Annotated in this window: 55 protein-coding genes, 1 tRNA gene and 2 pseudogenes (1 of these 58 cut by a window edge); 47 read left to right on the top strand and 11 right to left on the bottom strand. The window is 64.1% G+C overall.

Annotation, left to right across the window (positions count from 1 at the left end):
- Nucleotides 1–677: 677 nt before the first annotated feature.
- The 3 genes from ABZN20_RS10080 to ABZN20_RS10070 all read left to right on the top strand — a co-directional run bounded on the left by ABZN20_RS10080 (nt 678) and on the right by ABZN20_RS10070 (nt 2,344).
- Nucleotides 678–1,016: a hypothetical protein gene (locus ABZN20_RS10080; RefSeq protein ID WP_218807742.1), complete on the top strand. Its 339-nt coding sequence runs from the start codon at nt 678–680 to the stop codon at nt 1,014–1,016.
- A gap of 612 nt (nt 1,017–1,628) precedes the next feature.
- Nucleotides 1,629–1,958 (top strand): hypothetical protein, encoded by a 330-nt coding sequence (locus ABZN20_RS10075; protein WP_367025155.1) that lies wholly within the window; start codon nt 1,629–1,631, stop codon nt 1,956–1,958.
- A 161-nt stretch (nt 1,959–2,119) separates the two neighbouring features.
- Nucleotides 2,120–2,344, top strand: a complete 225-nt coding sequence (locus tag ABZN20_RS10070; protein WP_218807740.1) for a hypothetical protein — start codon at nt 2,120–2,122, stop codon at nt 2,342–2,344.
- A gap of 97 nt (nt 2,345–2,441) precedes the next feature.
- On the opposite strand, the gene ABZN20_RS10065 is transcribed toward ABZN20_RS10070, so the two are convergent.
- Complete coding sequence (locus ABZN20_RS10065) at nt 2,442–2,591, bottom strand: hypothetical protein (protein ID WP_218807739.1); 150 nt, start codon at nt 2,589–2,591, stop codon at nt 2,442–2,444.
- Between the two features lie 165 nt (nt 2,592–2,756).
- Here ABZN20_RS10065 and ABZN20_RS10060 point away from each other — a divergent pair, with 165 nt between their 5' ends.
- Complete coding sequence (locus ABZN20_RS10060; protein WP_367025154.1) at nt 2,757–3,503, top strand: potassium channel family protein; 747 nt, start codon at nt 2,757–2,759, stop codon at nt 3,501–3,503.
- Here ABZN20_RS10060 and ABZN20_RS10055 read toward each other — a convergent pair.
- Genes ABZN20_RS10055 through ABZN20_RS10035 form a run of 5 tightly spaced genes read right to left on the bottom strand, consistent with a single transcriptional unit; the run spans nt 3,500 to nt 8,113 of the window.
- On the bottom strand, nt 3,500–4,549 hold the full coding sequence (locus ABZN20_RS10055) for an AI-2E family transporter (protein WP_367025153.1): 1,050 nt from the start codon (nt 4,547–4,549) through the stop codon (nt 3,500–3,502). The genes ABZN20_RS10060 and ABZN20_RS10055 overlap by 4 nt on opposite strands.
- Before the next feature lie 6 nt (nt 4,550–4,555).
- Nucleotides 4,556–5,158, bottom strand: a complete 603-nt coding sequence (locus ABZN20_RS10050; protein ID WP_218807736.1) for a PqiC family protein — start codon at nt 5,156–5,158, stop codon at nt 4,556–4,558.
- A gap of 5 nt (nt 5,159–5,163) precedes the next feature.
- Complete coding sequence (locus tag ABZN20_RS10045; protein WP_218807735.1) at nt 5,164–6,153, bottom strand: MlaD family protein; 990 nt, start codon at nt 6,151–6,153, stop codon at nt 5,164–5,166.
- Nucleotides 6,140–6,958, bottom strand: a complete 819-nt coding sequence (locus ABZN20_RS10040; RefSeq protein ID WP_218807734.1) for an ABC transporter ATP-binding protein — start codon at nt 6,956–6,958, stop codon at nt 6,140–6,142. Before ABZN20_RS10040 ends, ABZN20_RS10045 begins: the two co-directional genes overlap by 14 nt.
- A 12-nt stretch (nt 6,959–6,970) precedes the next feature.
- The gene (locus ABZN20_RS10035) at nt 6,971–8,113 is read right to left on the bottom strand and encodes an ABC transporter permease (protein ID WP_367025152.1); all 1,143 of its coding nucleotides are present in this window, start codon (nt 8,111–8,113) and stop codon (nt 6,971–6,973) included.
- A gap of 756 nt (nt 8,114–8,869) precedes the next feature.
- Here ABZN20_RS10035 and ABZN20_RS10030 point away from each other — a divergent pair.
- On the top strand, nt 8,870–9,595 hold the full coding sequence (locus ABZN20_RS10030; protein WP_218807732.1) for a hypothetical protein: 726 nt from the start codon (nt 8,870–8,872) through the stop codon (nt 9,593–9,595).
- A 359-nt stretch (nt 9,596–9,954) separates the two neighbouring features.
- Here the strand turns inward: ABZN20_RS10030 and ABZN20_RS10025 are convergent, their stop codons facing one another.
- Nucleotides 9,955–10,272, bottom strand: coding sequence for a c-type cytochrome (locus ABZN20_RS10025; RefSeq protein WP_255556581.1), 318 nt, complete (start codon nt 10,270–10,272; stop codon nt 9,955–9,957).
- 206 nt (nt 10,273–10,478) lie between these two features.
- Between ABZN20_RS10025 and ABZN20_RS10020 the strand changes: the two genes are divergently transcribed.
- From ABZN20_RS10020 to ABZN20_RS09855, 34 genes and pseudogenes are all read left to right on the top strand, one after another.
- The gene (locus tag ABZN20_RS10020) at nt 10,479–11,765 is read left to right on the top strand and encodes a transglycosylase SLT domain-containing protein (protein ID WP_218807731.1); all 1,287 of its coding nucleotides are present in this window, start codon (nt 10,479–10,481) and stop codon (nt 11,763–11,765) included.
- Between the two features lie 174 nt (nt 11,766–11,939).
- Nucleotides 11,940–13,112: an HPP family protein gene (locus ABZN20_RS10015; protein WP_367025151.1), complete on the top strand. Its 1,173-nt coding sequence runs from the start codon at nt 11,940–11,942 to the stop codon at nt 13,110–13,112.
- Nucleotides 13,109–13,435, top strand: a complete 327-nt coding sequence (locus ABZN20_RS10010; RefSeq protein ID WP_218807729.1) for a hypothetical protein — start codon at nt 13,109–13,111, stop codon at nt 13,433–13,435. Before ABZN20_RS10015 ends, ABZN20_RS10010 begins: the two co-directional genes overlap by 4 nt.
- 61 nt (nt 13,436–13,496) lie before the next feature.
- Nucleotides 13,497–14,099, top strand: coding sequence for a c-type cytochrome (locus ABZN20_RS10005; RefSeq protein WP_218807728.1), 603 nt, complete (start codon nt 13,497–13,499; stop codon nt 14,097–14,099).
- Between the two features lie 2 nt (nt 14,100–14,101).
- Nucleotides 14,102–15,547 carry a cbb3-type cytochrome c oxidase subunit I gene (locus ABZN20_RS10000; protein ID WP_367025150.1) on the top strand — a complete coding sequence of 482 codons (1,446 nt, stop codon included), beginning with the start codon at nt 14,102–14,104 and terminating at the stop codon, nt 15,545–15,547.
- Between the two features lie 74 nt (nt 15,548–15,621).
- A complete protein-coding gene (locus ABZN20_RS09995) occupies nt 15,622–15,762 on the top strand; it encodes a hypothetical protein (RefSeq protein ID WP_218807726.1) in 141 nt (46 codons plus the stop codon).
- An 85-nt stretch (nt 15,763–15,847) separates the two neighbouring features.
- Nucleotides 15,848–16,444, top strand: a complete 597-nt coding sequence (locus ABZN20_RS09990) for a cytochrome C oxidase subunit II (protein ID WP_255556580.1) — start codon at nt 15,848–15,850, stop codon at nt 16,442–16,444.
- Nucleotides 16,441–18,054 (top strand): b(o/a)3-type cytochrome-c oxidase subunit 1, encoded by a 1,614-nt coding sequence (locus ABZN20_RS09985; RefSeq protein WP_367025149.1) that lies wholly within the window; start codon nt 16,441–16,443, stop codon nt 18,052–18,054. The genes ABZN20_RS09990 and ABZN20_RS09985 overlap by 4 nt, the downstream gene beginning before the upstream one ends.
- 2 nt (nt 18,055–18,056) lie before the next feature.
- Nucleotides 18,057–18,686, top strand: coding sequence for a c-type cytochrome (locus ABZN20_RS09980; RefSeq protein ID WP_218807724.1), 630 nt, complete (start codon nt 18,057–18,059; stop codon nt 18,684–18,686).
- Between the two features lie 113 nt (nt 18,687–18,799).
- Complete coding sequence (locus tag ABZN20_RS09975; RefSeq protein ID WP_367025148.1) at nt 18,800–19,738, top strand: ADP-ribosylglycohydrolase family protein; 939 nt, start codon at nt 18,800–18,802, stop codon at nt 19,736–19,738.
- A gap of 58 nt (nt 19,739–19,796) precedes the next feature.
- Nucleotides 19,797–20,030: a hypothetical protein gene (locus ABZN20_RS09970; protein ID WP_218807722.1), complete on the top strand. Its 234-nt coding sequence runs from the start codon at nt 19,797–19,799 to the stop codon at nt 20,028–20,030.
- Nucleotides 20,027–20,455: a type II toxin-antitoxin system VapC family toxin gene (locus tag ABZN20_RS09965; protein ID WP_218807721.1), complete on the top strand. Its 429-nt coding sequence runs from the start codon at nt 20,027–20,029 to the stop codon at nt 20,453–20,455. The genes ABZN20_RS09970 and ABZN20_RS09965 overlap by 4 nt, the downstream gene beginning before the upstream one ends.
- A 13-nt stretch (nt 20,456–20,468) precedes the next feature.
- Nucleotides 20,469–21,554 (top strand): helix-turn-helix transcriptional regulator, encoded by a 1,086-nt coding sequence (locus ABZN20_RS09960; protein ID WP_218807720.1) that lies wholly within the window; start codon nt 20,469–20,471, stop codon nt 21,552–21,554.
- 99 nt (nt 21,555–21,653) lie between these two features.
- Entirely contained in the window at nt 21,654–21,923 is a 270-nt protein-coding gene (locus ABZN20_RS09955) for a hypothetical protein (protein WP_367025147.1), read from the top strand.
- 66 nt (nt 21,924–21,989) lie between these two features.
- Nucleotides 21,990–22,217, top strand: coding sequence for a hypothetical protein (locus ABZN20_RS09950; RefSeq protein WP_367025146.1), 228 nt, complete (start codon nt 21,990–21,992; stop codon nt 22,215–22,217).
- A gap of 325 nt (nt 22,218–22,542) precedes the next feature.
- Nucleotides 22,543–22,719 (top strand): annotated as a pseudogene (locus tag ABZN20_RS09945) (transposase); the annotation flags it as partial.
- Entirely contained in the window at nt 22,719–23,306 is a 588-nt protein-coding gene (locus tag ABZN20_RS09940; RefSeq protein ID WP_367025145.1) for an IS5 family transposase, read from the top strand. The pseudogene ABZN20_RS09945 and the gene ABZN20_RS09940, both read left to right, overlap by 1 nt.
- Before the next feature lie 156 nt (nt 23,307–23,462).
- The gene (locus ABZN20_RS09935) at nt 23,463–23,996 is read left to right on the top strand and encodes an REP-associated tyrosine transposase (RefSeq protein WP_218807712.1); all 534 of its coding nucleotides are present in this window, start codon (nt 23,463–23,465) and stop codon (nt 23,994–23,996) included.
- 88 nt (nt 23,997–24,084) lie between these two features.
- A complete protein-coding gene (locus tag ABZN20_RS09930) occupies nt 24,085–27,594 on the top strand; it encodes an exodeoxyribonuclease V subunit gamma (protein ID WP_367025144.1) in 3,510 nt (1,169 codons plus the stop codon).
- Nucleotides 27,591–31,193: an exodeoxyribonuclease V subunit beta gene (recB, locus tag ABZN20_RS09925; protein ID WP_367025143.1), complete on the top strand. Its 3,603-nt coding sequence runs from the start codon at nt 27,591–27,593 to the stop codon at nt 31,191–31,193. Before ABZN20_RS09930 ends, recB begins: the two co-directional genes overlap by 4 nt.
- Nucleotides 31,194–31,252: 59 nt before the next feature.
- On the top strand, nt 31,253–33,130 hold the full coding sequence (recD, locus tag ABZN20_RS09920; protein WP_367027520.1) for an exodeoxyribonuclease V subunit alpha: 1,878 nt from the start codon (nt 31,253–31,255) through the stop codon (nt 33,128–33,130).
- Nucleotides 33,127–33,825 carry a hypothetical protein gene (locus ABZN20_RS09915; RefSeq protein WP_367027519.1) on the top strand — a complete coding sequence of 233 codons (699 nt, stop codon included), beginning with the start codon at nt 33,127–33,129 and terminating at the stop codon, nt 33,823–33,825. The genes recD and ABZN20_RS09915 overlap by 4 nt, the downstream gene beginning before the upstream one ends.
- Before the next feature lie 86 nt (nt 33,826–33,911).
- Nucleotides 33,912–33,988, top strand: a tRNA-Val gene (locus ABZN20_RS09910).
- A gap of 73 nt (nt 33,989–34,061) precedes the next feature.
- Nucleotides 34,062–35,978, top strand: a complete 1,917-nt coding sequence (gene thrS / locus ABZN20_RS09905; protein ID WP_218807708.1) for a threonine--tRNA ligase — start codon at nt 34,062–34,064, stop codon at nt 35,976–35,978.
- A 20-nt stretch (nt 35,979–35,998) separates the two neighbouring features.
- A complete protein-coding gene (gene infC / locus ABZN20_RS09900) occupies nt 35,999–36,529 on the top strand; it encodes a translation initiation factor IF-3 (protein ID WP_218808959.1) in 531 nt (176 codons plus the stop codon).
- Between the two features lie 20 nt (nt 36,530–36,549).
- Entirely contained in the window at nt 36,550–36,747 is a 198-nt protein-coding gene (gene rpmI / locus ABZN20_RS09895) for a 50S ribosomal protein L35 (protein WP_010960033.1), read from the top strand.
- A gap of 38 nt (nt 36,748–36,785) precedes the next feature.
- On the top strand, nt 36,786–37,133 hold the full coding sequence (gene rplT / locus ABZN20_RS09890) for a 50S ribosomal protein L20 (RefSeq protein WP_010960034.1): 348 nt from the start codon (nt 36,786–36,788) through the stop codon (nt 37,131–37,133).
- A 76-nt stretch (nt 37,134–37,209) separates the two neighbouring features.
- Nucleotides 37,210–38,235, top strand: coding sequence for a phenylalanine--tRNA ligase subunit alpha (gene pheS, locus ABZN20_RS09885; RefSeq protein ID WP_367027518.1), 1,026 nt, complete (start codon nt 37,210–37,212; stop codon nt 38,233–38,235).
- Nucleotides 38,236–38,263: 28 nt separating this feature from the next.
- Nucleotides 38,264–40,639: a phenylalanine--tRNA ligase subunit beta gene (pheT, locus tag ABZN20_RS09880; RefSeq protein WP_367027517.1), complete on the top strand. Its 2,376-nt coding sequence runs from the start codon at nt 38,264–38,266 to the stop codon at nt 40,637–40,639.
- 4 nt (nt 40,640–40,643) lie between these two features.
- Nucleotides 40,644–40,976 (top strand): integration host factor subunit alpha, encoded by a 333-nt coding sequence (locus ABZN20_RS09875; protein WP_218807705.1) that lies wholly within the window; start codon nt 40,644–40,646, stop codon nt 40,974–40,976.
- A gap of 220 nt (nt 40,977–41,196) precedes the next feature.
- A complete protein-coding gene (gene argC / locus ABZN20_RS09870; RefSeq protein WP_367027516.1) occupies nt 41,197–42,243 on the top strand; it encodes an N-acetyl-gamma-glutamyl-phosphate reductase in 1,047 nt (348 codons plus the stop codon).
- On the top strand, nt 42,240–43,205 hold the full coding sequence (prmB, locus tag ABZN20_RS09865) for a 50S ribosomal protein L3 N(5)-glutamine methyltransferase (RefSeq protein WP_218807703.1): 966 nt from the start codon (nt 42,240–42,242) through the stop codon (nt 43,203–43,205). Before argC ends, prmB begins: the two co-directional genes overlap by 4 nt.
- A 15-nt stretch (nt 43,206–43,220) precedes the next feature.
- Nucleotides 43,221–44,321, top strand: coding sequence for a chorismate synthase (aroC, locus tag ABZN20_RS09860; RefSeq protein ID WP_367027515.1), 1,101 nt, complete (start codon nt 43,221–43,223; stop codon nt 44,319–44,321).
- Nucleotides 44,322–44,337: 16 nt separating this feature from the next.
- Nucleotides 44,338–45,507 carry an MFS transporter gene (locus ABZN20_RS09855; protein ID WP_218807701.1) on the top strand — a complete coding sequence of 390 codons (1,170 nt, stop codon included), beginning with the start codon at nt 44,338–44,340 and terminating at the stop codon, nt 45,505–45,507.
- Here ABZN20_RS09855 and ABZN20_RS09850 read toward each other — a convergent pair.
- The 3 genes from ABZN20_RS09850 to ABZN20_RS09840 are packed head-to-tail and all read right to left on the bottom strand — an operon-like array spanning nt 45,452 to nt 49,667.
- Complete coding sequence (locus ABZN20_RS09850) at nt 45,452–46,696, bottom strand: Fic family protein (protein WP_367027514.1); 1,245 nt, start codon at nt 46,694–46,696, stop codon at nt 45,452–45,454. The genes ABZN20_RS09855 and ABZN20_RS09850 overlap by 56 nt on opposite strands.
- Before the next feature lie 39 nt (nt 46,697–46,735).
- Entirely contained in the window at nt 46,736–47,107 is a 372-nt protein-coding gene (locus ABZN20_RS09845) for a pyrimidine dimer DNA glycosylase/endonuclease V (protein ID WP_255556575.1), read from the bottom strand.
- 13 nt (nt 47,108–47,120) lie between these two features.
- Nucleotides 47,121–49,667 (bottom strand): heavy metal translocating P-type ATPase, encoded by a 2,547-nt coding sequence (locus tag ABZN20_RS09840; RefSeq protein WP_367027513.1) that lies wholly within the window; start codon nt 49,665–49,667, stop codon nt 47,121–47,123.
- A 147-nt stretch (nt 49,668–49,814) separates the two neighbouring features.
- On the opposite strand from ABZN20_RS09840, the pseudogene ABZN20_RS09835 reads away from it, so the two are divergent.
- The 4 genes and pseudogenes from ABZN20_RS09835 to ABZN20_RS09820 form a co-directional block, all read left to right on the top strand.
- Nucleotides 49,815–49,991 (top strand): annotated as a pseudogene (locus ABZN20_RS09835) (transposase); the annotation flags it as partial.
- Nucleotides 49,991–50,578 (top strand): IS5 family transposase, encoded by a 588-nt coding sequence (locus ABZN20_RS09830; protein ID WP_367025145.1) that lies wholly within the window; start codon nt 49,991–49,993, stop codon nt 50,576–50,578. The pseudogene ABZN20_RS09835 and the gene ABZN20_RS09830, both read left to right, overlap by 1 nt.
- A 92-nt stretch (nt 50,579–50,670) precedes the next feature.
- Entirely contained in the window at nt 50,671–51,099 is a 429-nt protein-coding gene (locus ABZN20_RS09825) for a hypothetical protein (protein WP_218807698.1), read from the top strand.
- Nucleotides 51,096–51,368: a hypothetical protein gene (locus ABZN20_RS09820; protein ID WP_367027512.1), complete on the top strand. Its 273-nt coding sequence runs from the start codon at nt 51,096–51,098 to the stop codon at nt 51,366–51,368. Before ABZN20_RS09825 ends, ABZN20_RS09820 begins: the two co-directional genes overlap by 4 nt.
- A gap of 193 nt (nt 51,369–51,561) precedes the next feature.
- Here the strand turns inward: ABZN20_RS09820 and ABZN20_RS09815 are convergent, their stop codons facing one another.
- Nucleotides 51,562–52,995, bottom strand: coding sequence for an IS1380 family transposase (locus ABZN20_RS09815; protein ID WP_367026175.1), 1,434 nt, complete (start codon nt 52,993–52,995; stop codon nt 51,562–51,564).
- Nucleotides 52,996–53,001: 6 nt separating this feature from the next.
- Between ABZN20_RS09815 and ABZN20_RS09810 the strand changes: the two genes are divergently transcribed.
- The 4 genes from ABZN20_RS09810 to ABZN20_RS09795 form a co-directional block, all read left to right on the top strand.
- Nucleotides 53,002–53,466, top strand: a complete 465-nt coding sequence (locus tag ABZN20_RS09810) for a zeta toxin family protein (protein ID WP_367027511.1) — start codon at nt 53,002–53,004, stop codon at nt 53,464–53,466.
- A 319-nt stretch (nt 53,467–53,785) separates the two neighbouring features.
- Nucleotides 53,786–54,076, top strand: a complete 291-nt coding sequence (gene groES, locus ABZN20_RS09805; RefSeq protein WP_218807695.1) for a co-chaperone GroES — start codon at nt 53,786–53,788, stop codon at nt 54,074–54,076.
- 63 nt (nt 54,077–54,139) lie between these two features.
- Nucleotides 54,140–55,777 carry a chaperonin GroEL gene (gene groL / locus ABZN20_RS09800; protein WP_218807694.1) on the top strand — a complete coding sequence of 546 codons (1,638 nt, stop codon included), beginning with the start codon at nt 54,140–54,142 and terminating at the stop codon, nt 55,775–55,777.
- A 165-nt stretch (nt 55,778–55,942) separates the two neighbouring features.
- Nucleotides 55,943–56,062 carry the beginning of a glycosyltransferase gene (locus ABZN20_RS09795; protein ID WP_367027510.1) on the top strand. 1,698 nt of this gene lie beyond the right edge of the window, so 120 of the gene's 1,818 nt are visible here — the first part of the coding sequence; the start codon lies at nt 55,943–55,945; its stop codon lies off the right edge, out of view.

Here is a 56,062-nt window from a genome sequence, read left to right as displayed (position 1 = left end):
ACCGGGCCGAGCTGGCCGGCGACTCACTTCCTCCTGCAGGGAGTGAACAACCGGATCATGCGCACCGCGGCGCGTCACCCGCACCAGGGCATACACCGGCTGGCGGAGATGGGCGGATTGTGGACGGCACCGCCAAAAGCTTGACGGTAACTGTGACGGTAACTGAGGTTTCACGATTCGGAGAAACCTTGATATGTATGGCATGGAGCGGTAAATATGGGTGCGACTCCCGCACCACCGATTCGTTCGCAGAAGTCCGCTAAAGTCCACGAAGCCCGCACCACGCGGGCTTTTTCATGCCTAGCGTCGTCCGCTAACGTCCGCAGAAATCCGCTAGACCAGCTCGAAGCTGAGCTGACCACCCACCTGCCAGAAGATCATCATGCGGCGTCTACACCGCGGCAGACCACGTCCGCACCGAGTTCGGAGGCGACCGGTACTACATCGCCCAAAAGTCGGCCGACCGGCGCAATCGTGAAATCCGTGCGCTTCGGGCTCAAGGCATGACGTTCGAGGCCATCGCCAAAAAGGTCGGCGTGAGTAACGCGACCGCGTGCAGGGTTGTTCGGAAGCGGGCCGGTTTCTTGTAGGCCGAGCGGAACTACCTCATTGCCCTCGCGGTCTGCTACTATCCCCAGAAGTCCGTAAGCGTCCGAGAAGGTCCGCCAGGAGTCACCATGAAACCAGCCCTCAAGCTGCATTATCTCGTCAAGCGTGAACCACAAGGCTATTGGGCAGCCTACTGCCTGGATTTCACCTTGTACGCCGTGGGCGACACTGCCGACGAGGCAAAAACCAAGCTCGACGATCAAGTTAAAGAGTACATTCGGGATGCAGTCATCGGCCCCGATGCGCCATATTGGGGCCAGCTCTTGAGCCGCAGCGCACCGTTCCGGGATTGGATCGCGTTCTATGTCCTATTCGCGCTGCAATCCGTCTTGAGATGGGGCGACCACCTGCACCGCACCGCCTATACGCCGATCATGCTTTTGATTCCGCCCAATGCCCATGCATGAGCAGCAAGTATCCGCCGCTCACATGCGCTGAAGTCAAGACTATTCTCAAGAACCTTGGATTTCAACCGGAGCCGCGCACCGGGACTTCCCATGAGAAATGGTCGAAGGTTGAAGCCGGAACGAAGCGTGTGGTCACTGTCGATTGTCCTAAAGCCCCGTTCAGCCAGGATTTGATTCGCTACATGGCGTTGACAAAAAGACGTTCTACGCATTCCTCAAGTAGCCCGGCCAGTCCGGGCTTCCCCTTGCCGGCCGATAGGTTTCCTTGCTCCCGAAACCGGCTTCCTTGACGACGCTCGGCGTTGCCGTCACCGGTTACGGTTAAGTCACGACACCGAGCACTGGGTCGGCGACCGGCAGATGTCGGGCTTCCCGGCATCGGCCAGCACCAGCATGGGCGGTTTGCTCCTCCGATTTTGCCGATATGAGGGAAACCCGACAAATGGAGGTTCGCTTCGGCGTCTTGGTTGGTCTGTCGACACGGTGGGATCTGACCGGAATGGACATTTGGGCAGGTTTGCCGCCTGGACGGATTCTTGCTTGCCCGATGATCAGGGCAATCCAGCCGATCGATGAGCCCGCCGCAGTTTTGTCCGAATGGAGAAAAACGCCATGACCGAGAGCACCGAAAGCACGGCCGTAATCCTCGCGAATGTGCTGAAGTTGTCCCCTGGTGCGATTGCCAATGTTTCAGAGCAAGAGCAGCTCAGCATCGCGATGGATTCGCTGGTAGTGTTCACCGAACAAGCCAAACGCGCCCAGGAACTGGCCGACAAGGCCCAGGATCAGACCGATGCCGCGCTGCTGGAACTGGAGGAATGCCGTCGTCAGATCCGCAAGCTGTTTGACGCATGCCAGAAGTGGGAAGCCATAGCCAATGACCTTCTGGCGCAGCTGGTAATGGCGATGCGGTCACCCGGGCAGTCGGAACGGGTGCATTGAGACGGCGAGCCGACAGCCCTTGGATTTCCTTCGGACCGGAATTACTGCCGCTGCCTTGGTTCCAGCGTCTTTCCTTCATTTCGGCGCCGCATCGCAATAAGATGGGATCGCCCGGAAGGATTGCGTTCCGGCGCCAACGTTATCCTGAACGGGGGAGCGATATGAATGCAGAGGAGTTTCTGCTTGCGCTGGGTCTGACTGAGGAGGGCGGCGCTTGGCGAGACGGGACGGATGGCAGGATTGTTGGCCAGAATGCCGAGGAGGCTCTGATCGCGATGAAGGGGGACATCGTCCGCATGGCGTTCGAACCGGGAATCGATGAACCCCTCTCCATGAAGCGGGCCATGGAGGCATTGCGGCTGATCTCGGAGCTGGAAAAGCGGTAGTTCCCTCCGCGCGTTTTGACGCCTTACCCTCGAGGCGCGGAAGCCTGAGGGGAGTCGTGCGATGTGCCTCACCTCCGGCGGTCGCGTTTTGAGGAGCTTACCGCCGGTACAGCCGCATGAAAGATGACGCCGCGTAGATCATCACTGCGAAAAGAATCCATTCCTCGACTGATACCGACGTCGGGTCATCGTCGACCAGCACGATGCCGGCGAGAGCGGCGGTTACGATGATAGCGTAGTTGAGCATCGGCGCACCTGAACAAAGGGGACGGCAACAATCTACAGCATTTACCCCGGTTGTTTACAGGCGGCTCCTGAGTGTGCGTCCGGTTTTTCGGTGTATTATTCCGACCGACCCAAAGTTTGCGAAAAGCCATGGAGCCCGTGCCAGCGGGCTTTCTCAGGAAAAAAGATGACGCCGGGCAACCTCCGCAGCACGCTATCCCGCCATGTTCAGCTTCCACCCCTGCACGCGGGACGGCGGCTGATACTGAAGCAAAACAACTTCGGTTTTCTGCTGACCGGTCTGGTGTCGACCCTGATAGCCGGGCCCCTGCTGCGCGAATTTTCCGTGCTGGCAAGGAACCAGGAGTTCTTGGATTGGCTGATGGAGTCGGTATTCGGTCTGATGGTTCTGATCGGAGTTTGGAGCCTTCAGGAAAACCGGGGCGTTTTTCGCTTAGGCCTGCTGCTCGGCGTGCTCAGTCTGCTATTTCCGGTGCTCGCCTGGAATTCCCGTTCCCCGGTGCTGGATGTCCTGGAAGTATTGGTCTTTTTGCTGTTCTGCGTGCTGAGTTGCTATCTGGCGGCCAAGCACGTGTTTCGAGGGAAGGATGCCGACATCAACAGGTTGCCGGGTTCGGTATGCGTTTTCCTGCTGATCGGCTTCATATGGGGCTTCCTTTACATCCTTTTGACCATGGTGAGGCCGGGCGCTTTCCAGGGGATCAACGTCGGTGAAACACTGGACGGGCGCTATGACGAGCTGCTGTATTTCAGCTTCGCCACCCTCACCACGCTGGGTTATGGCGACATCACACCGGTCATACCGCTGGCCCGGATACTGAGCGTCCTCGAAGTCATGTGCGGGCAGTTCTACCTGACGATTCTGGTGGCCAGCCTCGTCGGGAATTTTCTTGCCGGACGGATGCTGCGTTAGCTGGGCTCATCGCCGGCGTCGAGCCAGGCTTTCAGCAGGGCATGGCTCACGGCCAGGAGGGTGGAGCCGATGAATATGCCGATGAAGCCCCAGGCCAGCATTCCGCCGATCACGCCCAGGAACACGATCGCCAGCGGCGTGCCGCTGCCTTGGGCAATCAGATAGGGCTTGATGAAATTGTCGATGGTGTTGACGAACAACCCCCAGATCACCAGGAAAATCATCCAGCCGGTCTGGTCCTGAATCTCCAGCCATATCGCTGCCGGAATCCAAACCAGCGCGGTGCCGAGCTGCAGCGTGGCCAGCAGGAAACTGGCGAACCAGAGCAGCAGCGCGCCCGGCACGCCGGCTGCCAGCAAGCCGAGTGCGGTCAGCACCGATTGGATCAACGCCGTTCCCATGACCCCGATGGTGACGCTGCGGATCGTCAGTCCGGCGGTGTGCACCAGGCTTGCGCCGCTTTCTCCCGCGATGGCGGACGCGAACCGTTCGAGCAGGCCGGCGAGCGATTTCCCGTGCACGAACAGAAAACCGGCGAGCACGGTGGCGAGCAAGAATTCGAGCAGGGACAAGGTGAGATGGGCGCCCTGGTTGACCGTCCAGGCGGCGGCCTTGCCGATCCAGGGGCGGATCTTCGTCAGGGTCGTCTCGAGATTTTCGACCGCCGCCAGCCAACGCGATTCGATTTCCGGCCCGACCAGCGGAATTCGGTTCACCCACTCCGGTGGGCCGGGAAGACGGAGCGATGACACGTCCTCGGTAATGTGCAGGACGTCCTGCACGTGCTCGGCCAGGGAGTTGATCAGCAAGGCCACCGGCATGGCGATCACGAGGAGGATCGCGAAGGTGATCAGCGTGGCGGCGACGCCGGCACGGCCGCCCAGGCGCCGGGCCAGGTGCTCGAACACCGGCCAGGTGGCCACGGCGATGATGGTGGACCAGATCAAGGCACCGGTGAAGGGTGCGACGATCTTGATGCAGGCGGCGATCAAGAGGCCTACCGTCATGAGGCCGATGGCGCGTTCGAAAAAGCGGTCAGTTGGCATAAGAGGTCAAGGATGGCGGAAGGTTTCCATGGCGCTGCCGGCTTCTCGGGCGAAGGCGGCCAGCAGTTCGCTCTGCGCCGAGACCAGCGATTCGGTGTCGCCAGGCCGGGCGGAGGCTTGGTAGTTCGAGCGTTTGCGGTAGACGGTGGCGCCGCCTTTGGAGATGCCCCAGGCGACGTCCAGGACGCTGGCGCCGCTGCCGTCGGTATGGAAGCGGTCGATCCGGGCTTCGAGCTGCAGTTCGGGTGCGTCGTTGCGATGCCAGGGATAAATGATGACATGGTCCGCCGGATGCAGACGGGACAGGTTTTCCGCCAGGACCCGGGTCAGATTTTCCTGCAACGGCTCCGACCAGCGCTGGAATTCGTCGAGCTGCAGCCGGTTCCGCCCTTCGGCGACGACAATCTGGGGCCGGTCCAGATAGGAAGCCAGCTTGATCGGTCCGACGCCGACCACCGCGGGTTTGACGTTCGCCGGCTGTTGTCGGGACGCGGTAAGCGGCTGCAACTGGTAGAAATTGGCCGGTTCGGTGCTGCGCAGGCAACCGGCGGAAGCCAGTGCGGCCAGCGTGAGCAGCATGAAGGGAACCGGTTTGCGGTGGTGGCGCATCGGGCTCAATCTCCGTCGTTTTCCTTGCCCACGATCAAGGCGTTCGGGTTGCGCTGGATGAAGTCGCTCAGCACCCGGATGGCCCGCGCCGCCTGGGATACTTCGTCGATCGCCGCATCGAGCGTGTGCTGGAGTACGGGATCGTTGACGCTGCCGGCGGCGCCGTCGATCCGGCGCATGGCGGAGGTGGCGGCAAGCAGGGTCTCGTCCAGGCGCTTGAGTGTCGGCTGAACCTCGCGGTCCAGATCGTTGGTCAGCCGCCGGTGATCGCCGATGGCACCGTCCAGGTTGGCGAGCATGGGCCCCAGGCGGGCCCGCGATTCCTTGAGCGTGGCGTTGACCTGCTGCAATGCCTGGTCGGTCGAGGTCAGTATCGACTCGATTTTCGGCGAATTGAGCAGCGCCTCCGCCCGCCGGATGGAAGCGACCAGCGCAGCCGCGATCTCGTGCAGCGGCAGTTGGCGGAATTCGGAAACCACCTCGTCGATGGTGTTGGTGATTTTTTCCTTGCTGGAGGGAATGGCCGGGATTTCCTCGTAGGGGTGGAAGTCCAGGGTGCTTCCGACCAGATCGACGGGCGTGTAGGGGAGGAAATCCAGGGCGACGTAGAGCTGGCCGGTCACGAGGCTCTGCACTTGAAGCTGGGCCCGCAGCCCGCGTTCGATCAACGGCTGGATGCTGCGGTTGCGCTTTTTCGAGACATGACCGGAGCGGTCGACCATCTTGTTCGGGTCCACTTCGATCACCACCGGCGTCAGGACGCGGCTGCCGTCCATGTCTGCGAGCACGCGAATGTCGACGACGTTGCCTACCGCGACGCCCTTGACCTTCACCGGCGCGCCGACGTTCAGCCCGTTCACGGATTCGGTGAAGTACACCACGAACCGCATGGCATCGCTGACTTTGAGCTGGGTGAACAGCAGCACGCAAACCACCAGCAGCACGATGCCGCCCACCACGAAGCCGCCGATCAGGGTGGGATTAGCCTTGTTCATCGGAATACCATGGACCTGCCTGGGTTTCTTGTTCGGACGTTGCACCGGCCGTGCTCTTGGCCCCGCCGCGGGTCAGGAAAGCCAGCACCCGCGGATCGTCGCTCTCGGCCAGCAGTTTACGCGGATCGCCCGAGGCGATCATGGTATGCGATTCGGCATCGAGGAAAACGGAATTGTTGCCGATGGCGAAGATGCTGGCCAGTTCGTGGGTGACCACGACGACGGTGCTGCCCAGGCTGTCGCGCAGGTGCAGGATCAGATCGTCCAGCAGCTTGGCGCTGACCGGATCGAGACCGGCGGAAGGCTCGTCGAAGAACAGGATTTCCGGGTCCAGCGCCATGGCCCGCGCCAGACCGGCCCGCTTCTGCATACCGCCGCTGATTTCCGAAGGGTAGTAGTCCTCGAAGCCGGCCAAGCCGACCAGGGCCAGCTTGAGCGAAACCAGTTCGCGGATTTCGGCCGGGCCGAGCCGAGTGCATTCGGTCAGGGGCAGCGCGACGTTTTCGGCCAGGGTCATCGAACTCCACAAAGCGCCGTTCTGGTAAAGCACGCCGAAGCGCCGCATCAACCGCGCCCGCTCGGCTTCGGAAACGTCCCACAATCCCTGGCCATCGTAATAAACATGGCCGGCGGCCGGCTTCTGCAGGCCGATCATGTGCCGCAGCAGCGTGCTCTTGCCGCAGCCGCTGCCGCCCATGATGATGAACACATCGCCGCGGTTGACCGTGAAGCTCAAGTCCCGCTGGATGACGAAGTCGCCATAGGCCAGGGTCAGGCCGGTGACGCGAATGTGGGGTTCCGCCATAGGCCGGATTTCCTAAAGATGCAGGATGGTCGTGACGACCGTCATGACCGCATCGGAAGCCACGATCAGCATGATCGCCGTGACCACCGCCGAGGTCGTGGCAAGACCGACGGCGGCGGAACTCCGCCCGCATTCCATGCCGCGCAGGCAGCCCGCCAGCGCAACCAGCACGCCGAACACCGTGCACTTGAAGAGGCCCACCGCGATGTCGCCGAAATGGACGAACTTCTGCAGCTCGTTCAGGAACTCCGAGCGGGAAATCCCGTAAGTGCTGATCCCCACCAGCGCGCCGCCGGCGATGCCCATGATGTCGGCATAGATGCACAGGACCGGCATCATGAGGACAAGGGCCAGCATGCGCGGCAGCACCAGGAAATCCATGGGGTTGATGCCCATGGTCTTGAGCGCGTCGATTTCCTGGTTGACCTGCATCGTCCCGATCTGGGCGGCATAGGCGGCGCCGGTCCGTCCGGCCATGATGATGGCCGTCATCATCGCGCCCATCTCGCGCACCATGCCGATGCCGACGGCGCCGGCGATGTAGATCTCCGCACCGAACATCGACAACTGGTGCGCACCCACGAACGCCAGGATCATGCCCACCAGCAGGCTGATGAGCGTCACGATCGGCAGCGCCCGCGCCCCGGCCTCCTCCACGAACAGCCAGAAATCGACCCATCGAAGTCGTGCGCGCCCGCCGAACAGGCGGAGGACGCTGAGCGAGGCCTCGCCGATGAAGCCGAGCAGGCTGCCGGCCAGGTGCCAGACCGTCAGGGCGCGCAGGCCCACGCTTTCCAGAAATCCGGGATTGGTCTCGGTCCGGCGCGCGTCCTGGCGCTCGGGCACCGCGTAAGCCAGGTTCAGCAACCCTTGCACGCCGGCGGGCAGGCCGTCCGGCACGACGGCGATACCGCGTCGGCGGCACGTATCGAGGACGCGTACCAGGAAGGTCAGCAGGGTGCTGTCCCAAGCCGCCAGGGCGTCGGTTCTAAAGGAAACGGTCGCGGATTCGGGAAGCTGCTCGACGATGCCGGGAAGTCCGGCATCGCCGTCCCCAATGCCCTCGCGCGTCCAGTTGCCGCTCAGAGCGAGGATCAGGGCGTCCCCCCGGCTTTCGATGCTCAGTTTTCGGCCCGGTTCGGGTTCCTTGGACATGCAGACAAGTTAAGGCGCGGAGCAGGAAAGAGATTGACAGATTATCGCAACATCGGACGGCCGCCGCCATGTCGCCGGCCATACCAAGCGGAAAACGGCATGTATGACAGCCGTACCTTTCCGTATCGCCATTCCGCCCCCTCAGAGTTTGTGAAAAAACCGGACGTTCTCACAATTGTCGACACGTACTAAGGATCATGAAAGTAATGTCATATATACCCCTATTTGAGAGGGTTGGGGTGGGGGAAACTGATACAATATGAAACGATTCAATCAATTGTTGGCCTGACACAGAAATGAGCGCAGGTGGATAGATTGCGATATACAGCGTCGGGGCGACTTGGCCTGTGGGACTCGACTTTGAACAGACGCTGCTGAACGGTCCGTGTGTGCCGTTCTTCCGCGTGGAGGCACCGGCCGAAGTCCCCAATGTCGGTTGCCGGATGTCCGCCCTTCAGATTCCTGGCACGACAGCCCCTTCTACGCAGTTTCTGTCCGTCGGCTCGCACCTTTGCGCTCGGGCTTCCTTCAGACAAACCCTCGCAGACTTGCCCTTGCCGTCGGCTAGTAGTTATAACTGTCGCATGGACAGGTTCAGGTACTCCTACAGGGGACTTACACCCCATCAGTTCATGCCCATGTCGGGTGTACACCAATCGCTCCAGGCGACTCCGTTTCACTACGCGCCTGAGCTTGGGCGTTGGTCGACAAGCAGCTGAACACCACAATTGCCCAATCGAGTGAAAGGAGAGTCTGATGACCGTTACGAACAGCCGGTCCGGGACGAATGTGCATGAGGTTGCTGACGGCATCTATCGCATCAACACGCCGGTCCCGAGCGAAGGAGGCGGGTTCTCGTTCAACCAGTACCTCATCATGGATGATGAACCACTGCTTTTCCACACGGGTCCGCGAAAGATGTTTCCGCTGGTGTGTGAAGCGGTGGGAAGCGTTTTGCCCGTCGAGAGCCTTCGTTACATTGGGCTCTCCCATGTTGAGGCCGACGAGTGTGGCTCGCTCAATGAATGGCTTGCCATCGCGCCGCAGTCCGTACCATTGTGCGGCGCGGTTGCTGCCATGGTATCGATTAGTGACCTCGCTGATCGGGCACCCCACGCGCTTGCCGACGGAGAGCCGCTTCTTCTGGGTAAGCACTGCGTGCGCTGGCTGGACGCGCCGCATCTGCCGCACGCGTGGGAATGCGGTTTTCTGATGGAGGAACGAACCTCTACGTTACTCTGTGGCGACCTGTTCACCCAGGGTGGCGCCAATCTCCCGCCCGTCACGGAGTCGGACATTCTTGGGCCGAGCGAGGCTTTCCGTCACGCGATGGATTACTTCTCGCACACGAAGAACGCATATGTGATGCTTGAAAAGTTAGCCTCGACAAATCCACAAACACTCGCGTGCATGCACGGCAGCGCATGGCGCGGAGATGGGGCAAAACTCCTCCGCGCTCTAGCAGATGTGCTTTCTGCATGATTTGCTTCCCTAACAGGCCTGGATATGTCGCCCAACCAGGCGCTCCAGCGATCGCCGCGGAGCTCGGTCGTTAGCCACATAAGAGAGGAGAATTACTCAAGTGAGTCATGGCTATATTTCCTGCACGGCCTGGAAGCAGCTTCACCGGGATGAATTGATGGCTGCATGCTGAGGCCAGCCATGGCTAACAAGGTGCCCACCCATCGTTGCAGGGGACGCTCCGCCTATCGGAGGAGCGTCCCTGAAGTCAGACGTAAGATTTGTGAGCCGAGGTAAATCCCCCGGTTCCGCGGGGGATTTACAGGGGTTTGACTCGTTGTACCTTGAAGGATACAGATTTTCGTCAAGCCGGTTCACGCCTATTTCAGGCTCAGAATCCACTGCACCAGTTGTTTCGCTTCTTCTTCATTGACCTGTGGATTGGGGGGCATCGCCATGGTGCCCCAGGCGCCGGAGCCTCCCTTCATCACTTTTTCGGCGAGCTTGGCGTCGGCGCCTTGCTGGCCGGCGTATTTCTGGGCGACGTCCTTGAATGCCGGCCCCAGGATTTTCTTGTCGACCGAATGGCACATGACGCAGTTCTTGGCTTTGGCGAGTTCCTCGCTGGCCAGCGCAGGGCCGCTGACAGCGGCGCCGATGGCGGCGGACAAGGCGAGTTGCATCGTTCTCTTTCGCATGGTCGTTCTCCTCCACTTGGATGATGGTGAACCGCGGCGCTCGTTCCGCGCGGTGTCCACGCCGTGCGAGCGCGCCCGCCGGATGATGGCACGGCCATGTCGCTCACAACAAGAATCCGCGGCTTGGATTTTTTGAACAGACGCCATTTCGCTGCTATACGTTATGAGGGCCGAATCTCGTCCAGACCACAACAGGACCGCTGGAAATGAGCTTGCCACGATTCACGATAGCCGCCGTGCTGCTGTCGCTGCTTGCCGGATGCGCCGAAGCGCCTTTCCGGCTGGCCATGTTGGAGGACACGAGCGAAGCCGAGGAGGCCGATGCCGGCGACGACCGGATTCCGCGCCTGAACTCCTCCGCCGACGGGGACCTGATCGAAACCCTGCTGGCGGACTACTTCAGGTCGCTGGAGTCCGACGCCGTCCCGGTTCAGACGGCGATGGCGCCGGAGAACGCGGCGCCCGAGCCGGTCCAGCGTCTGTCGGGCAAGGGTATCCGGGTGATTCCCGTCGGTCCGCCCAAGACCCACAAGAACGGTTTGTGGCATTACGTCAGGGAGCGTCTCGAACTCGCCCGCTGGAACCATGAATCGGTCGAAACGGAACTGGCGGGATTTCGGGACAGGCCGGCGCGGGTTCGTGGCCTGGCCAAACGGGCCGAGCCGTTTCTGCATTATTTGGTCGGCGAGGTCGAGCGCCGGGGCTTGCCGCTGGATCTGGTGCTGGTGCCGATGGTGGAGAGTGCATGCGACCCGGGCGCGCTTTCGGCGAAGACCGCCGCCGGCTTGTGGCAGTTGATTCCCGCCACGGGCCAACGTTTCGGCGTGGAGATGGCTGTGGACTACGATGGCCGCTATGACATTCACGCTTCCACCGGCGCCGCCTTGTCTTATTTGCAGCATCTGCACAGCCGGTTCCAGGGCGACTGGCTGCTGGCCCTGGCCGCCTACAACGCGGGGGAGGGCGCGGTTCAGCATGCGATCGCGAGCAACCGCGCGGCGGGCCGTGGCACCGATTTCTGGAGCCTGCCCCTGCCGCCCGAGACCCGTGGCTACGTGCCGAAAATTCTTGCGCTGTCGCGCATCCTCGCGGGCCCCGACCGCTACGGCCTCAAACTCGAACCGGTGCCGGGTACGCCGGTCCTGGCGCGGGTGGAGATCGAGCCCGGTATCCGGCCGGCTGACGTCGGCAATGCCGCTGGCCTGCCGGAGCCGGTGTTCAAGCTTTTGAATCCGGCACTGAAGTCCCTCCACGACGCTCCCCAGCACAAGTATGGCCTGATGCTCCCGCTGAAGAACGCTCAGGCCATGGCCGCCAGCCTCGATGGGGCGGAACTGGTGTCGGCGAAGACCATCGTGGTGAAGAAAGGGGAAACGCTTGCCGCCATCGCCAAGCGCGTCGGGGTTTCCGAAACGGCCCTGGCCGGCTGGAACGGCCTGACGCCCAACAGCCGCCTCAAGCCCGGCCAGGAACTGCTGATCTATCCGGCCTGAGGAAAGTGGATCGTGGATTTCTCAGCGATCCGTTCCGGAACGGCTTGACATGCGTATGCCGCGCAATAATATGCACTCATAATACATGTTATTGCCGCGGGCATTCTCGTGTTCACGGAAATGCCCTGCGGGTCCGCCGGATTCGTCGGCGAAGGTTCAGCCTTAGGGATCTCGATGCAAATCAAACGCTTGAAGTTTCCTCGTCTGTGGCGGCCCGAGCCCTTGCTGACCAGCTTCCCGGAACAATTCCGCTCCGCCCTGGCCGCAGGGCTGGCGATATTCCTCATCGGCGTGATCAGCAGCCGGTTCGTCGAGGGGGGCGGCTTGAAGACCCTGGTCGCGTCGATGGGGGCCTCGGCGGTGATCCTGTTCGTGGTGCCGCACAGCCCCATGGCGCGGCCCTGGTCCCTCATAGGCGGACACCTGATTTCCGGCCTGATCGGCATTCTGTGCGCCCGCTGGGTGCCGGATACCTGGCCGGCGGCGGCGCTGGCGGTGGGACTGGCCATCTTCGCCATGCAACTCGCGCGCTGTCTGCATCCGCCGGGCGGCGCGTCCGCCTTGATCCCGGTGCTGGGGGATGCCGGCATCCGGGCGCTGGGGTTCCAGTTCCTGCTGACGCCGCTGGCGGTGAACGTGGCGGTCATCCTGGCGGTTTCCCGGCTCTACAGCCGCTGGGTGCATGCCGCCAGACCGGCTCCCAAGACCGAGCCTCATCCGCCCAGCCCGCTGGAGCGCATCGGCATCCGGGCCGAGGACTTTCACGCGGCCCTCCAGGACATCGGGGTGTTCGTCGACGTCAGCGCCGACGAACTGAGCGATATCTACCACTTCGCCGCCAGCCGGGCGTTCCGCCGCACCTTCGGCGAGACCACCTGCGCCCGTATCATGACCCCCCAGCCGTTGACCGCCGAATTCGGCGACGATCTGGAGTCGATCTGGCAACTGATGCAGCGCGAGGGCGTTCGGGCCTTGCCTGTGGTGGACCGGGGGCGGCATGTCATCGGCATCGTCACGCTCAAGGACTTCTTCCGCCACACCCGCGCCGAAAGCTTCGGCAGCCTGAGCGCGAGGCTGAAGGCGCTCCTGCTTCCCTCGCCCGGGGTGACCTCGAGCAAACCGGAGGTCGTCGGCCAGATCATGACCGCGCCCGCCATTACCGCCCGGCAAGACGTGCATATCTCCGAACTGGCCCGGCTGCTGAGCGAACACGGCGTCCACCAGGTACCTATCGTCGACGAGCGCGGCAAGCTGGTCGGCCTGGTGACGCAAACCGATTTGATCGCAGCCCTCTACCGCAGTGTTCCCACTGGCCTGACTCAGCCGGCGATGGCGGTGGCTTCGTGATCGAGCCTGTCGACCCGGAGGATCTCCGGCTGGTGTTCGTGGCCGCCGCGGCGATCGTCGTCGGAGGGGCGGGATACGCGGGACTGTTCGCCTGGGCGCGCTTGAAGAACCGGCGGCGGTGGCTGGCTGGGGCCTACGTCTGTTATGCGGCATTGGCCGCTGCCGTGCTGCTGCTGGCCCGGACCGCCCACCTGAATGGCGCGTGGCAGGGGGTGGTGGTTCTGATGCTGGTCGGTTACCTGCTGGCTCCTCACGGTATCTGGCATTTGTGCGCCGCCAGCCATCGTCTCGAAAGAAGTTCCAGGGCTCCGCCAGGGGACTGATCCTCATCGTCGAAGATCGTGCCGGTTTTGACAACAAGGGCAACCGCAAGGGGGAGTTGGCATGAGTACCACACCGCCCGTCTGGGCTTCCGAGAGCTTTTGGAAAAAGGTCGCGATCTGGGTCACGGCCGGTTCTTTCGTCATCCTCATCATCCTGACCTTCGACACGCTGTCGAAGACCGCGGTCGGCGGCAGCCGGGTGCAGGCCTACAGCGTGATCAACAAGGTCATCGACTACCGCTTCGATTACAGCCAGAACCGCTACCGCCCGGTATTCGGTGGCGACGAACCGCTGTTCGGTCGGCCTCTGAGTGAGGAAGAGGCGGCAGCTCTGGTCACCCAGGGCAAGAAGACGGTGCAGGCCAAGAACTGCATGAACTGCCACACCCTGCTCGGCAACGGCGCCTATTACGCTCCCGATCTCACCAAGGCCTGGCTCGATCCCAACTGGGGCAGCGTCGAGGAGCGCGAAGCCCGGATGCTGGCCTTCCTGCTGGATCCCGAGAAGAACGCCGTCACCTTCAGCTCGGGGCGCAAGATGCCAAAACTCGGGATCACCGACGCCGAAGCCCATGCCATCGTCGCCTTCCTGAAATGGATGTCGGCCATCGACACCAACGGCTTTCCCACCAACTTCAAGACCATCGGCCGCCAGGAGGACTGAACATGCGCACCGGAATCATCGATAGCGCCAACCTCAACGGGGGGCAGCAACTGGCGGTCAAGTATTTCAGCGTCGCGGTCGTGCTGTTCCTGGCTCAGATGCTGTTCGGTCTGGCGGCCGCGATCCAGTTCGTCCGGCCGGATTTCCTCTACAACGTGCTCGATTTCAGCGTCAACCGCATGGTGCACATCAACGCCATGGTGGTATGGATGCTGTACGGCTTCGTCGGAGCGGTGTACTGGCTGCTGGAGGAGGAGAGCGGCACCCGCATCGTCGGGCTGGGCTTGGGCAACCTGGCGTTCTGGGTGCTGACCGCGGCGGTCGCCGTCGTGGTGGTGGTCTACCTGCTGGTTCAGACCGGTCCCGGCAACGACCTCACCCGCTGGTTCGTCAACGAGGGCCGCGAATACCTCGAAGCCCCGCGCTGGGCCGACCTCGGCATCGTCGCCGTGCTGGGCGTGTTCTTCTACAACGTCGCCGCCACTTTCTCGAAAGGCCGCTGGTCCGGCATCGCCGGCGTGCTGACCCTGGACCTGGTCGCTCTGGCGGGACTGTATTGCGCCGGCATGTTCTATCTGACCAACATCACGGCGGACCAGTACTGGTGGTGGTGGGTCATCCACCTGTGGGTGGAGGCGACCTGGGAGGTCCTGGTCGGCTGCATCATGGCCTGGGGCCTGATGCACGTGCTCGGCGTGCGGCGCCGGATCGTGGAAACCTGGCTGTACATCGAAGTGGCGCTGATGTTCGGCTCAGGCATCCTCGGCCTCGGCCATCATTATTTCTGGATCGGCACGCCGGATTACTGGTTCTCCATCGGCGGCTTCTTCTCGGCGCTGGAGCCGATTCCTCTGGTCGCCATGGTGGTGCATTCGGTGTACGACGCCGGCGTCCACAAGTTCAAGAACGGCAACCATCCGGCGCTGGCCTGGATCATCGCCCACACCTTCGGCAATTTTCTCGGTGCAGGCGTCTGGGGCTTCATGCATACCCTGCCGCAGATCAATTTGTACACCCACGGCACCCAATGGACGGCGTCGCACGGCCACCTGGCCTTCTTCGGCGCCTATGCCACCATCAACATCGCGTTCTTCTACATCGCCATGCAAACTTGGCGGGGTAATATCTGGCTGGGTGGCGGCTTGGCCGGTGGCGGCTGGAAGTGGAAATGGGCGCTCGCCTTGCTCAATCTCGGCGTGATCGGCATGACGGTGGCGCTATTGATCGCCGGCTACGAGCAGTCGTTCATCGAACGGGCGGTGGAGGGCTCGACCTGGGGTGGTTATTTCGCTGCCCAGCAGCATCCTTGGTTCCAGCAGGCCATGGCCTGGCGCCTGGTGTTCGGTGTGGTGACGTTGGCGGGTGTCTTGCTGCTGGTGTGGGATCTCCTCACCATCGGCGTGGGTGAGATGCGCCGGGCGCCGCAGCTCGCAGCCGAGGCCGGATAGTCAGGAGAGCCATGTGTAGGCTCGTGCGGCCCGTGGCGGGTTTGATTTTTTTTTCAACGGCTTGGAGAGGGGTTATGTCAGCTGAACACGATTCCGGACACGAAGAAGCGCCGCGGGGCACGTGGGTATTGCTTTGCCTGGTGGCTCTGGGGATGACCGCGGCCTGGTTGTTCCTCTATTTCGGGGTGTTCCTGCCCCGCGGCCAAGTGGGTTAGCGATCCCAAAACAGACCTGCCCGCGGGGCAACGCTTCCCCGCAGCGCGAAACCGGCGCGTCAACGAAAAATAAGGGGAAAAGGTTATGCGAATCCGTTTTCCAGACAAGAAGTGGTTCCACGAAAAAATGGCGGGGCTGGGGGAAGAAATGTCCCGGCTGGAAATCAATGAGCTGGAAAGGAAGTGGCTGTTCGTGTCCGTCGCCATGATCGGCCTGTTCGTCGGCGCGATCGTCGTCACCGCAGCCATGCACGGCGTCCATCCGCCCAGCCATGTCGAAACCATCGATTCGGCCAGCTTGCATCTGAGCCAGGAATTCGCCGAGGACAAGCTGGGCGTGCAGCCCGAGCCGCTTCCCGACGGTTCCCTCCAGGTCCGGCTGGTGGCCGGCCGTTACGGCTTCTATCCGCGGGAAATCGAGGTGCCGGCGGGGCGCCGGATCGTGTTCCGGATGGCCAGCATGGACGTGCTGCACGGCGCCCACATCCCCATGACCAACATGAGCACCATGATCGTGCCGGGCTATGTGTCCGAGGTGGTCAGCGTTTTCCCCAAGCCGGGGGAATATCCCATGTTGTGCAACGAATACTGCGGCCTGGGCCATGACCACATGTGGAGCAAGGTGACCGTCGTCGCCCAGGAAAACTGGCGTGCGCCCGCGACCGGAGGAAAGCAGCCATGAACGATGCAACTACGACTCGCCTCACGCTCTTCAACTTCTGGGTGGCCTTCGGGGCGTTCGGCCTGGCCTGTTTCTTCGGCATGTACCAGGTTCTGGAGCGCAGCGGACTGTTCGCCTTCCTGCAGTCGCCCGCCGTCTATTTCGCCTCGGTCAGCACCCACGGCGTGCTGATGGCCTTCGTGCTTACGACCTTTTTCATCATGGGCTTCGGCTATTACACGGCGGCGCAAAGTCTCCGGCGGCCGGTGTGGAATCCGCAACTCGCCTGGGCGGGCTACGGGGTTTGCGTGGTCGGGGTAGTGCTGGCGGCGGTCCCGCTCCTGCTGGGCAAGGCATCGGTGCTGTATACCTTCTACCCGCCGATCCAGGCCAACGTCTTCTTCTATATCGGAGCGACGCTCCTGGTGGTGGGCTCGTGGTTCTGGTGCGCGATCATGCTGGTCATGTTCGCCCAATGGAAAAAGGACCATCCCGGCGAAACGGTGCCGCTGCCGATGTTCGCCACCGCAGCCAACGCCCTGCTGTGGTTGTGGACCAGCCTCGGTGTGGCCCTGGAGTCGGTATTCCAGTTGTTGCCATGGGCGCTCGGGTTGACCGACACCATCGACGTCGGTCTGGCGCGCACCCTGTTCGCCTGGACCCTGCACCCCATCGTCTACTTCTGGCTGATCCCGGCCTACATCGCGCTGTACTGCTACGTGCCGCAGGCCGCCGGCGGCAAGCTGTTCAGCGACGTGCTGGCGCGCACGGCGTTCGTGCTGATCCTGGTGCTCGGCCTGCCCATCGGCTTCCACCATCTCTACATGGATCCCGAACAGGCCGCAGGCTGGAAATTCCTGCACATGGTCGGCACCTTCGCGGTCGCCATTCCCACCCTGCTGACCGGCTTCACCGTCATCGCCTCGCTGGAGATGGCCGGGCGCAGGCAGGGGGGTACCGGGCTGTTCGGCTGGATCGGCGCACTGCCGTGGAAGAACCCGATGGTGCTGGCGGCGATCCTGTCCCTGCTCATGCTGGTGCTCGGGGGCTTCGGCGGCATCGTCAACGCCAGCTATGCCATGAATGCCATGGTCCACAACACCGCCTGGGTGCCCGGCCATTTCCACCTGATCTTCGCCGGCACCGTGGTCACCATGTATCTCGCCGTCGCCTACAAACTCTGGCCGGAACTGTGCGGACGCAAGCTGTATTCCGAAGACCTGCCCCTGGTGCAGCTGTGGGGCTGGTTCATCGGCATGGTCATCATGACCACGCCCTGGCATGTGCTGGGCCTTTTGGGCCAGCCGCGGCGGATTTCTTCGGTGCAGTACAACAGCGTCCTCACCCTTTCCTGGGATCCGTACGAAGTGGCCATGGTCATCGGCGGACTCATCCTGCTGGGTTCCGCCGGCCTGTTCGTCTATCTGCTGTACAAGACCCAGGCCGCCGGCGAAAAGGTGGAGGCCAGAGTGGAAGCGGCGGACGATTCCGCCCCGTGGGCGCCGGCGTGGCTGAACGGATTCGCCCTCTGGAACCGCCTGATCCTGGTGCTGATGGCGCTGAGCTACGGCTATCCCATCCTCCAGTTTTTCCTGCTGAAAACCCATAGCCCGACCGCCTGGGGGTATTGAAGATGAAAGCCATCCTGCTCGCGACGATCGGCGTGACGCTGGCGGCCACTGCCGCCGCGGCACCTTCCACCCAGGTCGCCTGGACGCCGGCGACCCTCGACTTCGTCAAGAAGGGCGACGCCGACCGCGGCAAGGCGCTGTCCGCCCCCTGTGCCGGCTGCCACGACGGCACCGGCGCCAATCCCAACCTGAACGGCCAGTTGCCGACCTACCTCTACCGCCAGTTGCAGGACTACAAGAGCGGCACCCGCCAGGACCCGGCCACGATCATGAACGCCATGGCATCGGCCTTGAGCGACCAGGACATGGCCGATTTGGCCGCCTGGTACGGCAAACAAGCGCCGATGCTCGGTGCCGGCGGAGCGGCGGATGCCACCGGCATCGCCGAACGGGGGGAAGGCCGGCGCATGGAGCCGGCCTGTTCGAGTTGCCACGGCGGGGCCGGGCAGGGCGAAAAGGTCGACACGCCCCGTCTGGCGGGCCAGAATGCGGCCTATCTCGAAGCGACCCTCCTGGCCTACAAGAGCGGCCAGCGCGCCAACGACATCTACAGCCGCATGCGGCTGATCGCCGGCAAACTCAGTGACGCCGAGATTCGGCAATTGGCCGACTATTACTCCAAGCTGAAATAAGATGCCGGCAGCACGGAGGGCGCGGTTTCCCGTCGCGCCCTCGTCTGCGACCTGATACGCCGCCCTCCTGCGCTATCCTTTCTCCTCCCCATCCGGGTCAGGGAGAATGCCCCATGTCCATCCACGCTTCCGTGTTGTCGCGCCGAAACGTCATTGCCGGTGGCTTGTACGGTTTGCTGATCGGCGATGCCGTCGGCCGCTGCTATGAATTCAAACCCGCCGCGGACTTGCCGCCGCCCGAAGCCATCGCCATGCGGCCGCCGTCCGGCTATCCCGCCACCTATCCGTTCGTTCCCGCCGGCACCTGGACCGACGATGGCGCCCAGGCACTGGCCCTGCTCGATTCGCTGCTCGAATGCGGCCGGCTCGACCTGGAGGATTTCGGCGCCCGCCTCCTGGCCTGGTGCGACGAGGGGGCCTACACTCCCGACGGGCAGGTGTTCGACATCGGCATGCAGACCGCCCGCGCGTTCAGCCGGATGCGCGCCGGGATACCCGCCGCTCGGGCCGGCGACGCGCACGAGCACGCCAACGGCAACGGCGCCCTGATGCGGGTGCTGCCGCTGGCGCTGTGGCACAGGGGCGCTGACGCGGAGCTGGTGAGGCTGGCGATCGAGCAGGGCAGGCCCACCCATGGGCACCCCCGCAGCGGCGTCGCCTGTGCGACGTACTGCCTGCTGGCGCGGCGGCTGCTGCAAGGCGAAACCGCCGAGGTCGAAACCCTCGCCAGCGGGTTGCGTGAATTCCTGAATGACGACGAGCGGGTGCAACTCGACGTGCTCATGACTGCGCCGCAACGGGCACATCCCGCCGGCACCGGCTACGTCGTAGACACCTTCTGGAGCGCGCTGCGTGCGCTGGAGGCATCGAGCTACGACGCCGTCATCCGTGCCGCCGTCGGTTTCGGCAACGACACCGACACCACCGCCTGCATCGCCGGCGGCCTAGCCGGCATCCGCTTCGGGATCGAAGGCATCCCGGCCGACTGGAAAGACGAGCTGCGCGGGCGGGACCGGGTCGAGGGCCTGCTGGAGCGTCTGGCGCGCGTTTGATCTTCTCCCAGCCCTGGCCGATACTTTGTTGAAATTTTCAACAAGCGAGGCAATCCCCATGGCGACCGTCAATTTCAGCGTGCCGGAAGACGTCAAGAACGCCTTCAACGAAACCTTCAAAGGCCAGAACAAGAGCGCCATCATCGCCGAGCTGATGCGCGAAGCGGTGGAGCGCGCGGCGCGCAAGCAGCGCGGCGCCGACGCGATCGGCCGGATTCTCGAGCGTCGCCGGCATGCCCCGGCCGTTACGGATGAAGAGCTGCGCGCCGCACGGGAAGAAGGCCGTCCATGATCCTGGTGGTCGATGCCAGCGTCGCGCTCAAATGGTTTTTTCAGACCCGCGACGACGAGCCCGACAGCGACCTGGCATTGGCTATCTTGGCCGGCGTGGTCGACGATCGGATTCAATTGCTCCAGCCACCCCACTTCATCGCGGAAGTGGCCGCCGTCCTCGCGCGGGAAAAGCCGGAACAAGCCCCGGATGACATCGCCGATCTGTTGCGCATCGAATGTGCCTTTGCTGATACCTTAGAGACCTATACGACCGCCATCGATCTTTCCATCCGTCACCGGCATCATCTTTTCGATACCCTCTACCACGCCGTCGCTCTGAACACCCCCGGTGCCACCTTGGTCACCGCCGACCGGCGTTATTACGACAAGGCGTGCGGTTTGGGGCGGATCGTCTGGCTGGCCGATTTCCGGTTACCTTCCTAAGACAGGACAGCGAATGACCGATTTCCAGGATACGCTCCCCCCAAAAAACTCCAATCGCAACGAACTCAAGGACGCCATCCTCCGCCAATGGGTCATGCTCCAGCTCATTCCGCGGGAGCCGGGCGGAGTCACGGCCCAGCAACTCCAAGCCAAACTGGCCGGCATCGATCCCCTCTACGAGGTCCATAAGCGCACCGTCGAGCGCAACCTCATGGCCCTGATGTCGGTATTTCCCGCCCTGGACTACCGGGCCGGACCGAACGGCAATCTTTGGTTCTGGCAAAAGGACGCGGTTCTCGACATTCCCAAGCTGGATGCCAAAACCGCCTTGATGTTCCGGCTGGCCGAGGCGTTTCTCGCCCCGGTGCTGCCGCGTTCGACACTGAGCGAACTCCGCCCGCACTTCCGGCGGGCTCAGGAAATTTTGGATGCGGCAGGTGACGATCAGCACTCGATCTGGCCTGCCAAAGTCCAGGTCATACCCAACAGCCAGCCCCTTCTTCATCCAGACGTCCGTCCGGACATTCTCGAAGTTGTTTATGCCGCGCTGTTCGAAGATCGCCGTTTCCAGGCGCGCTATCGTCCTCGCAACGGACCGGCCCGAGATTACGAGGTCAGCCCTCGGGGTCTGGTGATACGTGATGGCATCATCTATGTCGTCGCCACGCTTTTCGAATACACGGATCTGAAGCACCTGGTACTGCATCGGATGGAAACCGCCTCCCTGCTCGACAGTCCGGTTTCTCCCATGCGCAGCTTCAAGCTGGAACGCTACGCGAAAACCTGTTTCGACTACCCATTGGACGTTCTGAGCGTGACCACCTCCGGTACCGTGACGCCCCCGGCCAAGCTCAAGGTGCAACTGTTGTTCGACGCCGAAATCGCCGTCCATCTCGAGGAATCGCCCCTAAGCGAGGATCAGCGCAGCGAACGCTTGCCCGATGGCCGCGTCCGGTTCCGCGCCACGGTCGCCAACACCCAGCGCCTGCGCTGGTGGCTGCTCGGTTTCGGCGATCGGGTCGAAGTCCTGGAGCCGCCGGCTCTCCGCGACGAAATCGCCCTGACCTTGAGCAACGCGGTGCAGCGCTACCAAGCATGATCCCCCCCCCGGCGCGACCTAATTTGTCGCGGCTCTGAGCTAGTTTTTCCACTGTAATCGCCGTTTCAGGAATGTTCACTTCGAACGGGAGGAAAGGGTATGACGCACAGCAAAGACACCGCGCGGGCTCTGCGCCGCCATCATCTGGCCCGCCTCAAGAAAGCACGGCGCCTCGACTTCGGCGTGCCGCCGTCCGATCAAGGCGATCCACGCCGGCTCGGCCGCCACGTCACCACGCCCGCGGCTTGCAGTTGCTGGATGTGTGGCAATCCGCGCCGCTTCTTCAAGGACAAAACGGTCCAGGAAAAGATTTGGGACGGCAAGCTCAGGGAGGAAAGGGAAGACGACACGGGCCAACAACAAACCTGATTGACGGTTCGGCAGGCATGGTGTTCACGTTCGCCTCCAACTTTCCTTAGACCGAAAGGCGTGGAAATGAAGACTCAAGTCGTTATCGAAGGAAGCAGCAAGCCGGTCAAAGTCATCTGGATGATTGGACGCTGCATGACATGGGTCGGATGCCTGATTTTGTCAGCCATGTTTTTCATCGAATACAAATATCCTTATCTCACCGCAACGACGGCTTTGGGGGTGGTAATTCTTGGCGGAATATTCATAGCTGTCGCGAAATTCATGAATTTCTGGGATCGCGGAAGCATATAAACATCATAGGAAATTATGGAAGGGATGCCGCCGTTTCATATCCGCATCTGACAATACGTCGTCCAACACCAAGACGCCGATGCCGTTTGGATGAGATTTCGACCACGAGAGTGGAAAAAACTCATGGGCGCGACCTAATCTGTCACGACGTCTCGCTATCGTGAGTGCCGTCGAGACACGCAGGTCAGTGTCTCCAGACAGACTTTCTCAATCGTATTCACGGAGGTTTCCCATGGCGGCACAAGATGCTCAGAACACTCAGAACCTGTCTTGAAAAACAAAACGTAGTAAAGTCAATGGTCCCTGGACCTGACGAGCGAAGCCATTGAGTTATCCGAGTGATTTGAAAGAGCACGAATGGGCGCGGATAGAGCGCTACTTTCAGCCCAATGATCGGCGAGGCAGCGGGTGTAAGCATTCGCGAAAACGCATCGTCGATGCCATTCTGTACTTGGTGAAAACGGGTGCCCAGTGGCGGCAGTTGCCCAACGACTTTCCTCCGTGGAAAACGGTGTACGACCATTTCAGCCGCTGGAACAAAAACGGCGTTTGGGAACGCGCGCTGGACGACTTGAATCGGCAACGGCGAAAAAAAACGGCAGAGCGCCCTGTCCCCGCTACGGCATCATTGATTCGCAAAGCGTCAAAACCCAGTACGACAGCGAAGAGCGTGGCATCGACGGCGGCAAAAAAGTGAAAGGCCGCAAACGCCATATCGTGGTCGATGTCTTGGGCAATCTGTTGCACGTCCAGGTTCATGCCGCCAACCTTCACGATACGGTGGGGGCTTGCGAGGTGCTGCGTCGAGCCGCGGAAAAGCATCCCGGTCTACAGGCCTTTTCCGGCGACGCCGGGTATCGCGGCACCGCCGTTCGGTTTGTCGACGAGACCTTGGGGTTGACGCTGCATATTTCCGAGAAGATCAAAGATGGCTTCGCAGTCCTGCCCAAGCGCTGGGTGGTCGAGCGCACCTTCGCTTGGCTCGGGTCGTTCCGCCGACTCGCCAAGGATGTCGAAATCCTCACCGCCACTGCCGAAAACATGATTCGCATCGCCATGCTCAAGCTGACTCTTGCTAAATGTGCTTAAACTTTTACCAGACAGGTTCTAAGGGTGATCAAAGACGAGCCGGACGTGTCGCAGCTGCCAGAACCCACCGAGATAACTTGATTGATCGTTCCCACGTTCCAGCGTGGGAACGCCAGCTGGGGGCGCTCCAGCGTCCCGAACTGAAGGAGAAACCGTATGGGCAGAAGCCGCTATGTGATTCTGGAGCCCGAAAAACCCCATTTTCTGACCTGCACGGTCGTCGAGTGGCTTCCCGTCTTCACCCGGCCGGATTCGGTCCAGATACTCCTCGATAGCTGGTCCCATCAACGCGCGAACGACGGTTTGCGGCTCTTCGGCTATGTGATACTGGAGAATCACCTGCACTTCGTTGGCCAGGCACCATGGTTGGATAAATGCTTGAGCAGCTTCAAATCGTACACAGCCGCCCGGCTCATCGAACTGCTGGAGGCGCACAAGGCGGAGCGCCTGTTGGCCCGTCTGCGGTTTGCCAAGCGGGCGCATAAGAAGGATCGGGAATACCAATTCTGGCAAGAAGGCTCCCATGCCGAAATGGTTTTCAGCGACACTGTGATGCGGGAGAAGCTGGACTATATCCACCAAAACCCGGTGAAGCGCGGATATGTGGACTTGCCCGAACATTGGCGGTATTCGAGCGCGCGGAATTATGGCGGACAGGCAGGAATGATCGAGATCGACCGGTGGTGCTGAAGGAAATGGGACGCTGGAGCGTCCTTGGCTGCGTTCCCACGCTGGAGCGTGGGAACGATTAAATACCCAACACCCTTTTCCCGTAATCATGACCCCCCTCAACATCGTCTTCTCCAACCGCTTCGAATCCCTGGCGGACCGTCTGTTCGACGATCTGGCGCCAGGACCGGCCGATCCATTCGTGGCGGAGCAGCTCATCGTGCCCAGCGTCGGCATCCGGCGGCGGCTGGAGCTGGATTGTGCGGACCGGTTCGGGGTGTGCGCGAACGTCGAGTTCAGCTATCTGGCGCAATGGCTGTGGGCGCGGATCGGGCAGGTGATCGAGGTGGGCGAGTCCTCGCCGTTCGAGCCGGCCACCTTGACCTGGCGGGTGTTTCGGGCACTGGGCGAGGAAACGCTGGTCTCGGCGCATCCGCGGCTGGCGTCCTACGTGGAGCGGGCCGATGCGGCTATGCGGTTCGATCTGGCGCAGCGGGTGGCGCGACTGCTCGAGCAGTACATCACCTACCGCCCGGATTGGCTGGCGGCCTGGCTGGGAGGCCAGCCGGCCGAGGGTCTGACGGAGGCAGGCCGGGAAGACGAGGCTTGGCAAGCGGCGCTGTGGCGGGCGCTGATGGGCGAGATGGGGGCGCGGCAGGAGCATCCTTCGGCGGCGTTCTTCCGGGCCGTGGAAGCGCTGGGGCCGGAGGCGATACGCCGGGCCGGACTGCCGGAGCGGGCCCATCTGTTCTGCCTGCCGACCATTCCGCCGCTGTATCTGGACATCCTCGGCAAGCTGGCGCGGTGGACCGAATTGCACCTGTACGTGCTGAACCCTTGCCGGGAATATTGGTTCGAGATCGTCGATCCCAAGCGGCTGAGCTACTTGGCGGCTCGGGGCGATGCGCTGTACCGCGAGACCGGCAACCGCCTGTTGGCGACCTGGGGACAGCAGACCCAGGCGCACATCGATCTGTTGTTCGACAAGGCGGAAGGGGCGGTGATCGACGATGCCCGGTTCGAGCCGCCGGATCGGATGGGCCTGCTGGCGGCGGTGCAGGAGGCCATCCTCGATCTGCGCGATCCCGAGCCGGGTTCCTGTGCGTCCGTGGCCGGGGACCGCAGCATCGAGGTCCATGTCTGCCATTCGCTGGTGCGGGAGCTGGAGGTGCTGCACGATCAGTTGCTGGCGATGCTCGGGGGGGATGGCCCTCACCCCAACCCTACCCAGGAACCTATCGGGATCGTAGGGCGGATAAGCTGCGGCGCATCCGCCAAATTCAGCTTCGCTGCTCTTCGAGTCGGCTCCGCTGCTCTTCGAGTCAGCGCGGAGGTGGATGCGCTACGCTTATCCACCCTACCCGTAGGTTCCGGGGAACAATCCGGTGCGCTGCGCGAGCATCCATTGAAAGTCTCGGACATCCTGGTCGTGACGCCCCGGCTGGAGGAGGCTGCGCCTTTGATCGATGCGGTGTTCGGCACGGCGCCGCCGGCGCGGCGGATTCCCTACACCATCACCGGCTTGCGCAGGACGGTGGAGAACCCGGCCGCCGCCGCGCTGCTGGCCCTGCTCGATCTGTTCGCCTCCCGCTGCAAGGCCAGCCAAGTGTACGAGTTCCTGCAGCGTCCGCTGGTGCACACCCGCTTCGGCCTGGAACCGGATGACCTGGAGCGCGTCCACGGTTGGTTCCGGGCGGCGGGGATCCGCTGGGGGCTGGACGATGCGCACCGGAAGGCGGCCGGTGTGCCGGAGGTGGAGCGGCACAGCTTCCGCGACGGTCTGGACCGGCTGTTCCTGGGCTATGCGCTGGGGGACGTCCCCGCGCCGTTCGACGGGCGTTTGCCGGCGGCGGATGCGGAAGGGTCGGAGGCGCTGGCGCTAGGCGGGTTCGCCCATTTCGTCGACACCCTGGACCACTGGCACCGTGCCTGGAGCACGCCGGCGGCACCCGAGGCCTGGATCGAGCGGCTGAATGCGCTGGCCGGCGATTTCCTGGCCGAGACGCCCGAAACCGTCTCCGATCTCCAGGAGGTCCGCGCAGCCATCGCCGCGCTGAGCCGGCATTGGGCCGAGGCCGGCGTGACCGAGGCGATCGCGCCGGACGTGGTGCGGGCGGCGCTGGAAGCGCTGCTGGACGATCCGGCCCGGGGCGGCCTGCCGTCCGGGCGGGTGACCTTCACCGCCATGGCCAGTCTGCGCAGCCTGCCGTACCGGGTGGTCTGCGTCGTCGGCTTGAACGACGGCGTGTTCCCCAGTCCGGACCGGCCCACCGAGTTCGATCTGATCGCCCAGACCCCGCGCCGCGGCGACCGCCAGCGCCGCCACGACGAGCGCAATGTATTCCTCGACCTGCTGCTGGCGGCGCGGGAGCGGCTGTACCTGAGCTATACCGGCCGCAGCGTGCGCGACAACGCCCCTCTGCCGCCCTCGACGCTGCTGTCGGAGCTGCTGGATTACGTGCTGCCGCTGGTGGCCGCCGAGGGCGAGAGTCCGGAAGAGGCGCGGCGCCGGCTGGTGGTCGAACATCCGTTGCAGGCGTTCTCGCCGGTGTATTTCGATGCCGCGGCGCCGAAGGATCCGCGGCTGGTCAGTTTCAATGCGGAATATTGCGAGGCTTTGAAAGCCGCGGCCCCGCCGGTTCCCGTCTCCCTGGACGAAGACTCGGGCGAGGACGAGCCGCCCGAGAGCGCCGCGCCGTTTTTCCCGGCGAAACTGTCCGAGCCGGAGCCCGAATGGCGCGAGCTGAGCCTGGACGGCCTGAAGCGCTTCCTGCGCAACCCCTGCCGCTATCTGCTGGAGCAGCGCCTGGGGCTGACCCTGGCCGAGGGCGAGGAGGAGCTGGCCGACGACGAGCCGTTCCTCCCCGGTTACTTCGACCGCGGCGAGCTCGCCGAGCGGCTGCTGCCGCTGATGCTGTCCGGCGCCGCGGACGAGGCGGTCGAGGCGGCGGCGAAGGCGGGCAACGAGTATCCGCAGGGGCGGCTCGGCGAACTGCTGCTCGAAGGGGAGCTGGCGCGGATTCGGGATTATGCGAAGCGGATCTCGGAACTGACACGGGAGGAGCCGCTGGAGCCGCTGCCGGGCGCGCTGGTTTTCGAGATCGAGGGCGAAACCTGGACCCTGAGCGGCGCGCTCGGCCAGGTGCGGCCCCGTGGGCTGGTGGGCTGGCGCTACGACGACACCCGGCCGGCGGATTATCTTTCCGGCTGGCTGGATCATCTGTTCCTGAATGCCTTGGCGGTCCGATGCGTGGAGCCGGCCACGACCTGGATTTCGCGGGACGGCGAATACCGGCTCCGGCCGGTGGCCGCGGCGCATGAGCGATTGCGCGAGCTGGTCGCGCTGTATCGGGAGGGTCTGCGCCTGCCGCTGCATTTCTTCCCCAAGAGCGCCTGGGCCTGCGCCTTGAAGCTGCGGCAGGGCGAGTCCGAGGCCGCCGGGCGCGAGGCGCGCAAGCGCTGGGAGTCGTCCGACTACGGCCGCGGCGAATCCGAAGACCCCGCCTACCGGCAGGCCCTGAGGGGCCAGGCCGATCCCCTGGACGGCGAATTCCTCCGCGCCGCCGAAACGGTGTTCGGCCCGCTGCTGGATCATCTGGAAGACGAGCGCATCGCATGAGTGCGGCACAAGCCCTGGACGTGTTCCGCTGCCCGCTGGCGGGCATCAACCTGATCGAAGCCTCCGCCGGCACCGGCAAGACCTGGAACATCTGCGGCCTGTACCTGCGGCTGCTGCTGGAGCAGGAGCGGGCGGTGCAGGACATCCTGGTCGTGACCTTCACCAACGCGGCGACGGCCGAGCTGCGCGAGCGCATCCGCGGCCGGATCGCCGAGACCCTGGGGTTCCTGAACGGGACGGGCGGGGCGGCGGGCGATCCCTTCGTTCCCGGCCTGGTGTCGGCGCTCGAAGGGAAGCTGGACCGGGAGACGATGCGGGAGCGGCTGGACCGGGCGCTGCTGGCCTTCGACGAGGCCTCGATCTTCACGATCCACGGCTTCTGCCAGCGCGCCCTGGCCGGCACCCCTTTCGCCGCGGGTCTCCCCTTCTCGCTGGAGCTGGTGCAGGACGACGCGATGCTGGCGCAGGAAGTCGCCAACGATTTCTGGCGCAGGCGGGTCGCGGCCGGCGACTTGAGCCGGCTCATGATCGCCCATCTGCTGGAGGCCGGCGACGATCCGGAGAAATACGCAGGCCTCTTCAGGCGCGCACTGGCTAAGCCGCTGTCGGACAGACTGTGGCCCGATCCGGTGGAAATGCCGGACGAGCGGGACGAGCAGGCTTTGCAGGCCGCGTTCGGCGCGGCGCAGCGGCTGTGGCGGGCGGATGCGGCCGGCATCGTCGGCCTGGTGGTGGAGGCGCTCGACGGGCTCAACGGCGTTTCCTACAAGCCGGCTTCCGTCGAACTGGCGCGCATGGGGTGGGAGGCTTGGTTCGGCGCAGGCGATCCTCTGGTGCCAGCGGAGGACAAGATCCGGCTGTTCCGGACATCGGTGCTGGAGAAGGGGACGAAGAAAGGCAAGACCACGCCGTCCCATCCGTTCTTCGATGCGGCCGAAAACCTGCTGGCGCTCAAAGACGGCATCCGGGAGCGCCAGGCGGCCGCGCGCCTGGGCCTGATCCGGGAGCTCGTCGAACAGGGCGCGGAGGCGTTGCGGGCGGAGAAACGTCGGCGGCGGGTCATCGGCTTCGACGACATGCTGTGGAACGTCCATGATGCCCTGACTTCGGGCCGCTATCCCTGGCTGGCCGAGACCCTGCGCAGCCGCTATCCGGTGGCGCTGATCGACGAGTTCCAGGACACCGACCCCCTGCAATTCGCCATCTTCCGTGCCCTCTACATGGCCGAAGCTGCGGAGGCCGGGCCGGTGTTCCTGGTCGGCGATCCCAAACAGGCGATCTACAGCTTCCGCAACGCCGATCTGCACACCTATCTCGGCGCCCGCCGCCAGGCCGGCCGCGAATACACGCTGGCGGAAAACCAGCGCTCGGTGGCGGGCGTGATCGATGCCTGCAACGCCCTGTTCGGCGCCAACCCCCGCGCCTTCATGCTCGACGGCCTCGATTACCGTCCGGTCAAACCGGGAGCCAAGCCGCGCCCGGCTTTCGCCGACGCCACCGAGCCGCGCGCACCGTTCCAGGTCTGGCTGCTGCCGAAGGACGAGGCGGGGGACTGGGTGCTGCGGGCGGAAGCGATGCGGCGCTGCACCGATACCGCCGCCGCCGAGATCGCCCGCCTGATCCGCGAGGGCGGAGCGGGGCGCATCCGGGTCGGCGGGCGGGCCTTGCGCGCCTCGGACATCGCGGTGCTGGTGCGCAGCCATGCCCAGGGCCGGCGCATCCGCCAGGCCCTGGCGGGGCAGGGGGTGGGCAGTGTCGAGCTGTCGCAGGCCAGCGTGTTCCACGCGCCGGAGGCCGAGGAGATCGAACGCATTCTGCTGGCGGTGCTCGAGCCCAGCCGCGACCGCTTGCTGCGGGCCGCGCTGGCGACGGAGATCATGGGTTGCGATGCGTTGAGAATCGCCGAGATTTCGGCGGACGAAAACCGCTTGCTGGAAAGCCTGCTGCGCTTCGGCGAATACCGCGAGCTGTGGCACCGGCGCGGCTTCGGGCCGATGTACCGGCGGCTGCTGCACGACGAGGGCGTGGCCCAGCGGGTGCTGGCCCGGCCCGGCGGCGAACGCCGGTTGACCAATCTGCTGCACCTGGGGGAGCTGCTGCACCAGGCCCAGGCCGGCCTGACTTCGCCCGACGCCCTGCTGCGCTGGCTCCAGAGTCGGCGGCGGGATACCTCGGCCCAGGAAGACGCCCAGTTGCGGCTGGAGTCCGACCAGAATCTGGTGCAGATCGTCACCATCCACAAGTCCAAGGGCCTGGAGTATCCGGTGGTGTTCTGCCCCTATCTGTGGGACGGGTACCGCAACTCGCGGGGCGGGCAGGAGGGCGTCGAGTACCATGACGAAGCCGGCGTCCCGGTGCTCGATTTCCGTCCGGAAGCCAAAGACGATGCCGAGATCAAGGGCCGGCGCCGGCTGGAAGAGGACGCCGAGACCCTGCGCCTGATCTATGTGGCCCTGACCCGCGCGGTGCAGCGCTGTTATCTCTTCGCCGGGGTTTACGGGGCCAAGGCCGGCGGCTCGGTGTCCTACGGCGAAAGCACCCGCAGCATGCTCAACTGGCTCGCCTGCGGGAAGGATCACAGTCCCGAGCAATGGCGAGATACCAAGACCAAGCTCGATCCGGCGCGGATCGAAGCCGGCTGGCACGGCTTGGTGATGGCCGGCGTCGCGCCGATGCCGGCCATCACCGTGCCCGCGGCGGCGGAACCGCCGCCGGGCCTCGAGCGGCTGGCGGCGCAGACGCCGCCGCCTTGGATTCCGCCGGGCTGGTCCACGGGCAGCTTCACCTCCTTGAGCCGTGCCATGGAGGCCGGCGCCGAGGGGCGCGACCACGATGCCCTCAGCGTGGCCCCCGGCCTGGGTCCGCCGCCGCCGGCGCTGCCCGAGAGCGACGTCCTGCGCTTTCCGCGCGGCGCTTCCGCCGGCATCTGCATCCATCATGTGTTCGAGCATGCCGATTTCACCGATCCCACCGGCTGGGACGGCGCCATCGGCCGCGCCCTGGCGCTGCAGCCGCAGGGCCCGGAACCGGCAGCACCCGCCATGCTTAGGAGGCTGCTGGGCGACGTGCTCTCCACCGATCTGGGCGACGGCTTGAAGCTGAACGGCATAGGCCGCGGCCAGCGGCTGAGCGAGCTTTCCTTCCGCCTGCCGGCCGAGGGGCTGGAGCCGGTGCGGCTGAACGCGTTGCTGCGCGATCACGGTTATTCGATAGGCAAGCTGGATTTCCGGACGCTGAGCGGCTATCTGCAGGGCGCCATCGACCTGGTGTTCCGCCACCGGGGCCGCTATTACCTGCTGGACTGGAAGTCCAACCATCTCGGCTATGCGCGCGAGGATTACGGCCCGGAAGCGCTGGCGGAGGCCATGGCCGCGGAGGGCTATCATTTGCAACACCTGCTCTACACGGTCGCGCTCGACCGCTACCTCGCCCGCCGCCTGCCGGACTACGCTTACGCGACCCACTTCGGCGGCGTGTACTACCTGTTCGTGCGCGGCGTCCGGCCGGCCTGGAACGGCGCCGGCGTCTATTTCCACCGGCCCGCGGAGGACTGCGTCGCCGCGCTGGATGCTTTGATCGGCGGGAGGCTCGAGGCATGAGCGCCGCCGAATCAGTCTTGCTCCCTTCCCCCTTTGGGACAAATCTGCCAGGAGCAGATTTGCATTTACCCGGAGGGCGCTGGGCAGGAGTTCAGCGTGAAAGGGCCGGGGATGAGGGCAACTCTTCGCCACAGCACCTGCTCGCCGCCGGCTTCGCCCGCCGTTGCCTGCGCTGGGCAAGGAACCCGTCGGCGCCCGAGGTGCTGGAACGGGCGGCTTACCTGGCCAGCTTCGCCACCACGGAGGGCCATGTCTGCACCGATCTGGCCGAACTGGCCGAAGACTTCCCGCAGCATCGCCCGGAGTCTTTGCGGACGATGCTGCTCGGTTCCGGCGTGGTCGGTACGCCCCAGGGCCAACCTTGCCCGTTGATTCTGGACGACGATGGGCGGCTCTACCTCTACCGCTATTTCGACTACGAACGTCGCCTGGCGTCCGCCTTGCAGCGGCTGGCACATGGCCGTGGCGGTCTGGCGCCGCCGTCGGAGGCGGTGCGGAGCCTGTTGAACGCCCTGTTTCCAACCCGAGCCGGCGGCCCCGACTGGCAGAAGCTCGCCGCCGCCCTGGCCCTACTGGGCCGGCTCACGGTCATCAGCGGCGGGCCGGGTACCGGCAAGACCACCACGGTGGTGAACCTGCTGGCCTGTCTGATCGCCCAGAATCCGGACTGCCGCATCGCCCTGGCCGCGCCCACCGGCAAGGCCGCGGCCCGCATGCTGGACGCTTTGCGTGAGCGGGCGGCGCATCTGCCCGAGCCCATCCGTGCGAAGCTTCCGGATGCCGCCGGCACGATCCACCGCCTGCTGGGCGTGATCCCCGGAAGCGGTCATTTCCGCCATCATGCGGAGAATCCGCTGGCCGCCGATGTGCTGGTGGTCGACGAGGCCTCGATGCTCGATCTGGGCTTGGCCACCAAGCTGGTGGAAGCGGTGTCCCCCAGCGGGCGGCTCATCCTGCTGGGCGACAAGGACCAGCTCGCCGCGGTGGAGGCCGGGGCGGTGTTCGCCGAACTCAGCGCCGATCCGGGGCTGTCTCCGCCGATCATCGAACGTCTGGCCGCCCTGACGCAGACTGATCCGGCTGCCATCGTCACCTCCGCGCCCGTCCAGCCTACTCCGCTCAAGGATTGCGTGGCCTGGTTCACGCAGAACTACCGCTTCCGCGGCGATTCCGGCATCGGGCGGCTGGCGGCGCGGGTCAACTTGGGCGAGGCCGAGGCGGTGATCGCGGACTTGCGGGCCGGTGGGGAGGACGGCGTCAGTTGGCTGGAAGACGGCGCGGCTTCGCCCGGTCCGGACCTGCTGCACGTGCTGCTGGGCGGCTATGCCGATTACCAAGCCGTCATGCAAGCCGGCCCGGCAGCGCCGGAAGCGGCGTTCGCCGCCTACAACCGCTTCCGCATTCTCTGCGCGGTGCGCGAATCCCCGCGCGGGGTGGTGGCGGTCAACCGGCTGATCGCCCGCGAATTCCGCCGCCGGCTCGGTTTGGGGGCGGACGAACGGGCCGAATGGTATCCGGGCCGGCCGGTCATGGTGCTGCGCAACGATTACGTGCTGAAGCTGTTCAACGGCGACATCGGCATCGTCCTGCCCGAGCCTTCCGGCGAGCTGCGGGTGCGCTTTCCCGACGCCGACGGGGGGTTCCGCGCCATCCCGCCCGCCCGGCTGCCGGAGCACGAGACCGCCTTCGCCATGACCGTGCACAAGTCGCAAGGCTCGGAGTTCGACCAGGTGGCGCTGCTGCTGCCGGACCGCGTCTCGCCGGTGCTCACCCGCGAACTGGTCTACACCGGCATCACCCGGGCCCGGCGCGCGGTGTCCCTCATTGGCGGCGCCCCGGTGCTGGCGGAGGCCATCCGCCGCCGCACCCGCCGCCACTCCGGCCTGATCGCCCGGCTTAGGGAGATTCAATCGGGGTTGCAAGGAGAATCGCCATGAGCCGGACCGGCCCTTGCCGCTGGCTGTTTTTCATCCCCGCGGTCCTCGCGGCTTTGCCGGCGTTTGTCCTGGCCGAGCCGGCGAAGCCTCCGTTCTGGCCGGACACCGGCGCCGGCCGCCTCGCCGCGCTGGCGCTGATCCAGACCCTCAACGCCGAGCTTTTGGCGAGCCGCAGCGCGACGCTGGTGCTGGAAAAATGGTGCCGCGATTATCGGCTGGCGACAGAGCCGCGTATCGTGGCCGAGCGGGTGAAGGGAGAAGACAAGGCGCCCGATGCCGAACAGCTCCAGCGGCTGGGCGTGGCATCCGCCGCCGAGCTGAAGTACCGCCGGGTCCGGCTGAAATGCGGCGAACGGGTGCTGTCCGAGGCGGACAACTGGTACGTCCCTGCGCGCCTGACGGCCGAAATGAACCGGCTGCTGGACGCCACCGACACGCCGTTCGGCAAGGCGGTGGCCGCGCTCGAGCCTTATCGCCGGGCCGTCTCGACGCGGCTGCCATGGTTGCCGTTGCCGGACGGCTGGGCTGTGGCGGGGCGGGTCGGCTCCACCGTGCAATCGAGGCGCCGCCTGGCGATTCCGGCGGAACTGCTGGAGCACCGGGCCGTGCTGTACACGCGCGATCATCTTCCGTTTTCGGAAGTTCACGAGGTCTACCAGCGGGATCTGCTGGAATTTTCGCCGCGCCTGCCTTGAGCGGTGGCTGCCAGCGGAAGGGAAGACAAAGTATTGGCAAGCGGGGATGACATCGCTATAATGCCCGCTTCTTGTCGAATTACGACAGGCGCGTAGCTCAGTTGGTTAGAGCACCACCTTGACATGGTGGGGGTCGTTGGTTCGAGTCCAATCGCGCCTACCAGATATCCCGGGAAGCATCGCAAGGCGATGCTTTTTTGTTTGTGGGTTCGAGTCAAACCGCGAGCGTCGATATTATGCCCGTCGTTACCTTGCCCGACGGTTCCCGCCGGGAATTCGATCATCCCGTCACGTTGCTGCAGGTGGCCGAGTCCATCGGGCCCGGGCTCGCCAAGGCCGCGCTGGCCGGGCGGGTGGACGGCAAGCTCGTCGATCTTTCCCATCGCATCGAAGCCGATGCCCAGGTTGCACTGGTCACGGCGCGCGATGCCGACGGCGTGGAAGTGATCCGCCATTCCACCGCTCATCTGCTGGCGCAGGCCGTCAAGGCGCTCTATCCGCAGGCCCAAGTGACCATCGGCCCGGTCATCCAGGACGGTTTCTACTACGATTTTTCCTTCGAGCGCCCGTTCACCCCGGAAGACCTGGAGGCGATCGAGGCCAAGATGCAGGAGCTGGCGGCCCAGGCCCTGCCGGTCGAGCGCAAGACCATGCCGCGCGAGGATGCCATCGTCTATTTCCAGGGTCTGGGCGAGGTCTACAAGGCCGAGATCATCGAGGCGATCCCGGCGGGCGAGGTGATCTCGCTGTATTCCCAGGGCGATTTCACTGATTTGTGCCGCGGCCCGCACGTGCCGGACACCGGCCGGCTCAAGGCCTTCAAGCTGATGAAGATCGCCGGCGCCTACTGGCGCGGCGACTCGCGCAACGAGATGCTGCAGCGCATCTACGGCACGGCCTGGGGTGACAAGAAGGATCTCGCCGCCTACCTGCAGCGGCTGGAAGAGGCGGAACGGCGCGACCACCGCAAGCTCGGCAAGGCGCTGGACCTGTTCCACATGCAGGAGGAAGCGCCCGGCATGGTGTTCTGGCATCCCAAGGGCTGGACCCTGTGGCAGGAGATCGAACAGTACATGCGCCGGGTGTTCCGCGACAACGGCTATCAGGAGATCCGTACCCCGCTGGTGGTGTCCAGGACTCTGTGGGAGCGCTCCGGCCACTGGGAGAAGTTTTCGGACGAGATGTTCACCACGGCGTCGGAGGAGCGCGACTACGCGATCAAGCCGATGAACTGTCCCTGCCACGTGCAGGTCTACAACCAGGGCTTGAAGAGCTATCGCGATCTGCCGCTGCGGCTGGCCGAGTTCGGTTCCTGCCATCGTAACGAACTTTCCGGCGCCTTGCACGGTCTCATGCGGGTACGCGGCTTCACCCAGGACGACGCGCACATCTTCTGCACCGAGGAGCAGATCCAGGACGAGGTTTCGCGTTTCATCGACCTGCTGTTCAAGGTCTACGCCGATTTCGGTTTCAGCGAAGTCCAGATCAAGCTGTCCACCCGGCCGGAAAAGCGGGTCGGTTCGGACGAAGTCTGGGACAAGGCCGAGCATGCGCTGGAAACGGCACTGAACGCCAAGGGGCTGGCCTGGGATCTGCAGCCCGGCGAGGGCGCGTTCTACGGCCCCAAGATCGAGTTTTCGCTGAAGGACTGCCTGGACCGCGTATGGCAGTGCGGCACCGTCCAGGTGGATTTCTCCATGCCGGACCGGCTCGGGGCCAGCTACGTCGCCGAGGACGGCGCCCGCCATGTGCCGGTCATGCTGCACCGGGCGATCCTCGGTTCCATGGAGCGGTTTGTCGGCATCCTGACGGAACACTACGCCGGCCACTATCCGTTGTGGCTGGCGCCGGTGCAGGCGGTGGTGCTCAACATCACCGACCGGCAGGCCGATTACGCCCAGGAAGTGGCACAAGAGTTTGTCTCTAAAGGATTTAGAGTCATCGCCGACTTGAGAAATGAGAAGGTCGGCTTTAAAATCCGCGAACATTCCATGCAGCGGGTACCTTATTTGCTTATCGTTGGCGATAAGGAAATCGAAGCGGGAAGCGTCAGCTTGCGGACGCAAGACGGTAAGGATCACGGCAGTTTCGGGATAGGCGATCTGGTGGTGAAGTTCACCGAGGAATCGATGAAGCGCGCCGTGAGTCATTAACACATCGGAGGACTGGGGTTATCACTGCCAACGACAAGAAAGAGCCGCGACTCAACGAGGAGATCACGGCCCCCGCCGTCAGACTGATAGGCGCGGATGGACAACAGCTCGGGATTGTTTCTACGCGAGAGGCCAGACAGATCGCCTACGATGCCGATCTGGACCTGGTCGAGATTTCGCCCACTTCTGACCCGCCGGTGTGCCGGGTCATGAACTACGGCAAGTTTCGGTTCGAACAGAACAAGAAGCTTCAGGCTTCCAAAAAGAAGCAGAAGCTGATCCAGATCAAGGAAGTCAAATTCCGGCCGGGTACGGACGAAGGCGACTACCAAGTCAAGCTGCGCAATCTCATTCGCTTTCTGAATGACGGCGACAAGGCCAAGATCACCGTGCGGTTCCGTGGGCGTGAACTGGCGCACCGCGAACTCGGCATGGACCTCTTGAAGCGGATCGAAACGGATCTGGAAGAATACGCGTCGGTGGAACAGTTCCCGAAACTGGAGGGGCGTCAGATGAGCATGACCCTGGCCCCCAAGAAGAAAAAGGCTTAGAGACTCTGGAGATTAAAGAAATGCCCAAGATCAAGACCAATCGCGGCGCCGCCAAGCGCTTCAAGCGGACCGGTTCCGGCGGCTTCAAGTGCGTGCAGTCGCATCGCCGCCACATCCTGACCAAGAAGTCCACCAAACGCAAGCGCCAGCTGCGCAGCCCGGACATGGTGCATCCGTCCGACGTGCGTGCAGTAGCGCGCATGCTGCCGTACACCTGATCAGTCCCGTTACCGAGTTACCGCAAGAGGAATAAGCCATGGCACGAGTCAAGCGCGGAGTGATAGCGCGCGCCCGTCACAAGAAGGTCCTGAAGCAGGCCAAAGGTTATTACGGCGCCCGCAGCCGTGTTTACCGCGTCGCCAAACAGGCGGTCATCAAGGCCGGCCAGTACGCCTACCGCGACCGCCGCCAGAGGAAGCGCCAGTTCCGCGCCCTCTGGATTACCCGCATCAACGCCGGCGCGCGCGAATTCGGCCTGTCCTACAGCCGTTTCATCAGCGGTCTGAAGAAGGCTTCCATCGAGATCGACCGCAAGGTTCTGGCCGACCTGGCCGTCCGCGACAAGGACGCCTTCGCCGAGTTGGCCCGCATCGCGCAGGGCTGACCGCGCACGCGTCGTACCCGGCGGTGGCTTTACGCTTCCGCCGGATTTCTTTCGCCATCACAAGATTAGCCCCGTCGTGAATTCGCCGCCCGAGTCCACCCTGGAACAAGCCGCGCGCCTGTTGGCCGAGGCCGGAAACGTCGCCGAGCTGGACCAGGTCCGGGTGCGTTATCTGGGCAGGAAGGGCGAGTTCACCGAGCAGATGAAGACGCTCGGGGCGCTTTCGCCGGAGGAGCGCAAGGCGTTCGGTCAGCGCGTCAATCAGGCGCGCGACGAATTCCAGCGCTTGCTGGACCGGCGCAAGGCGGAGCTGGAAACCGAGGCGCTGGCTCAACGCCTGTCCAGCGAAACCATCGACGTCACGCTGCCCGGCCGCGGCCAGCGGCCCGGCGGGCTGCATCCCGTCACCCTGACCCTGCGCCGCATCACCCAGTTGTTCCGCAGCGTGGGTTTTTCGGTGGTCGAGGGACCGGAAATCGAGGACGATTTCCACAATTTCGAGGCGCTGAACATCCCGGCCCATCATCCGGCCCGCGCCATGCACGACACCTTTTATTTCAGTGAGCACATGTTGCTGCGTACCCACACCTCGCCGGTGCAGATTCGGGTGATGGAATCGGGGCAGCCGCCGCTGCGGGTCATCGCGCCCGGCCGGGTCTACCGCTGCGATTCCGACCTCACCCACACCCCGATGTTCCACCAGGTCGAGGGTTTCTGGGTGGACGAAAACGTCAGCTTCGCCGATCTCAAGGGGACGCTGTACGAATTCCTGACCGGCTTTTTCGAGAAGGACTGCGCGGTGCGGTTCCGCCCGTCGTACTTTCCGTTCACCGAACCTTCCGCCGAGGTCGACATCGAGTGCGTGATCTGCGACGGCCAGGGCTGCCGTGTGTGCAAGCATACCGGCTGGCTCGAAGTCATGGGCTGCGGCATGATCCACCCTCGTGTGTTCGGGGCGGTCGGCATCGATCCGGAGCGCTACGGCGGTTTCGCCTTCGGGCTCGGAGTCGAGCGTTTGACGATGCTGCGCTACGGCATCAACGACCTGCGCCTGTTCTTCGAAAACGACCTCAAATTCCTGCGGCAGTTCAAGCCGTTCTGACCCTGAAAGTTCCCGTCGAATAGCCGACATGCGCCTGAGCGAAGCCTGGTTACGCCAATACGTCAATCCTGCGGTCGACACGGCCGGGCTGGTCCACCAGCTGACCATGGCGGGCCTCGAAGTCGACGGCGCCGAGTCCGCGGCGGCCGATTTCAGCGGCGTGGTGGTCGCCCGGATCGTGGAGGCGGCCCCGCATCCCGAAGCCGACCGCCTGCAGATCTGCCGGGTCGACGCCGGCCGCGGCGAGCCGCTGCAGATCGTCTGCGGCGCGGCCAATGCCCGCGCCGGCCTGGTGGCGCCTTTGGCGACCGAAGGCGCGGTGCTGCCCGGTTCCCTGACGATCAAGCGTTCCCGGCTGCGCGGCGTCGAATCCTTCGGCATGCTGTGCTCGGCCAAGGAGCTCGGCCTCGAGGAGAACGCGTCCGGCCTGCTGGAGCTGCCCGCCGACGCGCCGGTCGGCGCCGACATCCGCGATTATCTGCAACTCGATGACCGAGTTCTGGAAGTCGATTTGACCCCCAACCGCGCCGATTGCCTGAGCGTGGAGGGCATCGCCCGCGAAGTGGCGCTCATCAACCGGCTGCCGTTTCAGGGTGTCGAACCCGGAACGGTCACCGTCGGCGGCGACCGGCGGCTGGCCGTGCATCTGGATGCGCCCGAAGCCTGTCCGCGCTATCTCGGCCGGGTCATCGCCGGCATCGATGCCGGGGCGGAAACCCCGCAATGGCTGAAGGAGCGCCTGCGCCGCAGCGGGCTGCGCAGCCTGGGGCCGGCGGTCGACGTCACCAACTACGTGCTGCTCGAGCTGGGCCAGCCTCTGCATGCCTTCGACCTGGCGAAGCTCTCCGGCGACATCCATGTACGGCAGGCCCGCGAAGGCGAACCCCTGAAGCTGCTGAACGGGGAAGAAATCACCCTGTCTTCCGAGGTGCTGGTCATCGCCGACGAAGAAAAGCCCTTGGCGCTGGCCGGCATCATGGGCGGCGAACGGAGCGCGGTGGGGGAAGCCACCACCGACATTTTTCTGGAATGCGCCTTCTTCTCGCCCGCCCGCATCATGGGCAAGGCGCGCCGGTACGGTCTGGCGACCGATTCCTCCCACCGCTTCGAGCGGGGCGTCGATCCGGCGTTGCAGCGGCGGGCGATCGAGCGGGCGACCGCGCTGCTGCTGGAGATCGCCGGTGGCGAAGCCGGCCCCGTCACCGAGGCGGTGCGTGAGGATCTGCTCCCGGTCCGGGCGCCGATCCGCCTGCGTGAGCGGCGCATCGGGCGACTGCTCGGCCTGAGCCTGGCGCGGGGCGAGATCGCCGACATTCTGACCCGCCTCGGCATGGGCGTCGAAGAGGACGAGCAGGGCTGGACGGTCACGCCGCCGAGTTTCCGCTTCGACATCGCCCTGGAGGCCGACCTCATCGAGGAAATCGGCCGCGTCTACGGTTACGACGACATCCCCCGGCGCCGCCCCGCCGTGGCTTCGGCGATGCAGCCGGCGTCGGAAACCGTGCTCGGGCTGGACCGGGTCAAGGACCTGCTGGCCGACCGCGGCTACCAGGAGGTCATCACCTACAGTTTCGTGTCCGCCGAGATGCAGCGGCGGATCGATCCGGAACTCGAGCCCGAAGCCCTGCTGAATCCGATTTCCGCCGATCTGGCGGTGATGCGGACCAGCCTTTGGACAGGCTTGTTGGACGCCGCGCAGAAAAACCTGAGCCGCCAGCAGGAGCGGGTGCGTATCTTCGAGACCGGGCTGAAATTTTTGAGGCGCGACGGGCTCCTCGAGCAGCGCAATACCCTGGCCGGCCTCGTCCTGGGTTCCGTCCTCGACGAACAATGGGGAGAGCAATCCCGGCCGGCGGACTTTTTCGACGTGAAAGCCGACGTCGAGGCTATACTGGGCTTGACCGGCAAGGCGACGGTTCGCTTCCGTGCGGCGGTCCATCACACCCTGCATCCCGGCCAGAGCGCCGAAATCCTGATCGGCGGTGCCGGCGCCGGCTGGCTGGGCACGCTGCATCCGCAAATCGAGCGCGACCTCGGATTCGAGCAGCCGGTCTTTCTGTTCGAACTCGACGCCGGGGCGCTGCTGCAACGCGATCTGCCGCGGTTCGCGCCCTTGTCCCGCTTCCCGCACGTGCGGCGCGATCTGGCCCTGGTGGTGGAGCGGGCGCTGCCGGCGGCGGAGCTGCTGGAAGCCGTCGCCGCGAGTGGCGGGGCCCTGGTTCGCGACACGGTGTTGTTCGACGTTTACGTGGGAGCCGGCGTGGAAGCCGGCAAGAAGAGCGTGGCGCTCGGCGTCACCCTGCAGGACGCGGAGGATACGTTGACCGACGATCGGGTGGACGAGGTCATGGGCCGGATCGTGGCACGGTTGGCGGCTGATTTTGGTGCGAAATTGAGAGAATGAGGCAATGGCGCTAACCAAAGCGGACATGGTCGAAAGGTTGTTTGCCGAGCTTGGCTTGAACAAGCGGGATGCCAAGGAACTGGTCGACCAGTTTTTCGAAGTCATCAAGGCTTCGCTGGAAAGCGGGCGTTCGGTAAAACTCTCCGGTTTCGGCAACTTCGATCTGCGCGACAAGCGCCAGAGGCCGGGCCGGAATCCGAAGACTGGCGAAGAGATCCCGATCACCGCGCGGCGCGTCGTGACCTTCAAGGCGGGCCAGAAACTCAAGGCCACGGTCGAAGCCCTCCAGGATGAGGAACAGGCTGAATCGGGCGTCGAGCGAGTCGAGGAGGCATGACGCGGGTTCCGGACCTCCCGGCCGGACCCGCTTTTGTCCAGGGGGGCGGCGCCGATAGCCGGCCGCCATTCATGAAATCGGGATCAGGGACATCCCCGGTCTCGAGCCTTTTTACCAAGCCGGCGTTTCGAGGGGAGGGGCGGGTCCGCCTCCGGCCGGGCCGCCGCCCACGGTCTGATAAAATGGGTTCTTGTCGAACTTTCCGGATTCGCGAACAGACATGACGTCAGGCAAGCCGATCGAAGTCGGGATCATAGGCGGGACTGGTTATACCGGTGTGGAATTGCTGCGCATACTGGCGCTGCATCCCGGCGTCCGCATTCGCGCCGTCACCTCCCGCGTGGACGCCGGCAAGGCCGTTGCCGATCTCTATCCCAACCTCCGCGGCCGCGTGGAGGCCGTCTTCACCGATCCCGAGGTGGAGAATCTCGGCGGCTGCGATGTGGTGTTCTTCGCCACCCCCAACGGCATCGCCATGCAATCGGCGCCGGCATTGCTCGAGCAAGGCGTCGTCGTCATCGACCTGTCGGCGGATTTCCGCCTGAAGGATGCGGACGAGTGGGCGCACTGGTATGGGCAGGCGCATGCCTGTCCCGAGCTGCTGGAAGAGGCCGTCTACGGCCTGCCGGAAGTCCGACGCGATGCGATCCGCTCGGCGCGTTTGATCGCCAATCCGGGCTGTTATCCCACGGCGGTGCAGCTCGGGCTGATGCCCTTGCTGGAAAACCGGCTGGTGGCGGCGGACCGCCTCATCGCCGACGTGAAATCCGGCGTCAGCGGAGCCGGACGCAAGGCGGAAATCCCGCTGCTGATGAGCGAAACCGGCGAGAGTTTCAAGGCCTATGCCGTGGGGGGGCACCGGCACTGGCCGGAAATCGTGCAGGGCCTGGTGCAGATGGCAGGGGAGCCGGTCGGGCTGACCTTCGTGCCGCATCTCCTGCCGATGATCCGTGGCATCCATGCGACCCTCTACGCCGTGCCGGTCGATGAGCCGGGCGACATCCAGCGGCTTTACGAGGAGCGCTACCGCGGCGAGCCGTTCGTCGACGTGCTGCCGGCCGGCAGCCACCCGGACACGCGCAACGTGCGCGGCTCCAACCGCTGCCAGATCGCGGTGTTCCAGCCCCGGGAGAGCGGCCAGATCGTGGTGCTGTCGGTGCTCGACAACCTGGTCAAGGGCGCCGCAGGCCAGGCGGTGCAGAACATGAACCTCAGATTCGGTTTCGAGGAAACCACCGGCCTTCAAGCCATCGGCCTGTATCCATGAAGACGACGCACCTTTCCGTTCTCGAAACCTTGACCACGGTGCGCGACTATATCCGCTGGGGTGCGACGCGTTTTTCCGAAGCCGGCGTGTTTTTCGGCCACGGCACCGGGACCGCGCTGGATGAAGCCGCCGCCCTGGTCATGCACGTGATCCGCCAGCCGCACGACATGCCCTCGGGGTATTTCTCCGCGGTGCTGACGTTCGAAGAGCGCGAGCGCATCCTGCACCTGGTCGAGCGCCGGATCGAGGAGCGCGTGCCTTTGGCCTATTTGACCCACGAGGCCTGGTTTGCGGGCCTCAAGTTCTACGTGGACGAGCGGGTGCTGGTGCCGCGCTCTCCCATCGCCGAACTGATCGAAAACCAGTTCCAGCCCTGGCTCGAGCCCGATGCGGTCGGCGACGTGCTCGACCTTTGCACCGGCAGCGGCTGCATCGCCATCGCCTGCGCCGAAGCCTTTCCCCAGGCGCGGGTGGATGCCGTGGACATTTCCGGCGGCGCGCTGGAAGTGGCTCGGATGAACGTCCGCGCCCATGGGCTCGAAGACGCCGTGCGGCTGGTGCATTCGGATCTGTACCGGCAGCTCGAGGCGGGGCGTTACGATCTGATCGTGAGCAATCCGCCTTACGTGAATCTGCAGGAATGGCGCGACTTGCCTTCCGAGTACCATGCCGAGCCCCGGCTCGGGCTGGAATCGGGCGAGGATGGGCTGGACTGCGTGCGTCGCATCCTCGCCGGCGCGGCGGACTGGCTCAAGCCCGGCGGCGTCCTAGTGGTCGAAGTCGGCTCCAGCGCCGAAGCGTTGGCGGCGCTGTACCCGGAGGTCGATTTCCTCTGGCTGGATTTCGAGCACGGTGGCGAGGGGGTTTTCCTGTTGACCGCGGCCCAGGTCGAAAGGCACAGGAATCTGTTCGAGAGTTCGCTCGGCCCGGAAACCGCGGTGGCCCGCAAGACCCTCCAATAAGCCCAGCGAGAGACCATGTCCGGAAACACCATCGGCAAGCTGTTCACCGTCACGACTTTCGGGGAGAGCCACGGTCCCGCGCTCGGCTGCGTCGTCGACGGCTGCCCGCCGGGACTCGCGCTGTCCGAGGCCGATCTGCAGCGCGACCTGGACCGCCGCCGGCCGGGTCAGTCCCGTCATACCACCCAGCGGCGCGAGTCCGACACGGTCAAGATCCTGTCCGGGGTGTTCGAGGGGCTTACCACCGGTACGCCGATCGGCCTCCTGATCGAGAACGAGGACCAGCGCTCCAAGGATTACGCCAGCATCGCCGACCGCTTCCGCCCCGGCCATGCCGACTACACCTACCAGATGAAATACGGCTTTCGCGACTACCGCGGCGGCGGCCGCTCCTCGGCGCGCGAAACCGCGATGCGGGTGGCGGCGGGAGGCATCGCCAAGAAATACCTGCGCGAGCGTTTGGGTGTCGAGATCCGCGGCTACCTGGCCCAGCTCGGGCCGATCCGGCTCGAGCCGGTCGACTGGAATGCCATCGACGACAACCCCTTCTTCTGTCCCGATCCCGCCAAGGTGCCCGAACTGGAAGCCTACATGGACGCCTTGCGCAAGGAAGGCGACTCGATCGGCGCACGGGTCAACGTGGTGGCCAAGGGCGTGCCGCCCGGTCTGGGCGAACCGATCTTCGACCGGCTCGACGCCGAACTGGCGTATGCGCTGATGAGCATCAACGCCGTCAAGGGCGTGGAAATCGGCGCCGGCTTCGCCTGTGTCGAAGCCAAGGGGTCGGTGTTCCGCGACGAGATGAGCCCCGACGGCTTCCTGGGCAATTCCGCAGGCGGGATTCTGGGCGGGATATCCAGCGGCCAGGACATCGTCGCCAGCATCGCCTTGAAGCCCACCTCCAGCCTTCGCATCCCCGGCCGTTCGGTGAACATCCGCGGCGAATCGGTGGAAGTCGTGACCACCGGCCGCCATGACCCTTGCGTCGGCATACGCGCCACGCCGATCGCCGAGGCGATGATGGCCATCGTGCTGATGGACCACTATCTGCGCCACAGGGGCCAGAACCAGGACGTCGTGCGCACGCTCGACCCCATCCCGCCCAGCGCGTTTTAGTCCGCCGCGTCCGCCCATGCCCGGCCCAGTGCCGTACTGGCGGCTTTCCGGCCTGTACCTCTGGTATTTCGCGGCATTGGGCATCTTTCTGCCGTACTGGCCGCTTTATCTCCAGTCGCGGGGGCTCGGCCCGCAGGACATCGGCATCGTCATGGCCGTCATGGCGGGCACCCGCATCGTGGCGCCCAACTGCTGGGGCTGGCTGGCCGATCATACCGGCCGCGACCTGTTCCTCATCCGCCTGGCCTGTCTGCTTGCGTTTCTCGGCTTTGCCCTGATCTTCGTGCTCCCCGGCTATTGGGGGCTGCTCGCCGCGGTGGGGCTGTCCGGTTTCTTCTGGAACGCCTTCCTGCCCACCCTGGAGTCGCTGAACCTGGCCTTGCTGAAGGGCGATGCCAGGGGCTACAGCCGGATCCGGCTGTGGGGTTCGGTCGGTTTCATCCTGGGCGTGCTCGCCGTGGGCGCGGCGCTCGAAGCGCGGCTCGCGATCGGATGCCTGCCGCAGGTGCTGGCCTCGCTGTTCGCGATGATGTGGCTGTCCAGCCTCGCCATTCCGGGCGGCGCGCGGGTGGTTCACGCGCCCGCCCAAGACACCTTGTGGCGGGTCGTCAAGCGGCCCGAGGTCATCGGCCTGCTGCTCACCTGTCTGCTGATCCAGATGGCCCACGGGCCGTATTACAGCTTCTATTCGGTGCATCTGGAGAACCACGGCTTCGACCGTTCCCGGACCGGCCAGCTCTGGGCCTTGGGTGTGGTGTCGGAGATCGTCCTGTTTCTGGTCCTGCCGGCGATCCAGGCCCGCGTCTCGCTGCGCGCCATCCTGCTCGCAAGCATCGCCTTGACGGTCCTGCGCTGGCTGCTGATCGGCCGCTACGCCGAATGGCTGGGAGTCCTGGTTTTCGCCCAGCTGCTGCATGCCGCCAGCTTCGGCGCGTTTCACGCCGTCTCGATCGCCCTGGTGCACCGCTATTTCCAGGGGCGCAACCGCAATCGCGGCCAGGCGCTTTTCACCAGCCTGAGCTACGGCGCGGGCGGCGCGCTGGGGAGCTTCGCCAGCGGCTACGCCTGGGCCGATTTCGGCGCCGGGCCGGTCTATGCCGGCGCGGCGGCTGTGTCCTTGGTCGCCTTGATCATCGCCTGGCTGCTGGTGGATCGGCGTCGTCCTGTTTTCGGGGCGAAGGCTTGAATGGCTGGACTGGCGCGGGAGCCAGGAAACCAGGCCACAGACGGTTTTCGGTATCCAGATAGGCGAGTTCCAGCGCCCGGAGTTTGTGCAAATCCCGCTGCCGGGTCTTGTCGTTGAGCTTGAGGTAGAGTGCGCCGTACCAGGGCATCAGGCGAAGTTCCGCTAGCGGCAAGGGGCGCCCGTTGTTCAGCAAATGAGTCAGTATCGTGTACTGTCTTGCGTTGAGTTCCTTCAGGTCGAACAGCTGTTTCACCCGGTTTTCGAACAGTAGCATGGTGATCAGGCGATTGACCCGGTCGTGCAGCCCATTGATGACTATGCGCATGCCTTCGAGGTGAAAATCGATGAACGGCATGTTCGGGGCCGCCTGGCGTTTTTCGGCCGATTTACGGCAGATGTTGAACAAGGCGAAATAAGTATCGATGTGTTCGTGGTAGTAGCGCGCCATGGCGAACGGCGCATAACGGTAGCCGGCCGCTTGGAGCAAGGTGGCTTCGAGGACGCGGCCGACCCGGCCGTTGCCATCCCAGAAAGGGTGAATCCATTCGAAATAAAGATGGACTAAAGGGGCGCGTATCAGTGCGGGAATTCCGGATTCCTCCATCTGCCGGTGCCAGTCGACCAAGGTTTGCATGAGCAGCCGGATATCGGCACCGGATTGTGGCGGTTTGTAAATGCCGCCATGAGCGGCGTCGCCTACCCGCGTGACGATTTCCTTGGCATTGTCGCGGAACTGGCCGGGAAGGTTGTAGGGGTGGGGAAGGTCTCCGGTGATCGCTGCGTGCACTTCGCGGATGAAATCCAGGCCGATGTGCCAGCCCTCGGTACTGGCGGCCGTGCGTGCCAGATCGTAGGCGGACTTGATGTTGACGGCGCGACGCTGCTCGGTTTCACGGATTTGCCCGGGGGCCAGGGCCAAGGCTGCTCCGGTCTCTTCCTCGCTCAGCATGCCGCCTTCGATGCTGTTGGTGCCGAATATGCTGCTGACCACCACTTCCCGTTCGAGCTGGTTGGCTACTTGAGCCAGCGGCGAGGCGTCGAATCGTTGATGTGCGTCCTCCACCCGGACCAAGGCGACTTCGATCTGAGCGGGGTCGAACCCTAAGCAAAAGGTGAAAGGGCCGAAGCGCTGGGTTTCGACCCGCACGGTGCAATGTTCAAAGCCGGATTTGTCCCTTGGAATGTCCATCCGAAAACGGATACATGACCATGAATTCAAAAGAGAAATTCATAGTAACAGCAAAATAATGTCCGGCAAAATGTCCGCTTCGTCGTCGGCTGTACGCGTGGGCGTGAGATGAGCCCATTCGTAGGCGAGCTGGCCGTCCGTGGCCGTCATTAGGGTCGGCATCGGGCAGGGGGCGATCTTGCCCGCGTCGAAGCGGTAGCCCCGGCGCTCGCCTTCTGCGTGGACGGCCCGCAGATAGTGCGTGATCGCCGCTTCGGGGGCGGGCGTCTCCCGGAACCGGGTCAACTGGGGGTGACGGGTATAGCCGCGCGTCAGCCCCTTCAGCACGGCTTGCGCCAGCAGCGCTTCGCGCCAGAGCGCGACCAGGCCCTTGGCGTCCAGGTAGCGGGGATGCAGGGTCCACAGTCGCATGGCCGGACTCGTCTCACTCCCGCTGCAGCCGCAGGGCGTTCAGCACCACGCCGACCGAACTCGCCGCCATCGCCGCGGAGGCGGCCATCGGATGCAGCTTGCCGAAGGCGGCCAGCGGGATGGCGACGAGGTTGTAGCCGAAGGCCCAGGACAGGTTCTGGCGGATCACCCGCAGCGTGCGGCCGCTCAGTTCCATGGCCTCCGCCGCCTTGGAAATGTCGCCGGTGAGCAGGGTCAGATCGGCGCTCTGTTTGGCGATGTCGGTGCCGCCGCCGATCGCCAGCCCGACGTCGGCCGCGGCGAGGGCCGGGGCGTCGTTGATGCCGTCGCCGATCATGCCGACCCGCTCGCCGCGGTTTTGCAAGTGGCGGACGATTTCCAGCTTGCGCCCGGGGCGTGCCCCGGCCTCGATTTGGTCGATGCCCACCAAGGCGCCGATATACTCGGCGGCGGTCGCGACGTCGCCCGTCACCATGAGCGTCCGTACTCCCCGCCGGTGCAGGCGGGTGACGGCTGCGGCGGCATCGGGCCGGGGGCGGTCGGCAACGCCGAGCACGGCGGCGGCGTGCCCGTCCAGCGCGACGAACACCGGCGTCTTGCCCTGCTTGCCCAGCTTCCGCGCCGCCTCGCCCAGCTTCCTGCCGCTCTTGATCTTGTGCTTATCGAGCCAACGCTGATTGCCGATCAGTACTTCGTGGCCCTCGACGATGGCGGCGATCCCCAAACCGGGTTCGACCCGGAACTCGGCCGGTTCGGGCCAAGCCATGCCCAGGGAACCGGCGTGGGCGAGGACGGCCTTGCCGATGAAGTGCTCGGAATGCGACCCCGCACCGGCGGCCAGCCGCAGCAGTCCCGCATCGTCCAGATCCGAGACGTTGGCGATGTCGGTGATCCGAGGCCTGCCCTCGGTGAGGGTGCCGGTCTTGTCGAACACGATGACGCTGAGACCGGATGCGGTTTCCAGGCTCTCCGCGTTGCGGATGAAGATGCCGCGCCGCGCCGCCTGCCCGGTGCCGACCATCACGGCGGCCGGCGTCGCCAGCCCCAGGGCGCAAGGGCAGGCCACCAGCAGCACGGTGATGGCATGGATGAGCGCGGTGCCGAATCCCGCACCTGCCGCCATCCAGCCGAAGAAGGTGGCGCCGGACACCGCCATCACCGCGGGTACGAAGAAGGCCGACAGCCGGTTGACCGTGCGCTGAACCGGCAGCCGGCTGGTCTGGGCTTGTTCCAGTGTGCGCAGGATGCCCGACAGGACGGTGTCCGCGCCGACCGCGCCGACCCGGATCTGCAAGGCCCCGTTGCCGTTGATGCAGCCGCCGGTGACCCTGTGGCCGGTCTCCTTGACCACCGGCAGGCTCTCGCCCGTCACCATCGATTCGTCCACCGCCGACAGCCCGTGGACGACTTCGCCGTCGGCGGGGATGCGCTCGCCGGGCCTCACCAGCACCAGATCGCCGATCCGGACGTCCTCGATGGGGAGGCTCACCGGCCGTTCGGTCCGCAACACCGTCGCCGTCTGCGGCTGCAGTTCGACCAGTTGGCGGATCGCCTGGTGCGCCTGGCCGCGCGCCTTCTCTTCCAGGTAGCGGCCCATCAGCACGAAGGAGATGACGCCCGCCGCCGCCTCGAAGTAATAGCCGCCACGTCCGGTCGCCAGGGAGAAAAAGCTGTAGGCGTAGGCCGAACCGACGCCGGCGGCGACCTGAGAGTTCGTCCCCATTGCGCTTATCGCCTGAGGTATGATCCTCGCCGATTTTTGAGTAGCTACAGGTTTGCAATGCCTCAGCGTTTGTAGCGTGTCGGTACTGGCGGAGCGGCGTTTGGCCAACTGCCAGGCCTTGTCGAAGAACTCCCGTCCGCCGCCCAGCAGCACCGGCGCCGACACCGCCAGCTGCACCCAGCCCATCAGCCGGGAACGCGGCGCGAACAGGCCGATCAGGAAAGTCGGCACGCTGAACACCAGCGACCAGAAACAGTGCTGCCGGGCTTTGCCGATGCGGGCTTTCTCCCGCGCCAGCAAAGCCCGGCGCTGCGCCATGCTGTCCATCGGCTGAGGCTGGTAGCCCAGCCGCCGCAAGGTCCCGTACAACTCGTCCCGGTCCATCGACGTCAGCACCTGGGCGGTTTCCGTCGCGAAATTCACGCTGGCCGAAGCCACCCGCGGATCGCGCCGCAGCAGCATCTCGATCAGCAGCGCGCAGGACACGCAAGTCATCCCTTCGACCGCGACATGGAACTCATGCAGCGGCAGCTCGGGATTCGTCTCGTGTCTGACAGTGGGAGGAAGCGTCGGCGACGGCCCCAGATTGCCCAGCACCTTGCCGAAAAAGGCCTGGAGATCGGCCGCCGTTACCGCCGAAGGATCGAAATGCACCGTTACCGAACCCAGCGCCGGCACCACCCGGACCCGCCTCACCGCAGGGTGCTTCCGCAGCAGCACGCCGAAGATCTGGGTCCGCTCGACTTGCTTACGCAGGGTGGGGACCATGAGGCGCAGGCGGGAGCGGGTCTGGTGGGCGACCTGGAAGCGTTCGAGCGTGTTCGATTCGGCGGCCATGCCTGAAGGGCCTCGGGTTAGTAGAGACGGGCCATTATAGGCGTAGGCATCAGGTCGGCTAGAGGGGAATATCAGGGATCTGAGAACCTGTCTTGAAAAACAAAACGTAGTAAAGTCAATGGTCCCTGGACCTGACGAGCGAAGCCATTGAGTTATCCGAGTGATTTGAAAGAGCACGAATGGGCGCGGATAGAGCGCTACTTTCAGCCCAATGATCGGCGAGGCAGCGGGTGTAAGCATTCGCGAAAACGCATCGTCGATGCCATTCTGTACTTGGTGAAAACGGGTGCCCAGTGGCGGCAGTTGCCCAACGACTTTCCTCCGTGGAAAACGGTGTACGACCATTTCAGCCGCTGGAACAAAAACGGCGTTTGGGAACGCGCGCTGGACGACTTGAATCGGCAACGGCGAAAAAAAACGGCAGAGCGCCCTGTCCCCGCTACGGCATCATTGATTCGCAAAGCGTCAAAACCCAGTACGACAGCGAAGAGCGTGGCATCGACGGCGGCAAAAAAGTGAAAGGCCGCAAACGCCATATCGTGGTCGATGTCTTGGGCAATCTGTTGCACGTCCAGGTTCATGCCGCCAACCTTCACGATACGGTGGGGGCTTGCGAGGTGCTGCGTCGAGCCGCGGAAAAGCATCCCGGTCTACAGGCCTTTTCCGGCGACGCCGGGTATCGCGGCACCGCCGTTCGGTTTGTCGACGAGACCTTGGGGTTGACGCTGCATATTTCCGAGAAGATCAAAGATGGCTTCGCAGTCCTGCCCAAGCGCTGGGTGGTCGAGCGCACCTTCGCTTGGCTCGGGTCGTTCCGCCGACTCGCCAAGGATGTCGAAATCCTCACCGCCACTGCCGAAAACATGATTCGCATCGCCATGCTCAAGCTGACTCTTGCTAAATGTGCTTAAACTTTTACCAGACAGGTTCCCGGAAGCGATTGTCATGGTGGGGTCTGCGTGCCGCCGGTTTGTTACTTCTGCTGATTGGATAGAGGGGATTCTTGACTAACCTCGATCGCATCGAGTCCGTTACACATGCCGATCTGATAGATGCCCAACTCGTTCGCGCGGGATGGTCCAAGCACCGCAAGATGCTTCTCGAAGAGGTCATGTTGCAGGCCGCGGAACCCGAGGGTGCCTACGGTCAGTATCAGTTTGCCGATTATGTTCTGCTGGGCTCGGACGGCAAGCCGCTTGCTGTCGTTGAGGCCAAGCGCTCATCCCGTGATGAACTCTCCGGCAAACGCCAGGCTGGCGCCAGACATCAGCCACGTTATACCCAAGCCGAGATCGTCTCCCATATCAAAACAGAACAAGCCGTTCTGTCGCCCACCAGACCGCATTATGAAGTGCATCGAACCGTGTTCGATGCCTTACTGGATAAGGCCCGGCTGGATGCCTGGCAAACCGAATTGGGATTGGTGACATGAGTTCTTCTGGTCCGGGCATGAAGCAACCGCCCACCTGCTGGAACATCGCCGGGCCGAATGGTGCGGGGAAAACCACCTTCGCGCTGGAGTATCTGCCTCGGGTTGCGCATTGCCGGCATTTCATCAATGCCGATCTGATCGCCGCCGGCCTGTCGCCGTTGGCGCCCGAACTTCAGCTGCTCGCCGCCAGCCGCTTGTTCCTGGGTGAAATTGAAGCTTGTATCCTGAATCCGTGTTCCCCTCGGCTTACACCTTCCCATCGGGCCTGAACGCATGAATTTCGAGCGCTCTCCCTTGGGATTTGCCCTCGCTACCGGCGATCCGGGGAACGTTCGACCGGGGTTTCGGGGCCAATCTGCTTGGCGTGCGCTTATCGTCAGCTCATTTTCCGCTCCCTGCGCGAGACTGTCCCTTCCGGGGTTCCGGAATCAGGGATTCGAGGCGTGCGGCAGGCATTTCCCGTCATCCGGACGCCGCCGCCCACAGCCGATTCTGAAGCATCACGAACACGGCTACGTTTGCCGCCACGCCACGGCCGAAATCGAGGATCAGCCGGCGGGCATGGGCGACGAACTTCGCCGCCCGGTACATGATCTCCTGCAGCACGGTCCGGATGCGGCGGCGCTTGGCCGGATGACGGATCGGCGCAATCTCGCCAGTCAGGCCGATCTGTCCCAAGAGACGCAGGCAGTTGTAGGCGAAGGCCGCCAGATGCAGGATCACGTCGTGGGTGTCGAACTTGCCCGAGGGCAGCCGTTCCAGGTCGAGGTCGGTCTTGACAAGCCCGAAGGGCGCAGGACGCCACGCAGTGGCGGTCCTGAGCGAAGCGAAGGATTCGGCGGAGCCGAACAACTCGGAGTGGAACTGCTCATGCATGCCGTGGTGCTGGTAGAGTTCGATCACTTCCTCGGCGGAACAGGAGAGCGTCGTCCACCAGCCTTCCAGTTCGACCTCCGGGGCCAGCAGGTGTTGGCCCTTCTTGTCGATGGTGCGCTCGACGACCCTGGCGACCAGGCGGAAGGAGCGCTTCTCCTTGTGCCAGGCGCGCTCGATGTCCAGCGACAGGAGGGCCTCGCGCTTACCGGGGCGAGTCTCGGCAAAGGCGCCCGCGTCCTCGGCGCGCGCCACCCAGGCCGCCTTGTCCTGCTTGCGGGGGTTCCACTTGCAGATGAAGTCGAGGCTTCGCCCCAGCGCGGCTTGCCGGTCTCGCTCCGCGGCCTTGGCGAACAGGAGCTGTGCGCCGTCGAAACCGCTGTCCTCGCGCAGCAGCACGGGCTGATCCGGTTTGACCAGGCGTTCGATGCGCGGAAACAGCCGCTCGTAGAAGTAGTGCGTCTCGAACGCCGAGTGGCGGGACCCTGGCCTCAGTTCCAGCCCGGTGTTCCAGCCTTCGTTGCCGAGATAGGCGGCAATCGGCGTGTAACCGTCGAAGCCCTGATAGGTGCGCGACACCGCTTCCTTCTTCGTGCCACTATTGTCCATGGCGAAGGTATCAATGTCGCAGCAGACATAGCCCTTGTGCGGCGTGATCGGCGCCTCGGCTCGCTCCAGCAGCCTCAGGGAAAGCTCATCGGCCAGATCGCGGATGGCTTCCGCCTTGGCATTCAGACGCTGGCGCAGCCACACGGCTCCGGGCACCTTCGTCAGCCCCAGCGACTCCTTGAAGAAGCGGTCCTCCCGAAACGGCTCGATGGCTTCGAAGTCGCTCTTGCCCAGACTCAACAACCCGACCACGCTCTTGACGATGTCCGAGGTGCGCATGCCTTGCGACACCGGAATCTTCGGATCAATGACCGCCTCCACCTGCGCCGCCTGGCAGCACTGGCCAATCAGCGCCAGGCCGGAATACGAGGTCAGTTGCAGCTTGCTGGATTGCTTGACTTCAAAGCGCGGCATGATCAAATGGGTGACATCGAAAATGGGCTAATTATACAATGGATTCAATATGTTATGAATTATTTAGAGGGTGGGAGCACGGATTCAGGTTGTATTTCTGCAGGACAGAGCTTCGCTTTCGAAACGACCTTGGCAGGGCGCAGTTACGTGAAATTGATTCGGCGTTTGCAGGCAGAGGGTTGGCAGGTGGAGTTGATTTATTTGGCACTTCCAAGCGCCGAAACATCGCGGCTGCGGGTGGCCGAGCGAGTCGCCCACGGCGGGCATGACATTCCGGTGGCCGACATAACACGCCGTTTTCCTCGCAGCCTGCACAATCTCCTGCACCTGTTCTCTCCGTTGGCGAATCAGGCGCTCTGTTTTATGAACAGCGGCAAACAGCCCGAACTGGTTTTCAGACGATGCGGAGCCCTGCGCCAAGTGTTTATCCCGGAATATTTCGAATTGCTTCAACGCGAGGCTCAGCCATGACGGATCAACCATCACCGACAATCGACCCGAAGACCCAGGCAACTCTCGACTGTTTGCGCCGTGCGGTCGAAAAGGCGCTGGAACGCAAACGCCGTCTCGGTCAGTACGCCATCGTTTGGTCCGATAACGGTCCGATGGCGGTAGGCGAAGACGCTCCACCGCATCTGAAAGCTTGTGGAGACGACCAGGATTGCCCGACCGCTTGACACCAATCCGTCCACGGCTATCATTTGGCACTCGCTTCAAGGGAGTGCTAACAGCCGTGTCGGGAGCGCCCTTGGAATTTCAGCCGATTTCATCAGGAATTCAGGAGATTACCGTGAAAATTCGTCCTTTGCATGACCGTGTCATCGTTAAACGTCTGGAAGAGGAACGCACCAGCGCAGGCGGAATCGTGATTCCCGACAGCGCTGCGGAGAAGCCCATGCGCGGCGAAGTCCTGGCCGTCGGCAACGGCAAGGTGCTCGACAACGGCGAGGTGCGCGCACTGCAGGTCAAGGTGGGTGACAAGGTCCTGTTCGGCAAGTACGCCGGCACCGAGGTCAAGGTCGACGGAGAAGATGTGGTGGTGATGCGTGAGGACGACATCCTGGCCGTTCTCGAGAGCTGATCTTTAGCTCCGCTCGCAGATTCCCAAGCCCTTATCAATCATCAATATCGCAGGTAAATCCAAATGGCAGCTAAAGAAGTCAAGTTCAGCGACGACGCACGCGCCCGCATGCTGCGGGGCGTCAACATCCTGGCGCACGCGGTGAAAGTCACCCTGGGTCCGAAGGGCCGCAACGTGGTGCTGGAAAAGAGCTTCGGCGCTCCCACCGTGACCAAGGACGGCGTGTCCGTGGCGAAGGAAATCGAGCTGTCCGACAAGTTCGAGAACATGGGCGCCCAGATGGTGAAAGAAGTCGCTTCGCAGACTTCCGACGTGGCCGGCGACGGCACCACCACCGCCACCGTGCTGGCGCAGTCGATCCTGACCGAGGGCCTGAAGGCCGTCGCCGCCGGCATGAATCCGATGGACCTGAAGCGCGGCATCGACAAGGCCGTCGCCACCGCGGTCGAGGAAATCCACGCCATGTCCGTGCCCTGCACCGACAGCAACGCGATCGCCCAGGTCGGCACCATTTCCGCCAACTCCGACGAATCCATCGGCAGCATCATCGCCGAGGCGATGGACAAGGTGGGCAAGGAAGGCGTCATCACCGTCGAGGACGGCTCGGGCCTGGAAAACCAGCTCGACATCGTCGAGGGCATGCAGTTCGACCGTGGCTACCTGTCCCCCTATTTCATCAACAACCAGCAGAGCATGAGCGCCGAGCTGGAGAACCCGTTCATTCTCATCAACGAGAAGAAGGTCTCCAACATCCGCGAACTGCTGCCGGTGCTGGAAGGTGTGGCGAAGGCCGGCCGTCCGCTCCTGATCATCGCCGAGGACGTCGAGGGCGAAGCCCTGGCCACCCTGGTGGTCAACAACATGCGCGGCATCCTGAAGGTCGCGGCGGTGAAGGCACCGGGCTTCGGCGACCGCCGCAAGGCCATGCTGGAAGACATCGCCGTGCTGACCGGCGGCACCGTCATCTCCGAAGACATCGGCCTGAGCCTGGAAAAGGCGACCCTGGCGGATCTGGGTACCGCGAAGAAGGTCCAGATCACCAAGGAAAACACCACCATCATCGACGGCGCGGGTTCCAGCGAGGCCATCCAGGGCCGCGTGGCGCAGATCCGCAAGCAGGTGGAGGACACCACGTCCGACTACGACCGTGAGAAGCTGCAGGAACGTCTGGCCAAGCTGGCCGGCGGCGTCGCGGTCATCAAGGTCGGTGCGGCCACCGAAGTCGAAATGAAGGAAAAGAAGGCACGCGTGGAAGATGCGCTGCACGCCACCCGCGCGGCGGTCGAAGAGGGCATCGTTCCGGGCGGCGGCGTAGCCCTGATCCGGGTGCTGGCCAAGCTGGGCGACCTCAAGGGCGCCAACCACGATCAGGACGTCGGCATCAGCATCGCCCGCCGCGCCATGGAAGAGCCGCTGCGCCAGATCGTCGCCAACGCGGGTGACGAGCCTTCGGTGGTGTTGAACAAGGTCGCGGAAGGTTCCGGCAACTTCGGCTACAATGCCGCGACCGGCGAGTACGGCGACATGGTGGCCATGGGCATTCTCGACCCGGCCAAGGTGACCCGTTCCGCCCTGCAGAACGCGTCTTCCGTCGCTTCCCTGATGATCACGACCGAGGCCATGGTTGCCGAGGAGCCGAAGGAAGAGGCTCCGATGCCGGGCGGCATGGGCGGTATGGGTGGCATGGGCGACATGATGTAAGCCTAAGGCTCGCTATAGCCGTTCCAAGGTCTTGGGAAAGGCCCCACCCGCCAGGGTGGGGCCTTTTCCTTTTTATGGGGCGGCCGATGAGCTTCCGGCCCTGGCGGTTCTGCCTTACTATCACGGCGGGCCGAATTGCCGGGCCGATCTGAACTGCGGGGCAACATGATGGGGCATAATTTCGAAAGGTTCGAGGAGCGCCAGGCGCCTGAGCCGCTACCCCGGTCGCCGTGGCGCGAGTCGCTTTACCAGTACCTGGCGACCATCGCGCTGATCCTGGGGGCC

Origin of the sequence: Methylococcus sp. ANG (assembly GCF_040730495.1) — a bacterium.
Classification (GTDB): domain Bacteria; phylum Pseudomonadota; class Gammaproteobacteria; order Methylococcales; family Methylococcaceae; genus Methylococcus.
The sequence above is the reverse complement of the archived record's forward strand: the minus strand, read 5'-3'. Positions and strand labels throughout refer to the sequence as shown.

Bases quoted from the DNA above. Each gene is read 5' to 3' on its own strand.
- ABZN20_RS10080 (WP_218807742.1), top strand. From the start codon at position 678: ATGAAACCAGCCCTCAAGCTGCATTATCTCGTCAAGCGTGAACCACAA.
- ABZN20_RS10075 (WP_367025155.1), top strand. From the start codon at position 1,629: ATGACCGAGAGCACCGAAAGCACGGCCGTAATCCTCGCGAATGTGCTG.
- ABZN20_RS10070 (WP_218807740.1), top strand. From the start codon at position 2,120: ATGAATGCAGAGGAGTTTCTGCTTGCGCTGGGTCTGACTGAGGAGGGC.
- ABZN20_RS10065 (WP_218807739.1), bottom strand. From the start codon at position 2,591: ATGCTCAACTACGCTATCATCGTAACCGCCGCTCTCGCCGGCATCGTG.
- ABZN20_RS10060 (WP_367025154.1), top strand. From the start codon at position 2,757: ATGACGCCGGGCAACCTCCGCAGCACGCTATCCCGCCATGTTCAGCTT.
- ABZN20_RS10055 (WP_367025153.1), bottom strand. From the start codon at position 4,549: ATGCCAACTGACCGCTTTTTCGAACGCGCCATCGGCCTCATGACGGTA.
- ABZN20_RS10050 (WP_218807736.1), bottom strand. From the start codon at position 5,158: ATGCGCCACCACCGCAAACCGGTTCCCTTCATGCTGCTCACGCTGGCC.
- ABZN20_RS10045 (WP_218807735.1), bottom strand. From the start codon at position 6,153: ATGAACAAGGCTAATCCCACCCTGATCGGCGGCTTCGTGGTGGGCGGC.
- ABZN20_RS10040 (WP_218807734.1), bottom strand. From the start codon at position 6,958: ATGGCGGAACCCCACATTCGCGTCACCGGCCTGACCCTGGCCTATGGC.
- ABZN20_RS10035 (WP_367025152.1), bottom strand. From the start codon at position 8,113: ATGTCCAAGGAACCCGAACCGGGCCGAAAACTGAGCATCGAAAGCCGG.
- ABZN20_RS10030 (WP_218807732.1), top strand. From the start codon at position 8,870: ATGACCGTTACGAACAGCCGGTCCGGGACGAATGTGCATGAGGTTGCT.
- ABZN20_RS10025 (WP_255556581.1), bottom strand. From the start codon at position 10,272: ATGCGAAAGAGAACGATGCAACTCGCCTTGTCCGCCGCCATCGGCGCC.
- ABZN20_RS10020 (WP_218807731.1), top strand. From the start codon at position 10,479: ATGAGCTTGCCACGATTCACGATAGCCGCCGTGCTGCTGTCGCTGCTT.
- ABZN20_RS10015 (WP_367025151.1), top strand. From the start codon at position 11,940: ATGCAAATCAAACGCTTGAAGTTTCCTCGTCTGTGGCGGCCCGAGCCC.
- ABZN20_RS10005 (WP_218807728.1), top strand. From the start codon at position 13,497: ATGAGTACCACACCGCCCGTCTGGGCTTCCGAGAGCTTTTGGAAAAAG.
- ABZN20_RS10000 (WP_367025150.1), top strand. From the start codon at position 14,102: ATGCGCACCGGAATCATCGATAGCGCCAACCTCAACGGGGGGCAGCAA.
- ABZN20_RS09995 (WP_218807726.1), top strand. From the start codon at position 15,622: ATGTCAGCTGAACACGATTCCGGACACGAAGAAGCGCCGCGGGGCACG.
- ABZN20_RS09990 (WP_255556580.1), top strand. From the start codon at position 15,848: ATGCGAATCCGTTTTCCAGACAAGAAGTGGTTCCACGAAAAAATGGCG.
- ABZN20_RS09985 (WP_367025149.1), top strand. From the start codon at position 16,441: ATGAACGATGCAACTACGACTCGCCTCACGCTCTTCAACTTCTGGGTG.
- ABZN20_RS09980 (WP_218807724.1), top strand. From the start codon at position 18,057: ATGAAAGCCATCCTGCTCGCGACGATCGGCGTGACGCTGGCGGCCACT.
- ABZN20_RS09975 (WP_367025148.1), top strand. From the start codon at position 18,800: ATGTCCATCCACGCTTCCGTGTTGTCGCGCCGAAACGTCATTGCCGGT.
- ABZN20_RS09970 (WP_218807722.1), top strand. From the start codon at position 19,797: ATGGCGACCGTCAATTTCAGCGTGCCGGAAGACGTCAAGAACGCCTTC.
- ABZN20_RS09965 (WP_218807721.1), top strand. From the start codon at position 20,027: ATGATCCTGGTGGTCGATGCCAGCGTCGCGCTCAAATGGTTTTTTCAG.
- ABZN20_RS09960 (WP_218807720.1), top strand. From the start codon at position 20,469: ATGACCGATTTCCAGGATACGCTCCCCCCAAAAAACTCCAATCGCAAC.
- ABZN20_RS09955 (WP_367025147.1), top strand. From the start codon at position 21,654: ATGACGCACAGCAAAGACACCGCGCGGGCTCTGCGCCGCCATCATCTG.
- ABZN20_RS09950 (WP_367025146.1), top strand. From the start codon at position 21,990: ATGAAGACTCAAGTCGTTATCGAAGGAAGCAGCAAGCCGGTCAAAGTC.
- ABZN20_RS09935 (WP_218807712.1), top strand. From the start codon at position 23,463: ATGGGCAGAAGCCGCTATGTGATTCTGGAGCCCGAAAAACCCCATTTT.
- ABZN20_RS09930 (WP_367025144.1), top strand. From the start codon at position 24,085: ATGACCCCCCTCAACATCGTCTTCTCCAACCGCTTCGAATCCCTGGCG.
- recB (WP_367025143.1), top strand. From the start codon at position 27,591: ATGAGTGCGGCACAAGCCCTGGACGTGTTCCGCTGCCCGCTGGCGGGC.
- ABZN20_RS09915 (WP_367027519.1), top strand. From the start codon at position 33,127: ATGAGCCGGACCGGCCCTTGCCGCTGGCTGTTTTTCATCCCCGCGGTC.
- thrS (WP_218807708.1), top strand. From the start codon at position 34,062: ATGCCCGTCGTTACCTTGCCCGACGGTTCCCGCCGGGAATTCGATCAT.
- rpmI (WP_010960033.1), top strand. From the start codon at position 36,550: ATGCCCAAGATCAAGACCAATCGCGGCGCCGCCAAGCGCTTCAAGCGG.
- rplT (WP_010960034.1), top strand. From the start codon at position 36,786: ATGGCACGAGTCAAGCGCGGAGTGATAGCGCGCGCCCGTCACAAGAAG.
- pheT (WP_367027517.1), top strand. From the start codon at position 38,264: ATGCGCCTGAGCGAAGCCTGGTTACGCCAATACGTCAATCCTGCGGTC.
- ABZN20_RS09875 (WP_218807705.1), top strand. From the start codon at position 40,644: ATGGCGCTAACCAAAGCGGACATGGTCGAAAGGTTGTTTGCCGAGCTT.
- argC (WP_367027516.1), top strand. From the start codon at position 41,197: ATGACGTCAGGCAAGCCGATCGAAGTCGGGATCATAGGCGGGACTGGT.
- prmB (WP_218807703.1), top strand. From the start codon at position 42,240: ATGAAGACGACGCACCTTTCCGTTCTCGAAACCTTGACCACGGTGCGC.
- aroC (WP_367027515.1), top strand. From the start codon at position 43,221: ATGTCCGGAAACACCATCGGCAAGCTGTTCACCGTCACGACTTTCGGG.
- ABZN20_RS09855 (WP_218807701.1), top strand. From the start codon at position 44,338: ATGCCCGGCCCAGTGCCGTACTGGCGGCTTTCCGGCCTGTACCTCTGG.
- ABZN20_RS09850 (WP_367027514.1), bottom strand. From the start codon at position 46,696: ATGGACATTCCAAGGGACAAATCCGGCTTTGAACATTGCACCGTGCGG.
- ABZN20_RS09845 (WP_255556575.1), bottom strand. From the start codon at position 47,107: ATGCGACTGTGGACCCTGCATCCCCGCTACCTGGACGCCAAGGGCCTG.
- ABZN20_RS09840 (WP_367027513.1), bottom strand. From the start codon at position 49,667: ATGGCCGCCGAATCGAACACGCTCGAACGCTTCCAGGTCGCCCACCAG.
- ABZN20_RS09820 (WP_367027512.1), top strand. From the start codon at position 51,096: ATGAGTTCTTCTGGTCCGGGCATGAAGCAACCGCCCACCTGCTGGAAC.
- ABZN20_RS09815 (WP_367026175.1), bottom strand. From the start codon at position 52,995: ATGCCGCGCTTTGAAGTCAAGCAATCCAGCAAGCTGCAACTGACCTCG.
- ABZN20_RS09810 (WP_367027511.1), top strand. From the start codon at position 53,002: ATGGGTGACATCGAAAATGGGCTAATTATACAATGGATTCAATATGTT.
- groL (WP_218807694.1), top strand. From the start codon at position 54,140: ATGGCAGCTAAAGAAGTCAAGTTCAGCGACGACGCACGCGCCCGCATG.